The following is a 56,977-nucleotide window of genomic DNA, read 5'->3' as shown; positions in this document are numbered from 1 at the left end:
GAGATCGCAGCCGTGAACAAGATGTCGGAAACGGAAGCCGTCCGCCTTGTCGAAGCCAACCTCAGCAAGGGTCCCAAGCGCGGCAAGCTCCTCGAAGAAGAAGATGCGCAGGAAGAAGCAGCGTAAAACCCGCTTCCCTCGGTGCCTGCATTCCAAAAGCCCTGTCAGTGATGACGGGGCTTTTTTCATATGTGCCGCGCTTTGTGGGCGATAGCATACCCGTCTGTCACGGATCGTTGTATTCTGCCCCTGAGGCGCATCGCGCCGCTGCGCACTTTTGGGCGACATGCGGCGATGCGGCTTGCCGCAGCGGCGGAATGTCCAATGAGCTATACTTTCGCAATCGGTGACATCCATGGTTGCCTCGAGCCTCTGCGCAAGCTGCTCGCCAGGATCGAGGCTCGCTGGGCTTCCGGAACGACCGTGTTCGTCGGGGACTATATTGACCGCGGTCCCGACAGCCGGGGCGTGATCGCCTTGCTCAAGGCGGGCCCGGCGCGGCCGGATTGGCAATGGGTCATGCTCAAGGGCAATCATGAGGACATGATGGTGGGCGCCTATGCGGGCCGCTATGATCGGGATTGGTGGCTCGACAATGGCGGGCTGGAGACCGAGCTGTCCTACGGCGGCAGGGTGCCAATGGAGGATCTCGTATGGGCCGACCGGCTGCCGCTCATGCATCTGGACGCACACCGCCTCTTCGTCCATGCGGGCGTCAATCCCGATGTCGCGCTCGACCAGCAATCGCCGCAGGACCTGCTCTGGCTGCGGCCGGAATCCTCGGCCTACTACTGGGGCAAGCACCTCTGCCATGGGCATACGCCGTCAAGGGCCAATCCCCGGACTATCGGCAACCGAACGAATATAGACAGTGGCTGCGTCTTCGGGGGCAAGCTGACCTGTGCCGTGTTCGACGATGATGTCGAGGGCGGCCCGGTCGAATTCATCAAGGCGGGCTGGTGAGCACCGCAGCACCCTTTTGAACACGGGGCGACTCCGTGTGGCATCGTGCTATGCTGCGTGTCGAGGCGTTCTGCCGCGATCTGCCGGCGCGGCGGGGCGAAACCATGGCCGGCACTGGGAGGAGAACATGACAGGTACCGTTTCTCTACATCCGCTGATCGACAATGGCGTGCCGCAGGGCTCGCCAGGCTTTAACGGCGGCATTCTCGTCTGCGAATGCACCGACAGGCCCGTGAAGGTCAGGGTTGATGGCGACGTCGCGCATAACCACGCCTGCGGCTGCACGAAATGCTGGAAACCGGCAGGTGCGACCTTCTCGATCGTTGCCGTCGTTCCGCATGACAAGATCACCGTGCTTGAAAACGGCGACAAGCTCGAGGTGGTCGACAAATCGGCGCTGATCCAGCGCCACGCCTGCAAGGGCTGCGGCGTGCACATGTACGGCCCGGTGGAACGCGACCATGCTTTCAAGGGGCTGGACTTTGTTCACCCCGAACGCTTCGACACAGATGGCTGGGCACCGCCCGGATTCGCGGCCTTCGTCTCGTCGATCATCGAAGCCGGCACCGATCCGGCCGATATGAACGCTATCCGCCAGCGCCTCAGCGACCTCGGCCTGCCTCCCTACGACTGCCTTAATCCAGCGTTGATGGACGTAATCGCCACCTGGAGTGCCAGGAAGAGCGGCGTCCTGAAATCCTGATCCGAAAAAATGAAAAGGGCGCTGCGATGGGGGATCGCGGCGCCCTTTTCCATTCAGCGTGAAGCGTCCGCTTATGCGGCGCCGCGCGACTTTTCGAAACGCTTGCGGTCGTTCGAGTCGAGATAGATCTTGCGCAGGCGGATGTTCTTCGGCGTCACTTCGACCAGTTCGTCATCCTGGATCCAGGAGAGGGCGCGGTCGAGGGTCATGCGGATCGGCGGCGTCAGCTTGACGGCTTCGTCCTTGCCTGAGGCGCGCATGTTGGTGAGCTTCTTGCCCTTCAGCACGTTCACTTCCAGATCGTTGTCGCGGGTGTGGATGCCGATGATCATGCCGGCATAAACCTTCTCGCCGGCGTCGATGATCATCGGGCCGCGATCTTCCAGGTTGAACATGGCGTAAGCAACGGACTCGCCGGCGTCATTGGAGAGCAGGACGCCCTGCACACGGCCGCCAATGTCGCCCTTGTACGGCTGGTAGTCGTGGAACAGGCGGTTCATGATCGCCGTGCCGCGCGTGTCGGTCAGAAGTTCCGACTGGTAGCCGATCAGGCCGCGGGTCGGCGCGAAGAACTTCAGGCGAACGCGATTGCCGCCGGACGGGCGCAGTTCCGACATCTCTGCCTTGCGCTCGGACATCTTCTGGACGACGATGCCGGAATGTTCCTCATCGACGTCGATCACCACTTCTTCGATAGGTTCCAGCATCTGGCCCGTTGCTTCGTCCTTGTGCATGACGACGCGCGGGCGCGATACGGCAAGCTCGAAGCCTTCGCGGCGCATGGTTTCGATCAGAACGGCAAGCTGCAATTCGCCGCGGCCGGAGACGTAGAACGAATCCTTGCCTTCGGCTTCTTCAATCTTCAGCGCGACGTTGCCTTCGGCTTCCTTGAACAGGCGGTCGCGGATGACACGCGAGGTAACCTTGTCGCCTTCGGTGCCGGCGAGCGGCGAGTCATTGACGATGAACGACATGGTAACGGTCGGCGGGTCGATCGGCTGGGCATGCAGCGCCTCGGTGACCGAGGGATCGCAGAAAGTGTCGGCAACCGTGCCCTTGGACAGGCCGGCGATCGCGACGATGTCGCCCGCATGGGCTTCTTCGATCGGCGTACGCTCGATGCCGCGGAAGGCGAGGATCTTGGAGATGCGGCCGTTTTCGATCAGCTTGCCGTCCTGGCCAAGAACCTTCACGGCTTGGTTCGGCTTGATCGAACCGGAATGGATGCGGCCGGTGATGATGCGGCCGAGGAAGGGGTTGGCTTCAAGGATTGTGCCGATCATCCGGAACGCGCCGTCTTCTTCGCCGACGCTCGGCTCCGGAACGTGCTTGAGAACGAGGTCGAGAAGCGGCGCGAGACCCTCTTCCTTCGGGCCTTCCGGATTGACGTTCATCCAGCCGTTGCGGCCCGAACCGTAGAGGATCGGGAAGTCGAGCTGTTCGTCGGTCGCATCGAGATTGGCGAAGAGGTCGAAGACTTCGTTGATGACTTCCTCGTGGCGGCCGTCGGGACGGTCGATCTTGTTGATCGCGACGATCGGGCGAAGGCCGACCTTCAGCGCCTTGGAAACGACGAACTTCGTCTGCGGCATCGGGCCTTCCGACGAGTCTACGAGAACAATCGCGCCGTCGACCATCGACAGGATACGCTCGACTTCACCGCCGAAGTCGGCGTGGCCGGGGGTGTCGACGATGTTGATGCGGACGCCCTTCCATTCGATGGAGGTGGCCTTCGCCAGAATGGTGATCCCGCGCTCTTTTTCGAGGTCGTTCGAGTCCATCATGCGCTCGGTCGTGCGCTGGTTGTCGCGGAAGGAGCCCGACTGCTTGAGGAGTTCGTCGACAAGCGTGGTTTTGCCATGGTCAACGTGTGCGATAATCGCGATGTTGCGCATCTTCATCTGTGAATACTCGGAGGTTTCGGGGCGTATCTGGGAACTGCCCACATCTTCAATTGGGCGGCTCATACAGGTTTTTTTGCATTCGCGAAAGGGGGCGGCGGCAAAGTCTTGACGGACGGCAAATCTCCCATGCGGGTTACACGCTGCCTCCGGCGGGATCGAGCGTCACTTGCCACAACTCCTGATCTTCCCGGTCCATCAGGCGAACGGTCATCTGCTCCGTCTGGCCGTTGATGTCGACGAGGCCGAAGAATTGCAAGCCGGCCGACGGCGGCAGGTTCTGGTCGATGCCGGTCCCGGACGCCTTGATAAAGCGCACTTGCGGGCCAAAGGTCATGTCCAGCTCCTTCGGCCCGTAGGTGCCGGAATGCAGCGGGCCGGAGACGAACTCCCAGAACGGCAGGAAATCCTTGAAGGCGCCGCGGGCCGGATCATAGTGATGGGCTGCGGTATAGTGCACGTCGGCCGTCAGCCAGACGATGTTCTCTATCGCATTGTCGCGGATGAAGGTGAGGATATCGGCGAATTCCCGTTCACGCCCCTTCGGCTTGCCATTGTCGCCATTGGCGATCGCGTCGGAGCCGCGCTTTTCGCCATGGTCGTCCCAGACGACGAGACCGATCGGCATGTCGCAGGCGATCACCTTCCACGTGGCCCTGGAGGCGGCCAGTTCCCGTTTCAGCCAATCGGCCTGCCGCCAGCCGAAAAGATCCGCATTCGCATCGCCCTGGTTGGCGCCGCGATAGGAGCGCAGGTCGACGAAGAAGACGTCGAGCAGCCGGCCATAGGCTATCTTGCGGAAGATGCGGCCCGGCTGCGCGGCAAGGGTGCGGATCGGCGTCATCTCCTGAAAGGCCCGCATGGCGCGCGCCGCATAGACGGAGATGTCCTTTTCCCTGTAACGGGCATCGTCGCGAAGGTCGGTCGAGGCCGACCAGTTGTTCAGCACTTCGTGGTCGTCCCATTGATAGAACGTCGGACACACCGCGTTCATCGCCCGTACGTGCTCGTCGAGCAGATTGTATTTCCACTGGCCGCGATATTCGTCGAGCGAGCGGGCGACGTCGGTCTTCTCTGCCGTGACGATGCGGTTCTTCCAGACCGTTCCATCGCGCAACGGGATTTCGTCGGGGATCGGATTGTCCGCATAGACCGTGTCGCCGGAATGGATGAAGAAATCCGGCTCGTGCAGTCGCATGGTCGAATAGGTCTTCATGCCGACATCGTCGATGCCCCAGCCCTGTCCGGCCGTATCGCCGGACCAGGCGAAGCGGACGGAGCGGCGATCGAGCGGCGCGGTGCGGAAACGGCCGACGATCGGCTCGGAAACGCTGTTGGCGTCGTAGAGGTCGGTTGCGGTGAAGCGGTAGAAGATATCCTGATCGGGCAAAAGGTTGTCGAGCAGGCACTTTGCCGCGAAATCGCTGTTCGGCAGGGCGTCGATCGACGGCAGTCGCAAGGGCGCCGAAAAGCTCTCGGTCGTCGAATATTCGACGGCGATGCGCGACGGGCGGTCGACCCGTGCCCAGATCATGCCGGACTTGGTGTCGACGTCGCCCGACTGGACCCCGTGGGTGAAGACCGGGCGGCTCGATGTGCCTCGGGCGTAATAGGGCATTGCAAGGCTGGCGACGGCAAATCCGCCAACCGCTCCCATGGAGGAAAGGAAACGGCGACGGGTCGTCTCGATCGGTGTCATGCGGAGCTCTTCAGCTGGACGTCGGGGCGAGGAGCGAATCTCCTGATGCCAGCCTAGCGGTTCCGTCATGTCAGTCTCTTGAACGCCGAATGACGGTTTTCCGAAACTTCGGCGACAGTTTTGTTACACGCTCCCGAAGAAGTCGTTCGCACCCGGTGGACGGTGAGACCGGAAAATCCAGCCTCACCGCCTCTGGGTGTCAGGCCGCGCGGGCTGGATCGAGCGTGATCTTCCAGAGCTCCTGGTCGTCGCGGTTCATCAGCCGTACGGTAAGCTGCTCGGTTGCACCGTCGATGTCGACAAGGCCGAAGAACTGCAGGCCGGCCGATGGCGGGAGGTTCTGTCCCTGCTCCTTGGTCGGCGCGCTGACGAACTTGACTTCCGGGCCGAAGGTCATGTCCATGTCGTTCGGGCCGTAGCTGCCTGCATGCAGCGGGCCGGAGACGAATTCCCAGAACGGTGCGAAATCCTGGAATTGCGCCTTGTCCGGGTTGTAATAATGGGCGGCCGTATAGTGCACGTCGGCGGTCAGCCAGACCGTGTTGGTGATCCCGGCATTCTTGATGTAGCGCAGCAGATCGGCGATCTCGAGTTCGCGGCCGCTGGCCTTGCCGTTGTCGCCGTTGGCGACGGCTTCCGCCCCCTTCAACTCCTTGAAGTTGTCCCAGACCATCACACCGAGCGGCATGTCGCAGGCCAGCACCTTCCAGGTGGCGCGCGAGTTGGCGAGTTCGCGCTTGAGCCACGCGACTTGCTCCGCGCCGATGATCCGCGACCTGTCGTCGATCACGGTTTCCTTGCTCTCGCCGTTCGGGCCGCGATAGGACCGCAGGTCGATGAAGAAGACATCGAGCATCGGTCCATAGGCGATTTTGCGGTAGACGCGACCCGGCTCGGCCGGCGTGTAGCGGATCGGCGTCATCTCGTGGAAGGCGCGGGCCGCGCGGGCCGACAGCAGGAAGACCGACTTTTCCGTATAGCGGTCGTCGTTCATCAGGTTCTTGGAGGACGACCAGTTGTTGACGACTTCGTGGTCGTCCCACTGGAAGAAGGTCGGACAGACGGCCGACAGAGCACGGACGTGTTCGTCCATCATGTTGTATTTCCACTGGCCGCGATATTCGGCGAGCGTTTCTGCAACCTTGCGCTTCTCGTCGATAACGACCTTGTTGATCCACTTGGCGCCGTCAGAAAGGTCGACACTGTCCTTGAGCGGGCCGTCGGCATAGATCGTGTCGCCGGAATGGATGAAGAAGTCGGGTTGATGCCTGGCCATCGTGCCGTAGGTATACATGCCCTTCTCATCGATACCGAAGCCTTGGCCCGCCGTGTCGCCGGACCAGGCAAAGCGGACGCTGCGACGCGAGGACGGTCCGGTGCGGAAACGACCGACGATCGGCTCGGAGACCACATTGATGTCCTGCAGGTCGGCTGCGACGAAGCGGTAGAACATGTCCTGGTCCGACGGCAGGTTTTCGATCAGCCGCTTCATGGTGAAATCGCTTTCCGGCAGGGCGTCCATCGGAGCCAGCCTGACGGCGCCCTTGAAGCTCTCGACCGTCGAGATTTCCATCTGGATGCGGGACGGACGGTCGACGCGCGTCCAGATCATGCCGGAAGACGCGTCGACATCCCCGGACTGAACGCCGTGGGTGAATTGCGGCGCATTGGCTGCGCGGGCGTAGGAAGGCATCGCAAGGCCGGAAGCGGCGACGAGGCCGGTTGCGCCGACGCCCTGCAGCAGGGTCCGGCGGGTGACGGATTTCAGTGTGTTCGGCATGAATCTCTCCTGTTCCAGGCCCGGGCACTTTCTACCCGGGCGCAGAAATAAGCAGGGATTCATGTCAGCGCGCTGAAGGAGCCGTGACAGATCGATTTCCGTTTTATGACGGGGTTGTCTGCACCTGCCTTTCAGGCAGCCAGCCCCTTCTTCCGCAACATCGCCTCCGGACTCGGCAGCTTGCCGCGGAAGGCCCTGTAGGCATCTTCCGGGTCGATCGCCCCACCGACGGAATAGATGTTGTCCTTCAGCTTCCCGGCCATCTCGGCATCGAAGGCATCACCCGTTTCCTCGAAGGCGGCGAAGGCGTCGGCATCGAGCACTTCCGACCACATGTAGGAATAGTAGCCGGCCGAGTAGCCGTCGCCGGAAAAGACATGCTGGAAGTGCGGCGTCGCATGGCGCAGGACGATCGAGGCCGGCATGCCGATCTTTTCCAGCACCTCGGCCTGCACCGCCATCGGGTCCTCGACGGCGGCGCGGGTGTGGAATGCCATGTCCACCAGCGCCGACGATGTGAATTCAACGGTGTTGAAACCGGCATTGAAGGTGCGTGCCGAGAGAACCTTGTCGAGCAAATCCTGCGGCATCGGCTCGCCGGTTGCCTCGTGCACGGCATATGTCTTGAGGATCGCCGGAACCGTCAGCCAATGTTCATAGAGCTGCGAGGGAAGCTCGACGAAGTCGCGCGAAACGCTGGTGCCGGACACGGAGGGATAGGTGACGTTGGATAGCATGCCGTGCAGCGCATGACCGAATTCGTGAAACAGCGTGCGGGCATCGTCGAGCGACAGCAGCGCTGGCTTGCCGTCGGCCGGCTTGGCGAAATTGCAGACATTGTAGATGATCGGCAGTTCGCCCTTGGCACCGTTCTTCAAAGTTAGCCGGTGCTGCGACTGGAAGGAACTCATCCAGGCACCGGAGCGCTTCGAGGCGCGGGCGAAATAGTCGCCGAGGAACAACGCGACGAGCTTGCCGTCCGTGTCGCGGATATCGAAGACGCGGACATCCGGGTGATATCCCTTGACGCCCTTCTTCTCCGTTGCCGTGATGCCGAACAGCCGCCGCGCGACGTCGAAGCAGGCGTCGATGATCTTTTCGAGCTGGAGATAGGGCTTGAGTTCGCTTTCGGAGAAATTGAATTTCTGCGCCCGCAGCTTTTCGGCATAATGGCGCCAGTCCCACGGCATGACCGGATGGTTGCGGCCTTCAGCGGCGATCAGTTCGGCAAGATCGGCCTCTTCCTCCCGGGCCCGAACCACTGCCTTTTCCCAGACCTGGGTCAGCAGCCCGTTCACGGCTTCCGGCGTCTTGGCCATCGTGTTGTCGAGCTTCAGCGCGGCATAGTTTTGGTAGCCGAGCAGCGTTGCCTTCTCCGCGCGCAAGGCCAGCGTTTCGCGGATGATGGCGCGGTTGTCGGTCTCGCCGCCATTGGCGCCTCGGGCGACCCAGGCCTTGAAGGCCTGTTCGCGCAGATCGCGCCTTTCCGAGAAGGTCAGAAACGGCTCGATGATCGAGCGCGATAGCGTAACGGCATATTTGCCCTCCGCGCCGCGGTCGCGCGCGGCCGCCGCCATGGAGTCCTTGAGAAACTGCGGCACTAGCGCGAGGTCCTCATTGTCGAGCAGAAGCGCCCAGCTTTTTTCGTCGGCAAGCACGTTCTGGCCGAATTTCGCGCCGAGGCTCGCGAGCGTCTCGTTGATTGCTGCCAACCGCTCCTGCTCCGCCTTCGGCAGTTTCGCGCCGGACTTGACGAAACCCTTCCAGTGCCGCTCGAGAACGCGCGTCGCTTCCAGATCGAGCCCGAGCGTCTCACGCCCTTCCCACAGCGCGTCGATGCGGGCAAAAAGCGCTGCGTTCATGCCGATCTTCGAATAATGCCGTGACATTTTCGGCGCAATATCACGCTCCAGCGCCTGGATCGCATCGTTGGTGTGGGCGCCGGCGCGGTTCCAGAACAGCGCCGAAACGCGCGACAACCGGTCGCCCGCGATCTCCAGCGCAATGATGGTGTTTGCGAATGTCGGCGCCTCGGAGTTGGCGGCAATGGCGTCGATTTCCGCCTCATGTTCGGCCAGCGCCGCGTCGAACGCCGGCGCAAAATCACCGTCGCTGACCGCTTCGAAGCGTGGCAGGCCATCCGGGCCATTCCAGTCGGTGACGGCAGGGTTCAGCGCGGGGCTCGAAGTCATGGGGCAGTCCTTTCAAATTCTAATTTTCCCGCCGAGGCAGGCGGGTGCTGCGCATCTTGTCGGCAGCGATTGTGGAGATATCAAGATTGTCAGGCGGGCGTGTGGAGGCTCCGGATCACGGCTTCCTCAGCCCGAGAAGGCCGGGTGCCGCATGCCAGACGGCCTGGACCGCAAAGCCGATGAACAGCAGGCCCGAAAGGCGGACGATCGCCAGTTCATGTTTGCGATAGAAGCGCCGCACGACGGATGCACCGATGATGCCGATCAGGATGACGTCGGCAACGAGAAACCCGAGGAACGATACCGCGAGCAGCGCGGGCAGGGCATGAAAATCGAGCGCATTGGCGGAGCCTGCAAGCAGCGCCGTGAAAGTCGCCAAAGCCACCGGGTAACCCTTGGGATTGGTCAGGCCGAAGATGAGGCCGCGGCGGTAAGGCCGCTCGACGCTGACCAAGGGCCGGTTTTCGCCGCGCGGCTTTGCCCGCAGCGCCGTCCAGCCGATCCAGGCGAGATAGACGCCGCAGAGCAGGCCGAGAATGTCGAAGATCGTGCTGCCGATGGTCCTGGCGCCGACGATCGCGACAAGTGCCAGCGCCGACCACAGAAGATCGCCCGCCAGATGGCCGCCCATAAAGAGCGCGCCCGCCTTGCGGCCCTGACCGGCGCCGATGCCGAGGAGGGCGAGAAAGGCCGGGCCGGGAATGAGCACGTAGGACAGCGCCGCCAGAAAGGCGCCGAAAAGCAGGGCCTGCGTCATGGAATCTCCTTGCGCGTGAAGAGCCATTCGACCTTGCGTTGCTGATTCCGTCAAGATGCGGGCAGGGGGTGCGCTTTCGATCGGCACGTCAGCTGCAATGATCGTGCATTCATTCTCGCCTACGAGGATTCAACGAGTTCACCGCGCGGTTACCCAATGTGGACATGGCCAAGGCGTAGCACTACCACGGGCGGCAAAGACCAGAAACCGGCTGTCGAAGCCGAACCTCAGGCACTGAAAAACCCGCTTCGGAAAGCCGAAGCGGGTCGCTTTGCGAGACGGAGCCTTACTCGGCTTCGTTGGCCGGCGCGGCGTTGAGCTGGCCGTATTTCTCGGCACCGATCTTGTTGAAGAGATCGATCTGGGTTTCGAGGAAGTCGATATGGCTTTCTTCGTCGGCCAGCAGTTCTTCGAACAGCTTCATCGAAACATAGTCGCCAGCCGCATGACAGATATCGCGGGACTGCTTGTAGGCCGTGCGGGCGTCATACTCGCCGGCAAGATCGGCTTCCAGCACTTCCTTGACGTTCTGGCCGATGCGCAGCGGCGCGACCGTCTGCAGGTTCGGATGGCCCTCGAGGAAGATGATGCGGGCGATCAGCTTGTCCGCATGGTGCATTTCCTCGATCGATTCGGCCCGCTCCTTCTTGGCGAGAAGCGTATAGCCCCAGTCCTCGAGAAGGCGATAATGAACCCAGTACTGGTTGACCGCACCGAGTTCGAGGAAAAGGGCTTCGTTAAGCCGCTCGATGACTTTTATGTCGCCTTTCAAGATCCGCTCTCCTGTTTTCTTCATGGAATTGTTTGAGGCGGGTCATGAAATCAAATATCCGGTCATCCGTCGAGGGGCGGCTGGCGTGATATTGCTCGGTTGTGCGAACAATGATGTCGACCACATTGGGGAAGCAGCCGCAGCAACGGCCGCGCTTTTGCATCGCGTGGTAAACCTTCGCAGGCACGATCAGTTGCCAACAGTCCTCGTCGAGGAGCTCGATGATCGTGTCCTCGATGTCCTTGTCGGTGATGAAATTGCAGCTACAAACCAGCATCCTGCCTGCCCGTGATACGCAACGCCCTGAATTTCTTCATAAAGCAAAAGCGGATATTTACTGTCAACAAAAATGTCCGGGCCGCCTTTTGGCAGCCAAATCTTAGAGTCATTCTAAACTTGATTAAAAATATCGAATTTTCATTGACTTAATCTTGCCGGAGCGACGCAGAGCCGCCTCTTCCGATCCTCTTCAAAATTTCTTGAGCGGCAAGAATGCCGTACAAATTTTATTACAGACGCCTTTTGAGCCGTCCGACGCGCGCCACGATGGTGAAATGGGCGCGGTTATGCAGGCCGCTTCCAGCCGCTGCCCGCCTTGGGCGGCATCAATGAAAATTCCTCCCCTTCGGCATGACGCTGGCGGTCTCGGCGACCTCGGTGCGAGCCGCTTTTCCGCCCTTCCCGAAATGCGCCGCTACAGTCACCCGTTTCTTCTGTCGATGGTCGGCGGTCGGCCGCAGGGCTTCGTCCGACCGGTCCGACACGCCAAAACGACGGGCCTCGCGTTGCAGCAGGCCAAGCATCGGCGTCAGGTCCTCGATCTGATCGACCACAACGTGGATCACCCCGCTTTCGCTCTGGAGCCTGCCCGTGATCTTCACCAGCCGGGCGCCCATGACGACGGAGCGGAACCGGTCGAATGTCTTGTTCCAGACGATGGCGTTGGCAACACCCGTCTCGTCTTCCAGTGTCATGAAGATCACCCCCTTGGCGGAGCCGGGTCGCTGGCGCACCAGCACGAGCCCGGCAATGGTGACGCGCCGCCCATTGGGCACCGCCAGCAGATCCCTGTTCCTGATAATGTTGTTTTTTTCGAAGTCGCTTCGCAGGAATGAAACGGGATGTGCCTTCAGGGACAGGGAGAGATAGCGGTAATCCTCGATCACCTGCTCGCCCGGCAGCATTTCCGGCAGAGAGGTCTCCGGCTCGACCTGAAGATCGGCGTGATCCGCGCGGTCGAACAGCGGCAGTTTCTCCGCGGCATTCTTCGAATCGAGCGCCCGCACGGCCCAGAGCGCCTCGCGTCGCGACAGCCCGATCGACCGGAAGGCATCGGCATCCGCCAGCCGCTCGATGTCGGATTTCTGCAACCCCGACCGCAGCCACAGATCGCGCACGGAGGCATAACCCTGGCCGCGCTGTTCGACGAGCGTGACCATGTCGGCCTCGGAAAGACCCTTGACCTGCCGGAAGCCGAGACGCACCGCCCTCTTCGTCCTGATGATATCCCGCATGGACACATGGCGTCGGTCGATCGCCTCCCTGTCGAAGTCGGCATCCTCGAGAAGGCAATCCCATTTGGAATGATTGATATCGACGGGGCGCATCTCGACGCCATGCTCGCGCGCATCGCGCACCAGCTGCGCCGGCGCATAAAATCCCATCGGCTGCGAATTCAAAAGCGCCGCACAGAAGACATCGGGATAATAGACCTTGACCCAGCAGGAGGCGTAGACAAGCAGGGCAAAGGAAGCCGCGTGGCTTTCCGGAAAGCCGTATTCGCCAAAGCCTTCGATCTGGCTGAAGCAGCGTTCGGCAAAGTCGCGCGGGTAACCGTTCCCGACCATGCCGTCGATCATGTCCTTCTTGAAGGAATTGACCTGTCCCGACCGCTTGAATGTCGCCATCGAGCGCCGCAGCCTGTCGGCTTTTGCGGGAGGAAAGCCTGCCGCGGTAATGGCGATCTGCATTGCCTGCTCCTGAAAGAGCGGAACGCCCAGCGTTCTTTCCAGAACCGCCTTGAGCTCCGGCTTCTGATAGTCGATGGGCCTGTTGTTGCGCTGATCCTCCCGGCGCTTGAGATAGGGATGGACCATGTTTCCCTGGATGGGACCCGGCCGGACGATCGCCACCTCCACGACAAGATCGTAGAATCTTTCCGGCCTCAGCCGCGGCAGCATGCTCATTTGCGCGCGGCTTTCGATCTGGAAGACGCCGACCGTGTCCGCCCGGCAGATCATTGCATAGATCGCCTCGTCCGCCATGTCGCCGAAGCCGCCAAGCGTGATCTGACGACCGTAATGCGTGTCCAGGAGGCCGAACGCCTTTTTCAGGCAGGTGAGCATTCCAAGAGCGAGAATGTCGATCTTCAGGATGCCGATCGTATCCAGATCATCCTTGTCCCATTCGACCATGTAGCGATTGGGCATGGCCGTCGGCATGATCGGCATGACCTCGTCCAGCCGGTCGCGCGTGATGACGAAACCGCCGACATGCTGGGTCAGGTGCCGCGGAAAACCCATCAGTTCGGTCGCATATTTGAGGACATCCCTCGTCGTCGGATCGGAAAGATCGAGCCCGGCCGCTCTCGCCTCCCGTTCCGTCAGATCCGCCGCCGACCAGCCCCAGACCGTGCTGGCAAGGGCCGATTGCACATCTTCCGACAGGCCGAAGGCCTTGGCCACTTCGCGGCCGGCCGATCGGGCACGGTAGCTCGTCACCGCCGCCGTCAGGCCGGCATGTTCGATGCCGTATTTCTCATAGATGTGCTGGATCACCTCTTCGCGGCGTTCATGCTCGAAATCGACATCGATATCCGGCGGCTCGTTGCGCTCCGTCGAAATGAACCGCTCGAACAGAAGCGTCGTCAAGGTGGGATCGACTTCCGTGATGCCGAGGCAGAAACAGATGACGGAATTGGCGGCGGACCCGCGCCCCTGGCAGAGGATTTTCAGCGTATAGCGGGCGTGATGGACGATGTTGCGCACCGTCAGGAAATAATGCTCGTATTTCATCTTCGCGATGAGATCGAGTTCGTAGATGATTTGCTTCGACACCTTGTCAGGAATGCCTTTTCGGTATCGGTCGCGCGCCCCTTCCCAGGTCAGGCGCGCCAGCGTCTGCGATGGCGTCTCGCCTTCGACGCCTTCGTCCGGATAATTGTGGCTGAGCTCGTCCAGCGAGAAGGACAGGCGCCTGAAGAACGTTTCAGTATTGGCGACCGCCATTGGATAATCGCAAAACAGGCGCGTCATCTCGCGTCCATCCTTGAGATAGCGTTCCGCATTGGGGGCCAGCCGGAAGCCGGCTTCCGATATCGTCACATGCTCGCGGATGGCGGTGACGATATCGGACAGGGGACGGCGGGCGGGGTGGTGGTAGAGCGGCTGGTTGCTCGCCATCAGCGGAATGCGGTTGCGGGCGGCCAGTACGGAAAAATTTGCGAACACCTCGGCATCCCGGCCACCATAGGACGGGGAAAGCAGCAGATGGAGTTTGTCGCGAAAGCGTTTCCTCAGGCGCGCAAGGCAGTCTTCCAGCTTTTCCTGCTCGCCGGAATCACCAAGCAAAGCGGGATTGGCAACGAGGGCGAGCATCATCTCGTCTCCCCATTCGGCAAGGTCCGCCTCGGTGAGGATGCACGAACCCTTCTGGGTTCTGAGATTTCCGGCGCTCAGCAGGCGGCAGAGATGAGCCCAGCCCTTCCTGTTTTGCGGGAAGGCAAGGATATCCGGCGTGCCATCGGAAAAGACCAGCCTTGCGCCCGGCTGGAAGGGAACCGGCTTCACGGGTTTCTCTTCCGCCTGCCCCTTTTCGCGGCGCTCCCGGTTTTCCGCGACAGTCCTTTCATAGTTTTCCTCCAGCGCCCGGATCTGCGCATGAGCCCGGACAACGCCGGCGACCGAATTCCGGTCGGCGATCCCGAGACCCGCGAGTTTCAGCAACGCGGCCTGGATTACCATTTCCTCCGGCTTGGACGCCCCTTCGAGAAAGGAGAAATTCGTCCGGGCGCCGATCTCGAAAAAACGCGGGACGGGGTTCATGCGAAAATCCCATGCATGAACCAGCGCGGCGGTGGCAGCTGGCCGTAAAGGCCTTCGCGATAGATCCAGAAACGATGGCCGGTGTCGTCCTCGATGCGGAAATAATCCCGTGCGCCAGCGTCAGGGCCATCGATCCACCATTCCATGGCAAGCCGCTCCGGTCCCTCGCTGCGCGAGACGCGGTGCAGCATGCGCCGCCAGCGGAAGCTTTCCGGCGGGCCCTCCGGCACTTCCGCCAAGGAAACCTCCACCGCTTCCGGCCTCGGGAACAGCCTGAGCGGCCGCTCGCCGCGGGACCAGGAGACACCGCTGTTCTCCGGCCCCTTGCCGGAAGACAGCGTGCGGATGGCAGGAGCAGCGATCACCGCCCGTTCCGGCACATGGCTTTCACACAGGTGAAAACTCTGCAGACAATCTTCGCCGAGGCGGGCCGAGACGCGGTCGACGAAGCCTGCGAGGGAAACATTCTTTTGCCGGTCGCCAGCGAAATCCTCCTGCGCGGCATCGAAGGCTTCATGGCGCGTGACGTTCAGCCGCAGGATCTCGAAACCATAACCGGCATCGAGATCGTCATGAACCGCCTGAAGACGTTCGGAAAAGAGCGCGGCGATGCGCCTGGGATCGCGCAGCGGCTGCGAGGCGCCGGCCGCGACCCGAAAGACCCGGCCATCGACCCGGAACAGCACGAGCTCGAAAGCCCGTCCACCCGCGCCACGCTCCTCCAGGCTGGTTTTCAGCGACAGGGCGATCTGCCCGGTCAGATGCAGGATGTCTTCTTCCGCCTGAACGGGCTCGGCCAAGCGGCGTTCGGCGGAAAGGCTGGCAACGGGCCGGCGCGGCGAGACCGGCTCCTCGTCAAGGCCAAGCGCCTGATCGAGCCGCAACAGCAGATGCGCTCCGAAGCGGCGCGCCAGCGGCGCACGCGGCGCATGGATAAGATCGCCGACCTGTTTCAAGCCGAGCTTCTGCAACGCGGCGACGGTCTCCTCCTCCAGTCGCAGCGCGGCAACCGGCAGGGGTGAAAGTACAAGCTCCATCTCTTCGTCGGCAATGACGTCGCCATTGCCGAAGCGGGCGATCCCCCAGGAAAGACCGGGCGCGGACGAGATGGCGCCGCGCGCATCGATCCCCATCTGGAAGAGCCGCGACAGGACATCCTGGAGCAGCGCCTTCTCGCCGCCGAAAAGATGGGTGCAGCCGGTGATATCGAGAAACAGCCCGTCACGGCCATCAAGGGCCACCAGGGGCGTATAGCGGTCGCACCAGTCGGCGATACCGTCGAGCAGGCGGCGATCGGCCGCCGGATCCTCCTCGACGACATCAAGCTTCGGACAGATGGCCCGCGCTTCCGCCACAGCCTGATTTTTCCTAAGGCCGATCGCTTCGGCGGCCTCGTCGAGGGCCGTCAGCCGCATGGCATTGTTGAGCCGGCCGGAGCAGACGAGGGGTTGGGCCTCAGGACGCCTGGTCGAACGCCATGACGGACCCCATTTCCTGCGGGCGATCCGGTCGGTTGAGAGATGCGGAAAGGCGAGAGCCAGGATGCGCTGTGCGCTTGAGCGGAGGCCGAGCATATTCCGGCTCGCGGGCGGGGAAAAACTGACGGTCATGGGGATTCCACTCCAGAATGAGGGAGAGAGGCGCCGGATTTCGGCTCTTCTCCAGGGTGAGACGGAAAACCGGATGGCCGATGCTGCCGTCAAGCATCGACCGGTCCGGCAAAAGCCGGATGGCCGCAGGCGCGGGTTCCACGAGAAACCGGAAGGCAGTACTGCTTGCCTCCTCTTCTCCGGATTGCCGCAACAGGAGGAGCGGTCGCCCAGCCGCCCTTGCCCTGAGACTGAGCCTCCGGCTTTCGGTCAGGCCGAAATGCGCGGGATTGCCCTTGACCTCCAACAGGGTGACGGCGAAGGCGCCGCTTTCGACCGCCGTTTCGGCAAGCCAGAGGGCCTCGTCCAGCTTGCGCGGTGCCGCATGAAGGAAACGCTGCGGATCGAGGCCGAAATCCTTGAGCCCCAACGCATAAGGCACGCCCGTCTCCATCGACGTGACCCTGTCGGCGATCCAGAGGATCGGCGTGGCATCGGCCGTCGCCTGTTTTTGCATGAGGGCGGAAAGCGCCAGGGCAAAACCGGCCGAGGCCGTCGCATCGCGCAGACAAGACGAGCGGATTTCCGACAATCCGTCGAGCGGCACGCCACCCTCCAACGCCTCATCCAGCATCGTCACGCCCAGCGGCAGGCGAGGCTTTTCCCTGTCCCTGCCGCCCCGTTCGGCCAAGGCCTCCTGTCTCGCCGCCGCCATGGCGGGGACCGGTTTGCCTTCCAGCCTTGCTATCTCTTCACGGAGCGCAAAAAGCTGCTCACGCGCCATGGGCGCCTGCACCATGACGTTACTCCAATCCAGATTGTTCCTGTTATGTTCTTATTGATTCCAGAGCTTCGGAGAAGAGTCAACGGTATTTTATAAGAATTTATTCCTTGACAGGACGCATCAAAATTCAACCCTCGAAAAACGCTGATGAAATGGCTATATCAAGGGGCAGCAAGGAGTGCCCATGGCCCGCATAGACCAAACCGATGATTGGCGTGAACGTCATGCGCCGACAATCAGCACATTCGAATCCCTGGCACTGGAGGCCTACAGCCATCTGCCGGAGGAATTCCGGGCGCTTGCCACCAACCTCACCATCGAGATCGACGACTTTCCGACCGAGGACGTCTTCGAGGACATGGCGCTGGAGACGCCCTTCGACCTCCTGGGCCTGTTCGAAGGACGCGGCATCGGCGAGCGCTTCAGCATGGAGACCGGCCAGGTGCCGAACCGGATCATCCTCTACCGCCGGCCGATCCTCGATTACTGGGCGGAAAACGAGGAGACGCTGGGCGACATCGTCACCCATGTGCTGATCCACGAGATCGGCCATCATTTCGGCCTGTCCGACGACGACATGGAGCGGATCGAGGCAAGCGTCGAGCATGTGGGCGGTTAAACCGCCCGAAGGACCCATGAAAAGCGCCGCGTATCACATGATGCGCGGCGCTTTTCATTTCACTGCTCGGAGAGTTTCATGTCGGGGTGATAGTCCTTGCCCTCGACCTCCTTGACGATCGCCTGTCCGGTCATCGGCTGGCCCGTCTGGCTGTTGAAGGAAAGCGCCGGCGAGCCATGCAGCGACCAGCCCTTGTTGAGGGCGTCGGTGACGCGGTGGCAGAATGCGGCATCGTCCGTGCCGGTAAGAAAGCGGTAGAGTTTCATGCTTCACGTCCTTTTACGCTGAATGGCCTCTGCCTTTGCGGCGAGGCGCAGGGCCTGCTCGAGATGCAGGCGTTCGACCATCAGGCCATTGAGATTGATGACGCCCTTGTCGCGGTTTTCCGGGAGCGCGAAGGCATCAATGATGGCTCTGGCCTCGGTGACGGCGGCGGCATCGACCCCGAAATGGTCGTTTGCGGGGCCGATCTGGGCCGGGTGGATCAGCATCTTGCCGTCGAAACCCATGTCGCGGCCCTCGGCGCATTCCGCAGCGAACCCGGCCGTATCGCTGATATTGTTGAAGACGGCGTCGATGACATCGAGACCGCAGCTGCGGCCGGCGAGCAGGATCTGCATCAGCCACGGCACGAGATAGGTGCGGCCCGGCAAGGCGGCCACACCGGTTTCCTTGCGCAGATCGTTGAGGCCCGGCACCAGGCAATCGAGCCTGCCGCCGCGCGTGCGGCCGGTCTCGGCGATGGCAGCGGCATTGAGCACCCCGTGCGGGGTCTCGATCATCGCCCAGAGGCGCACGGCATCCGGCGCGTCGTTTTCCGACAGCACGTCCGCGACCGCCAGGATATCCTGCGGGCTTTCCACCTTGGGCAGCAGGATGGCATCGGGCGCAAGCGGAAGCACCGCAGCCAGATCCTTTTCGCCGAAGGGGGTTTTCAGGCCGTTGATGCGGACGATCACTTCGATATCGCTGCGCCGTTTGCGGGCAAGATGATCGGCAAGCGTCCGGCGGGCGGCGGCCTTGTTGTCGACGGAAACGGCATCCTCGAGATCGTAGATCACCGCGTCGCAGGCAAGCGTGGAGACCTTGGTTAGCGCGCGGCCATTGTCGGCAGGCACGCAGAGCACCGAGCGGCGCAGGCGGGCGGGATGGCGGGCGGCAACTGAATTCATGCGGCTTTTGTGCCCGTCTTTCGCCGTTTTCGCAAGGCAGACCTGTCAGCAGGCAGGGCAATACCAAAGAAGGTCTTGCAAGGCGGGGCCGGCGGGCCCACATTTCAGCTAACGAAAGGTGACGATCATGCAAAGCATTCGCTCTCTCCTCCTCACGGCCGCCGGCATCGCGTTCACGCTGATGGCGCTGGTGTTCACGGCTTCGCTCGGCCTGGCGCTCGCCGGCATCGCGACCGTGCTTCTTATCGGCAGCGCCATTTCCGCGCGGCTTTCGCCGAAGCCGGTGCGCGCAACCGCCAACCGCGCACCTCGCCAGCCGCAGCGCGAACCGCGCATCTGGAACGACGGACGCGGCACGATCATCGATCTCTGAGGACTGGACGCCGGCTTCCGCCGCCCCTGCGTCAGATTTTCCTTCATTTCGGCGTAAAATTGCTCTAAACGCTGGGCGGAAATTTTTCCGTCCCGTTGAAATCGAAGGCCATTGCCATGGACAAGTTCGTCAAGCTCACCGGCGTTGCCGCGCCCCTTCCCGTCGTCAATATCGACACGGACATGATCATTCCGAAGGATTACCTGAAGACGATCAAGCGCACCGGCCTTGGCACCGGACTGTTCGCCGAAGCCCGCTACAACGAGGACGGCTCGGTCAATCCGGATTTCGTGCTCAACAAGCCCGCCTACCAGAACGCCAAGATCCTGGTTGCCGGCGACAATTTCGGCTGCGGCTCGTCGCGCGAACATGCGCCCTGGGCCCTGCTCGACTTCGGTATCCGCTGCGTCATCTCGACCTCGTTCGCCGACATCTTCTACAACAACTGTTTCAAGAACGGCATCCTGCCGGTCGTGGTCTCTCCGGAAGACCTGGAAAAGCTGATGGATGACGCCAGCCGCGGCTCCAACGCCATCCTGACGGTCGACCTGGAAGCCCAGGAAATCACCGGTCCGGACGGCGGCAAGATCACCTTTGAGCTCGACGAATTCAAGCGTCACTGCATGCTGAACGGCCTCGACGATATCGGCCTGACGCTGGAGAAGGCCTCCGCCATCGATACATTCGAGAAGGCCAATGCCGCTTCGCATCCCTGGGCCTGAGACCCGGTGCGGAGCCCGCGCAAGCTGATCTCTTCCGGCTCGCCGTTCGAAAGGACGGCGGGCTATTCGCGTGCGCTCGTGCAGGGTGACTGGTGCTTCGTTTCCGGTACGACCGGCTACGACTATGCCACCATGACCATGCCGGAGACGGTGGAAGAGCAGACCCGCAACTGCCTGAAGACGATCGAAGGCGCGCTGGCGGAAGCCGGGTTTTCGCTGAAGGACGTGGTGCGCAATCACTACTACGTCACCGATGCGGCCTTGGCCGATGTGGTATTTCCTATTCTGGGCGAAACTTTCTCCGAGATCCGCCCGGCAGCGACGATGGTGGTCTGCGACCTGATCCGCCCGGAAATGCTGATCGAGATCGAAGTCACTGCCTTTCGGGGGTGACGGATCTCAGCCCCGCCTTTACCATTTCCGAATGATAGTGGCGAAACAGCCAGTACCTGAATTCAATCATCTCGCGCTCCTCCTGCGTTTTCGCCCTAGCGAGGCTCGCCGCCAATCGGTCGGGCGTCGAAAGTTCGACGGTATTGGCCAGAAAATTCATCATTTCGTCGACATCCGCATTTTTCATCTGACGGAAGCACTGAACCTCTCCGTTTGCGGCCAGCCTTGCAAGGCATTGACCGTCTCGGCGGCATCGGCGCACTCGGCAAAAGGCATGATTGAGCCAGGCTGTCGCAGCTACGCGAAAAAACACCTTGAGATCCGGACTGAGGGGCGGCGGACTATGGGACATGGCTGCGCTTTCTTTGCTTGGGGAACAACATGGCGGCCGGCAACGTCCCCGCGTGTTTCCACCGTGGTTTCGACAAGAGTTCATCCGGACGGGGCACTGGAAGCCGTCGCTAACGAATAAGTATATGTGACGCCTTCCAGCGCCCCGTTTGGCGTTCTCTCGGGAGCTTTCCCCCCCTACAGACCCCGACTTCGGACCCTCTGCCTCGCGACGACTTCGTGGCGCAGTCTCCGGTGCCGGCATTCAGCATCGCAGCTCCGGTACGTCACGCGTCCTGNCCCGACANGTGTGCCCCACAGGCACGCCCGCCCCAGAAGGACGGAGGGGATCCATTTTCCGGCGTCCTACTGCCAATAACATTTTGCTTTTACTGTTAAAATAAATTCCGCCTAATTTTGCCTAGCGTGTTGCCTAGCCTGGAAATTTGTCATCTGGCATTCTTTGCAGCATGCCCGCGCCCTCGAAAAGAAAACCCACCGCCGATCCACACCGATCATTGCGCGGCGTGACCGTCGAAAACCCGTTCTACAGCCGCGCCCATGCTGGCGACCCCACCAATCCCAAGCACATCAACGCCGTGGTCAACATCCGCGAAAGCGCCATCACCATGCTGGCGTCGAGAAACAAGATAGATGCCGCACAGGTTGCCGCCGCGACCAAGTTCAGGGCGTTATGGGAAGCCATGGGTGGCAAAGGTGCGTCGGCCATCGATTATGGCCGCGAGCATGTAGATGGTGGCAAGCGCTCCGATCCGATCACGGAACGGCAAATGAATGCGGCAGACGAGCTACGCCGCACTCGCCGCGTCCTCGGTGATAACGGTTACTGGCTGATATGCCGGATATGCGGCGAAGGCTTCTCTCTCCACGAAGTCGTCCAGCCCGGTGCCAGCAAACGCGCCAAGCTCGCCGCGGCAAATGACCTTCGTGCCTGCCTCGATAAGCTCGCAGAAATGTGGGGCATAGCTACTACGCGGCGGTAATGGCAACGCTTGCCGCCTGGACGCCCCGTCAGCGCGATTTCCGCCTTGGCAAGGTTAAAGATAAGCGCGGCGCGGATAGGACCGTCTGCGCCCCCATGGTGGCGTTTCCGGTCACTTTTTATTTCCCCCCTTTTCGAAGGGTTGGCAAGCTTTGGTTGCCGTGGCATTGTTTCGCACAGGTCGCAGATGCAGACCGAGTTCCGTCGTCGACCTGATCCCAGACGACGGGGCGTCGAGAGCGAGGGCACACCTCTCTCCGATTGTCGCGGCAAGGCATCGCAAAGCTGACTGGTAGGACGGCCCGACGAGCGTGATCAGGGGACGGCCACCTGCCTCTTCAAACTCAACACTTGAGGAGGTTTTGGTATGTCCGAGGACACCACCCCTACAGAACTGACTGAGCATCTTGGCAAATTCCTTCGCCACTGCGTTGTTGATGAAGGATTTGCCTGCCCGCTCTATGTCACCGCAGCGGCCAGCAACGGGAGCGCCTATATCGTGGCCTATTGGCCGGGAGAAGGCGGTCTCAAGCCGGAAGTTGTCGCCTCACGTATAGAGGATAACGGCTTCAAGCTGCCGATAGCCCTCGTGGTCGTCGGCGCGAATGCGGAAGCCGCTTACATGCGGATCGAACAGGGCGAGCCCACGATAACGATGCTTAACTGACAGAGGCGGCGGCCTCGCGCCGCCGCCCTTCAACTTTCCCCCAATGAACAGGAGATAATGACATGAATACGGTCATTGAACGCCTTCGGGCATCAAGGATGAAGGTCGAGGAAGAGCAACGCCCCGAATGGGTCAAGGACGGGCGTGAATGGGCGATGGAAACCGCCGAGTACGACGAGCTGGAAAGGGTGGCCGAACTAGCGGGCCAACTCGATAGAGAGCCGCGGCTCTATCCAGACGCTGAAACACTTCTTAAGGCGCTTTACGAAGCGATATACCAAGACCCTGATGGGTATTCGATGCCCGAATTGGCGGAGTTATTAACCGGTGACGCAACACGCTGGCCGTCCCGCGATCAACTTTGCTGGGTTATCGAAGGAGCCCAGCAGGTGTGGAACGAAGTCTCTGACAAAATCTAATCGGCGGTCGATTATATGCCCGCATGACAGACCTGGGGCGCCTTCGGGCGCCCTTTCTCTCCCACACTCTGCACGCGCCAGGTTGAGGAAGAACGACATGACGAAAAACGCTTAGAATATCGATCAGCACGGTTGCGGGGCATATGGCGACCAGCCGAACCGCGCCTGCAACGCAAACTTGATCGCCCGTAATGCCACGTCATCACCACCACCGGCAAGTTGATAAAGATGCAGGACGAGCGCGGCTTCGAGCTTCGCCGAGCCTATGTCCAGCTCATGCCTAAAGTGCCTCCGCAACGTCTTTTCGTCGATTTCGAGGACGCGACAGATTTCCCGTTGCGGAACGCCCTGAGCGGCAAGCACCTGGACAAGACGCCGGTGCATTGCAGTGGGGTGATGAGCGGGTCGTCCGCCGGTGCTTTTTGGCGTTTCCATGATGGACGGGAAAAACCTCCAGCCAGTTTTCTTGACGCCAGAAAAAAATCCCGGCGTTATACCCGCGCGGGCCCCGGTGGCGGCGTCAATCTCATCATCGACCCTCCCCCCACACAGGTCCACATATGCATTGACCAAGTACTATTTGTTAGGCCGCCTCGGCGGTCATCTCCTCCGGTCGACGGTCCGACCATGAGGCAAGAGCCGCCGACGCTCTCCAGAACAGAAGGGCCAGCGATCCGCCGATAAGGCCGTCGCTCGCATAATGCCAGCCGAGCTGGATCGATCCGATGAAAATGGACGCGGCAAACATCACCCCGAACCAGCGCCGCACGCCGCCAAACTGCCATGCGACGCAGGCGATGATCACCGCCACGGCCACATGCATACTCGGCATCGCCGATATGCCGGAGATAGCGCCCTCCTCGACCGAATAGGATGTCCAGAGCATGTTCTGCGCAAACAGCGCCCATACCATGCCCGTCTCGCCGTCAATGCCTTTCAGCATGTCCATCAGCGGGACGAAGGTCTGATCGCCATTGAGCAGTTGAACGAAGCATGGCCCGGCCGAGGAAAAATAGAGCGCCATGATATTGCCGCCGATGAACCACGTCAGCAGCGCCGTCAGCATGTAGCGGAGACGCAGCGTGTGATTGCTGATCCACGGCGCCCAAATCATCGAAATGATGAAGATGGGTAGCCAGAGATTGTAGACGAAGTTCAAAACGGTGATGCCGTAAGTGTTGCCGAAAATGCCGCTCGTGATGACGTAGGGATCGACGCCGCCGAAGATTGCCCGGTCGAGGCGGATCAAGGTTTCATCCCACCCAAACGGATTGATTGCCGGGATCGACGATTTCACACTGCCGAAGATAACGATCAGGGCCAGAAAGATCGCCGTCGAATGCGTGGCGTGCGCCAGCCGGTCATCTCGCAACAAGAGGTCGGCCATCCTGCCCCTAAGTGCTGACGTCGGGTGCTCATGCCCCTGCAAAAACAGGCGCACGAGAATCCAAAGCATGTAAAAGACCGCGATATTGAACAAGGCGGTAAACGACCATGAAAGATAGGTTGTCGCCGTCCTGAAATGCGGCTCGGCACCCGTATACCAGACGAGGCCGGACATTAGCGCGGTATGTGAGACAAGAATGAAATATGCAAAACGATAATCAAATGCCGTTCGCCCGAAGGCCGAAAAGAAAGTTCTCATTGTTTCAATCGCGAATTGTTTCCCCCGACCCACAATTCAACCTAATTTTAGCATTTAGTCAACTAGGGTCGTCAGGCTCCGAAGTCGATGAACGGCAACACCTGCGCCGTCGCATCGGCGGCGAAGTCGACAGGCCCCTGGGGCGGGCTCACTCTTGGCTTAGACCATCCCGTCCGGCACTTTGCTTCATCCAGTGCAACCAGCCGACCTCGCGCCATTCCTCGATAAGGAGCTTGTCTTCCTCGATCACCATCGGCAGTGAGACCGACCAGAGAAAGGTCACATCCTCATCACGTGTATGGCCATAAAAGAATACCGAGCGACCGTCATCACCAAGGACGGGATCGACCGCCTCAATATCAGCGGGCGTCATCATGGCTGCACCCTTGTGGGCGCGGCGACACGAACGGTGGGCCGGGACTTGTCACCTCGTGCCTGAGCCTCCTCCAGCGAGGCGATGCGCGCCTCAAGCGGCGCCATCTGCTGACGGAGGTAATGCTTGACGATACTGACGATCTCCGCACCGAATTCCTTGCCGTTAAAAGCCATGTGACCCTCCTAATTATCCCGAAGCCAACGAGCCCCACGTGATGTCCGTCATGATGGCCAGCGCATCGGCGGTCCCGGTAGCGGCGCCGAAAAGGCTGGACAGCCGGATCGCGACAGCGTTCGTCTGCCAAAGTGACGTCAGGGCCGTTGCCGTCGGCGTTCCGGCGTCACCGACCGGCGCGTCGTTCATCTCCAGTGCAGCATGACGCGCAACATCGATACCGAGGGATTGGATATCGGCAACGACTTGGTCACCGTCGATCAAGACCAGCATTCCGGCGGGGAGGCCGGGCGAGATGGCGAGCGTGAGGCCAACAAATTCACTAAGGCCCTCCGGCGAGGCATCGCCGCGACCATCCATGAGCAAACAAATGCTGTTCCCGACATCGGTGGCGGCGATCCAGGCGAGCCTTCCTTCCCCCGTGTTTACCGCGTCCAGCAGAATTTTCAGGTCTGTTGGGTGGTCTCCGGTGCTGGAAAATGACGGCGTGGCAGAGGTCAGCAGCGTGTCAAAGAAGCCGACGTCGAGCGCCTTGGCGACGGCACGACGTAATTGGCGGCTTACAAACGCCTGGCTGGCCGCCGACGAATTCTCGATGACCTCCCGGCTCAGCACGACAATCGCATCCGCCCGTTGCGGCAGGAGGGCGTCGCCATTCAAGCTCATTCGTGAGACCGGGCGCGCCTTGCCCTCCGCGTTGACCGCGCCGATTGCGCCTTCGGAAATCGCGCCGACACGAGAACGCAACGGCGCTTTAGTGATGACGCCCAAGTCCAGCAGCGCCGCGAAGGCTGATCGACCGCCGAGTTGCTGCATGAAAATCGACGAAGCTGCGGCCAGATCAGCAAGCTGGCCCGCCCACGCCGGATCGGAAATTGATCCAGCACCCACCGCTGAGCGAAGAATTCGGGCTGCGGACGCGGGCATCGGCAACCGGTCGGCGACCTCCAATAGGGTCTCGCCCGATTTCGACGCGACCACCAAGGCTCTCACGAGGGCCAAGACTGTTCCTGCATACTCATTCTGCATGTCGAACTCCCTGATCTGCCTCGTAAAGGTGCAGGAGCAAACGCTCACGGAAAAGAGGCTCAAACGTCCGAAACACTTACCTATCGTCCCCGGTGTGACGGCGAAGGCGCGGGATCGACACGAAAAGGCGACCGCCGCGCTTATAGCCGATTGAAAAGTCATGGACCCACCGGCGGATGGTCGGTTTGGAAAAGCCGGAGCGATGGCTGGCGGTCGAGGCGTCGACGACGTTTTCCGTGGCGAAGTCATCATCCGGCTCCGGCTCCGCGCTTTGCACCAGGGCTCCATCAGCCATCAGCCGGAGCTGCTGTTCGATGTGATCAAGCCGCTCTGCCGTGCGCCGTTGCTCGGCGAGCAGTTGGCCGATCTTGGCGGCGTCATTGTCATCATCATCATCATCATCATCAGTCATGGATTGAATTCCCGATCATGGGGAGCCGGACCCCGGCATTTAAGTCAGGGTCCGGCCCTTTTCCTACTTTGTCCCCCATCTGTCCCAATGGCCGTTAACCGGCGTCAGAAGCGCGAAGATAACAGCTTCGCCTTGGCTAACTATGAAGTCCTCGACTTCGCCTAGCGGCAGGTCCGCGCGACATCCCCGCGGGTTCCGTCGGCTCGGGTCATGCAGGGCGATGCTGACGTGCCAACGGCTGTCAAAACGGAAGACTGCCGTTCAGGTCGTCCTCCTGCAGGTTGCTGTTTGGCTTCTGGTCCGGTTTCGCCTCTTCCGTCTTGGACAACGCCGGAACATCAACCCGGATGCCGTCGACCATGCGGCCCTGAAAGTTGACACGAGCAACGTAGAGTTCGAGCGGCTGCCCGGACCAGCTTTCGGTGTTCTTGCCGTAGACTTCGGCGATCACCATCGCGTTTGTCTTGTTCAAAACCAGACCTTTGCGCGCACCCTTGAAGTAGATCACCGGCTTGTCCCGGTCGTCACCGACATCCTCGACGGCTATACGGTCGATGGTGAGCGTGTGACGGCGGCCCTTCAGGTCCTCGCTGCGCACATAGTTGCTGGGGTACAGATTATCGACATTCATAACTTCTCTCCATTTTACACTGGGTGGGGGGTTAAATTAGCCGCTACACCGCTACACCATTGTTTTTATTGAAGATTAGCCGCTACACCAGATGAGCCGTGCAGCGGCTAAATCTGAATGAAATCAATGGCGTAGCGGTGTAGCGCTTGGTTTAGGGGGGTACCCTGAGATACCGCCGCCAGACATCTGCAAACTGTCGCCACTGATAGCCCTTCCGTATGTCTCGACCTGTGCGACTGCCGGGGCTGAAATCATGATCGGCGGAGCGGATGCCGAACGGTTTAAGCAGCCGCGCAAGCTTCCTGTCGGTCAGCGGATGCTGGGCGTCGTCCCAGCCGTGCTCTTCGATCTTCATTAGAAGGTTCACGAGCACCCCGGTCTTTACCCAGTCGTCCGGCTTGGCCTCGGTTGCCCCGTAGATGGCGTGGCAGTCGCCGAGCAGCATGACGCCAAGGTCGTCATCATCGCCGTCTTTGTCAGCATGGGTGGAAAGCAGGACAGCCGCCTGCCGGGCCCTGTCCGGCCAGGCGCCGCCTATCACCTCGGCGATGCGCAACGCCAGGCGCCAATTGTCCTGTTGCCGGTCGTTGAGCGTGGCCGGAATGATAGCGGCGGCATGCATGACGACGTTCATGCTGTCGTCGGCGAACCGTTGCAGCTTTGACCGGACCTCATGCAGACGGTCGCGGTGCTCGTAGTCGAAACGTTGTGTCTCTTCCCCCGGCAATCGCCGCTCAAGTGGGATGGTGATGCACCTGTCGCGCAAGGCGTCGCTGCCGAACCGGCCGATCCCGGCTAAGGCCATTGACGCGAATACGCGGTAGCCCACCGGCACCATCGCGGCGCCCTCGCCGGACATCCTCCAGACCCTGCCGGACCTCTCGTGACCGGAATTAATGATCGACAACAACGCGGATCGGTCCTGCGCACTGGGGGCCAGTTGCTGGTCAACCTCGTCAAGCAGGAACACTGGCTGCACCAGCTCAGCCAGCCGGTAGAGGACAGCCGGTGACAGGTTCTCACCGTTGACGGGACGCGGTACAAGCTCGCCGATCACCCTGAGCAATGTTGTCTTGCCGCAGCGCATGCGCGGGGAGGTTATCGCCAGCCGCGGCGCATGTGTGGCAACCGGGACGAAGTAGGTCCCGATAATCCAGAAGGCGACCCCGACCAGCCTTGCCTCATCGAGCACGACATGTGTACGGATCGCGGCGCAAAGCTCCTGCGCCAAGGTGTCGCCGTTTACCGGCAGCGGCCACGGGGCGACGGCCTCGAAGTCACTGCTCAAATCCGTCTGCGCCGTCTTTGTCGTCTTAGCCGCTGGTTGTGCCTTCTCCTGCGCGTCGTGCCACGCATCGTCTATTGTCTTGGCGCTTTCCTCGGCTGGCAGGCCGCAATGCACGGCGGCAATCGTTAGCCAGTCACGCCAGTGATGTTCCTGGACCTTGCCGGCAATGACGGCCAGACCGTACTTGAAGGCCAGCTCATTCAGCAGCGTCCGCCGTCCGCCCTCCGCCGTCACGGCCAGCCGGTCGCAGTCGCCGCGCAGCTCGCGTTCCCGCTTCGATAGCGGCGCCCACCGGGAGGCGATTTCATCCGGCAATTCAGAACAGGTCGAAAGATCGGCCCCATTGACAAACCGGTATGGCGATCCCGGCGTTGGCAGCGCACACCAGCCGCCATCGGCGAGGAGGTCGATACTTGGAAGGGGCGAGTTCAGGCCGCATAGCCGTTTGAGTGTCCGGCCATTGGCCTTGAAATGTGCATGCATGCCGCCGCTCATGGTTTCGACTATCGCGGCGCCTGAGAGGGCCCAGCCGTAATGGTGCACGGTGAGTTCGCCATCCCGGCCGCCGTGCTTGTCGATGTCGAGCACGCACCGGCCGGGAAGCGGTGAGCCTATCCAGGCGTCGGGGTATGTCGACCACCATTTCTGGATCTGCTGTTGGTCGGTTGTCGCAGCCTTATGCCCACCTCGAATAAGCGGCTTTTTCTGGCCGTTGCCGTCGACACGCCACGGGAAAATCGGGATGCCCTCGGCGGCGTAGGCAAGCGCTGTTTCAAGAGCCGCGTTCATGACCCCATCATCTCCCGAAGCCGGTTGTGGATCTTGGTCGTGCGCAGCTTGTCCTGGTTCTTGATCGGCACACTTTCCGGCCAACTTTCCATTGAAAATAGATGCCGCTTGTCTTCCTTCGGCAGGCGCACGGACACAGGCTGTCGCAGCCAGTACGTCGCCAGTTGCTGCACGGTCTGTGGCATTGCCTGTTGCTCCGACTGAACCGCAACATCTTGCGGCCGGGGAGCAGGTGAGTTCGAAATATTGTGGTCGTGGTCCATGACAGGTTTCCTTGCATGGGCCGACACGAGGTTGACGCGGGTGACGTCGGAGGGCATATTCGGGCGATCTAACCTGCCCTGAAAAACCCGAGAAGCCGCCGCGTCCCCTCCGTGAGCGGCTTTTCAGGTTTCTGTGATTTGTTCAGGGGGCCGCCTATCAACAAGCACGTCGGCAGGCGGCTTGCGCGGGCGGCCTCTGCCGCGTTTCACCGGCTCGGGTTCAGGCACATCATAGGCGCGCGCGGTCTCCCGTTTCTCGGCAACGTACGCCACAAGCTCATCTTCAAAGCAGAGGACATTGCCGCCAACCTTGAAGAACAGCTTCTGGAAGGCCGGGTCTCGGTCGAGAAGGGTATAAACCGAACTATCGGATTTATAACCGATGTAGACTTTCGTCAGCTTGATCGGGACAACCGTTCGCATGGAAGCGCCTCCAGGGGAGCGGCAGACCTTGAGGGTGGAAGTCAAGTTGCCGCTATTAGTGCAAATCAGCCCGGATTGAAGCGCATAAATCCCATATTGAGTTAGGGGGAATTAACCGTTTTTTGGCCGCTAAATCCCCCACCTAGTCGAGTGGCAGTTCCGCACGCCGTAATTCAATGATCAATTCGCCAGCCGCTTCCACTGTCAGCTCCCCGCGCCTGTGGCGTAGTTTACGTCCCCGTTGATTGGCAAAGGCGATCAGCGGGTTAATGGCAGCAACCAAGAACCGCGCCGCCGGACCGCCTTTTGCTGACTTGCTGGCACCAGCAGGTTTGTCAGTCCATACCCTCCAATAAATGATTGCGGCGTCAGCAAACCGCCTGAACCCCGGATGACGCTCGCTACTAAATGGATCCTCCGCGTGGTAGCTCGCCAAGTCGTCGACAGCCAACTCTTCATTGTCGATCACTTCGTCCAGATGACCGAAGATTTTATCGTGGCCCGTGAACAAGATCGCGTAATTGGGCTGAATCGTGTTTGGCTGCGCCAGCAATGATCGGAGTTTCCGCGCAACGCGGGCAGCCTCGCGCGCACGAGCAATCTCCTCCTTCGGCGGTCGGTAGGCAGTTTCCTCTGCGAGGCACTCACGCGCGACCGGCTCCAACGCACGGGCAATAAAGCCCTCCTTGTCGGCCCGGAATTCCTCGTGGTGCGGAAAGCTGGCTAGCCTCCCCCAATCGTCCAGCTTGTCGACCCAGTCCGGGTCAGGCACCGCCTCAGCCAGAGCCTTCCGCTCGGCATCTGTATAATGAAACGCCGCCGCCTTGCGGCCATCGCTCACTGCACGGCCCTCAGCGCCGTGACCTTGTCGTTCGCGGCGCTGCGCGTCAGATAGCCGCCCCACGCGGCAAAGACCTTCTCGCGCTTGGAAAAATCCTGCGCTCCACGGCGGTAGGCGCGGCGGACGGCCGTCCCTACCAGATGATCGAGGCATTCCTCGACCAACCAGTCCGGGAAAGCGGTCCTGTCGGCGGCCCAATCGGAAAAGGACGAGCGGAAGCCATGCGGGACATACTTGCCGTCGGTCAGAACGACAAGGTCCTTGCGCATGCGCTCCTTGCCCATGCCGGGGAACAACTTCTTGCCGGCGACATCAGAAAGCTCGGCTCTTATGCGTTTCAGCACGGCCAGCGCGGCGTCCGACAGCGGCACGACATGGGCTTTTCGCACCATTCCCTTGCGCTTTTTGCAGCGCGCCGCCGGGATCGTCCAAAGCCGATTTTCGAAGTCGAACTCGGCCCATTCGGCGCGGTGCACTTGAGAGTAGCGCGTGGCGGTCAGCGCCAGCAATTCGAGCCCGCGATAGGAAAAGCCCGGCATGGCCGAGAGCCGCGTCACGAAAGCAGGCATGTCGGCATAGGGCACCGCTGGGTGATGCTTCGTGTCGCCCTCCTGCGGGCGCAGGATGTTTTCCAGATGGCCGTCCCATGCCGCAGGGTTCTGGCTGTCGGCGGGGCGGAGCCCATGCGCCTTGGCAAAATCCAGCACGCGGGCAATGCGCGCGCGGAGCTTGTCCGCCGTATCGATCTTCCTGCCCCATAGCGGCTTCAGCACGCCGAGGATATCGGCGGTATCGATGTCGCGCACCGCCTTATCGCCAAGCGATCCCGCATGATGGGTCAGGTGATAGCGCCAGCTATCTGCGGTTTTCGCGGTGGCCCATGTATCCCGAAGGGATTCGATGCATTGCCCGGCGATCTTGGAAAAGGTCGCCTTTTCGGCCCGCTTTTCCTTCAGCGGATCAGTTCCCTTGGCGATCTTGTCGTGGGTCGCCTTGGCAAGCTCTCGGGCGGTTTTGAGCGAAACGGTGGCGGCGGAACCGAGGCCGATTTCGCGTTGCCGCCCGTCCCTCTTCCACATGAACACCCAGCTTTTGGATACTCTGCCGTCGCGCTCGCTGACGCGGAGATAAAGGTTGTCGCCGTCCGCGTGACGGCCCGGTTTCCTGATCGTCTCAACTTGCCTTGCGGTGAGGGTCATTTTTTGATTCCTAACCTGTTGCCTAGCGCTAAACACCGGCTTGAAACATATCAATCTGGATTGTTTTCGGCAATATTGGAACGCTATTTCGCAAAAACTCAAGGAAATGCAAAGGTTTGCGCTATCGTTCTGGATTTTTCTGGATTGCTTTGGATTTATCTGAAAACGCGGGAAGCGCTATTTTCCGGGGGCTCTCCTTCCGGTCCGCCTGACGTTCGTGGGCCTCCTTGCCGAAGGCACGAGGCTTCCCGTGGAGCGCCAGCCCTGCCTCGCCGCCAACGTCTTGCGGTGTATCCGTGACAGGACGCCATGATCATGGCACGGGTTTTTGAGGCGGGGATCAGCGGGGAAATTTTGAACAGCCAAAGCGTGCTTCACGCTGGCGACATAATGGCGCTCGTTCGACGCTATCAGAAATACCGGGTTTAAAAGTCTGTCGATCCGATTAAAGTGTCTGACGTCCAGAGCGTCGGGCGCCGATGCGTCATGACGTCGTAATACTTTGAACGTACTCCATTATTTCATTCGATACCGATCCCGGCAGAGGCGATGCCCGCAACGACGTGATTTTTGTTTGCCGGCGTGAACCACAGGCATCCGGGACGGTCGGCATTTCGGCAACCCCGTTTCACTCCCGGGCCGCAAGGCGCGGCCTTCCCCGCAGCAGAAGGAATCACAAAGATGTCTACGATCATTACCAAGGACGGAACCGAAATCTTCTACAAGGACTGGGGCGCGCGCGATGCGCAGCCGATCGTGTTTCATCACGGCTGGCCGCTGAGCGCCGACGACTGGGATAACCAGATGCTGTTTTTCCTTGGCAGGGGCTTTCGGGTGATCGCGCACGACCGCCGCGGCCACGGGCGCTCGACGCAGACATCGTCGGGCCACGAAATGGATACCTACGCGGCCGACGTCGCGGCGCTTGCCGAAGCGCTCGACCTCAAAAATGCCTTCCATGTCGGCCATTCCACCGGCGGCGGCGAGGTCGTGCACTATGTGGCGCGGGCGAAACCGGGACGGGTCGGAAAAGCCGTCATCGTCGGCGCCGTGCCGCCGGTGATGGTGAAATCGGACAAGAATCCGGGCGGTCTGCCGATCGATGTCTTCGACGGCCTGCGTAGCGCCCTGGTGGCAAATCGCGCCCAATTCTTCATCGACGTGCCGACCGGCCCGTTCTACGGCTTCAACCGGCCGGGCGCCGAGGTTTCCCAGGGGCTGATCGACAACTGGTGGCGTCAAGGCATGATGGGCGGCGCAAACGCCCACTACGAATGCATCAAGGCTTTCTCCGAAACCGACTTCACCGAGGATCTGAAGAAGATCGACGTTCCGGTGCTGGTGATGCACGGAACCGACGACCAGATCGTGCCCTATGCCGATTCCGCGCCGCTTGCCGTCAAGCTCTTGAGCAACGGCACCCTCAAGACCTATGAGGGACTTCCGCACGGCATGCTCTCGACACATCCAGACGTGGTCAATCCGGATATGCTGGCGTTTTTCAAGGAGTAGTTTGGGCCGAAGCGAGCGTCGCCCGACCAGAGCGGTTGCCGGCTTGCCCCTCACCCTAAGCAGACTTTCGTTGGCAGGCCAACGTTTCGTCTGCTTAGGTGTTTGTTTTAACGCAGGTTCTGGCCGGAAAACCGTTGGACACTTTTCCGGAACCTGCTTAGCCCTCTCCCCGCAGGCGGGGAGAGGGGACGACGGAGTTTGCCGCTTGTCCCTTCTCCCCGTCAAAACGTGGAGAAGGTGCCCAACAGGGCGGATGAGGGGCAGTCTGACACACCAAAACACCAAAAACCCGGCTGCAGGGACAGCCGGGTTTTCGGGGAGGAAGCCAGAAGCTTTCAGCTTATTCGCAGACGCGGATCTTCTTGATGATGACGTTGCCGTAATAGTCGTAGGTCTTGACCTTCTTGATGAAGCAATAGGGCTGGCAATCATCGCTGTAGTAGCCGGCCTGCGACGGGGCGGCGAAGGAAACAGCAGTGATGGCAGCGACAGCGGCGGTCAAAACGAACTTGCGCATGCGGGTCTCTCCTTGAGATCTTGTTTGGATGAGCCTCCCTCATCCAGTGACCCGACTATTCCACGCCCCAGGCGCCCGCGCTGTTTCGAATGGAACAGGGGGCGCTCAACTTCCAGATTTTCCAGCAAAGAGACGACCTGTCCGGCGTTGTCCGCAGGACTGCGGCAACAGAGCTGGTGAATTTGCGCATTCCATCGGCTGTCGGGTGTTCTCGGCCAAGCGAGAATCCCACGCTTCAACCTGCATGCCTGTTCCGGCCGGAACTGCGCGCACAATTCTTTCCTGAACCGCATTTTCCTTGAACGGAAGTTGCGTTAAGAACGCGCCAACATCTGACAAGCCCACCCTTCGACTTAAAAGGAATGCCCCATGACAGCGCGCAATCTTTTCCTTCTGCCCGGCGACGGCATCGGCCCGGAAGCCATGGCGGAAGTCCGCAAAATCATCGCCCATATGAACGCCGAAATGGCGGGCGGCTTCACGACGGACGAAGGTCTGGTCGGCGGCAGCGCCTACGACGCCCATGGCGCGGCGATTTCGGACGCGGACATGGTAAAGGCGATGGCGGCGGATGCCGTTCTGTTCGGCGCCGTCGGCGGCCCGAAATGGGATGACGTTCCCTATGAAGTGCGCCCCGAAGCCGGCCTTTTGCGCCTCCGCAAGGATATGGAACTGTTTGCCAACCTGCGCCCGGCGATCTGCTACCCGGCGCTCGCCAATGCATCCTCGCTGAAGGCCGAGTTGGTCGAGGGCCTCGACATCCTGATCGTGCGCGAGCTGACCGGCGGGGTCTATTTCGGTGAGCCGAAGGAGATCATCGATCTCGGCAACGGCCAGAAGCGCGGCATCGACACGCAGGTCTATGACACCTACGAGATCGAGCGCATCGCCGGCGTCGCCTTCGAACTGGCGCGCACGCGGCAGAACCGCGTCTGCTCGATGGAGAAGCGCAACGTCATGAAGTCGGGCGTGCTCTGGAACCAGGTGGTGACGGCGACGCACAAGGCGAAATATTCCGACGTGCAGCTGGAGCACATGCTGGCCGACGCCGGCGGCATGCAACTCGTGCGTGCGCCGAAGCAGTTCGACGTGATCGTCACCGACAACCTGTTCGGCGACATGCTGTCGGACGTTGCCGCCATGCTGACCGGCTCGCTCGGCATGCTGCCGTCGGCCTCGCTCGGCGCCCCGGATGCCAAGACCGGCAAGCGCAAGGCGCTCTACGAGCCGGTGCACGGCTCGGCGCCGGACATTGCCGGAAAGGGCATCGCCAACCCGATCGCCATGATCGCCTCCTTTGCCATGTGCCTGCGCTACTCCTTCAACCTGGTGAAGGAAGCCGACAACCTGGAGAAGGCCATCGCCAACGTGCTCGACAAGGGCATCCGCACCGGCGACATCATGGCCGAGGGCGCTCGCAAGGTCGGTACCGCCGAGATGGGCGACGCGATCCTCGCCGAATTCAAGACGCTTTCGGCGTAAGTCGCGCGTTCTTTCCCTCCCCCTTGTGGGGAGGGTGGCCCGCAGGGCCGCGAGGGGTTTCTCTTAGAGCTAATGCCCCTCCCCAACCCCTCCCCATAAGGGGGAGGGGCTTAACCGCGCGCCAGAGGCAGCCATGTCCCGTCATGGCATTTTTCGAACGCACCATTGAAATCGCTGTTTTTATCGACACATGGAAGAGAACCAACCGAACGGGCCTTTCATGAACCGACCGCTTTCCTCCACCGGCTGGCTTTTGCTGGCAACGATCGTCCTGGTCACCGCACTGCTGCCCTTCGACGGGCTTGTCTCCCAAAGCGCGCAGGCGCTGCCGCCCGCGATCGTCGCCTTCAACGAGCGGATCACCGATTTCGGTACGTTCGCCTGGATGATCTACGGTTCCGGCTCGATCACGATCGTCGCCTATATCCTGCACCGGGTTTCGCGCAGCGCCGGCTTCTCCTCGAAGACCAAGACGGCGTGGCGACTGGCGTTGTATTTCCTCGTGACCATCGGCAGCGCCAGCGCGCTGGTTCACCTGCTCAAACTCGTCATCGGCCGGGCGCGGCCGGAGCTTTACCTCGACCATGGCGCCCATAGCCTGATGCCGTTTGCCAATGAATGGCTGTTCGAAAGCTTTCCCTCCGGCCATTCGGCGGCCGTCGGCTCGTTCTTCGGCGCCTTCGCCATGCTGGCGCCGCGCCTGCGCATTTTCTTTGCGCTCGGCGCACTGACGATCGGCGTCACCCGCGTTGTTGTCGGGGCCCATTATCCGAGCGACGTGGCGGCCGGGCTGCTGCTGGGTCTCTGGGTCGCGCTGATGACCGCCTTCGTCTTTGCGCAGCGGAACTGGCTGTTCCGCCTGGATGAGCAGGGCTGGCCGCGGCCGAAGGTGTAATGGTCTTTTCCACATGGCGGCATGAAAAAACCCGGCACAGGAGAGTGCCGGGCTCAGTTGGCGGGGGGAAAGCGTGGATCAGTTCATCGCGTGGATGTCGCGATCCTTCGTCTCGGGCAGGAAGAGCATGCCGATCACCAGGGTGATGCCGGCAAACACGATCGGGTACCAGAGGCCGTAGTAGATATCGCCCTGCGCAGCGCTCATCGCAAAGGCCGTTGCCGGAAGCAGACCGCCGAACCAGCCGTTGCCGATATGGTAGGGCAGGGACATGCCGGTATAGCGGATACGGGTCGGGAACAGTTCGACCAGAAGCGCTGCGATCGGGCCGTAGACCATCGTCACATAGATGACCAGGACGGTCAGAACCGCGATGATGACAATCCAGTTGACGCGTGCCGGATCGGCGACCATGGCGAAGGTACCGCCCTTGGCGACCGTGTAGACCGGCATTTCGGTGACGCCAGCGGCTTCTTCCGCCGTCAGGAGCTTGGCCGCGACCATCTGCTCGCCGGTCATCATTGCCTTCTCGCCGCCGCGAACGGCTGCGGCATCGAGCGCCAGCTCCGGATTGGCGGCAACGAAGCCGTCAAGCTTGCTTTCCGGAACCTTGGCAGCGGCACGAACCAGCGGATAGCCGCTCGTCTGCAACGCCATGTTGATCTGCTTTTCGAAGGCAGCGCCTGTGGCCTTGGCCTTGTCGCCAGCGGCGATTGCATCGTAGCCGACGATGGTTGCGTCGCCGATCTTGACCGTCGCAGCCGAACCGGCAGGGCCGGGAACGACGTCATAGGGTACGGAATTGCGCGTCAGGAACGAGGTCGCGATATCGCAGGATGTCGTGAACTTCGCCGTACCGGTCGGGTTGAACTGGAACTTGCAGTCGCCCGGAGCGGCGGTAACCGTCGCGCGGATGCTCTGCTGCGCTTCGGCCAACGCCGGATTGCCGGCCCAGGTCAGCGCCTGGAACAGCGGGAAGTAGGTCAGCATAGCGAGCAGCAGGCCGGCCATGATGATCGGCTTGCGGCCGATCTTGTCGGACAGCCAGCCGAAGAAGACGAAGAAGCCGGTGCCGATGAGCAGCGATACGGCAACCATGATGTTTGCCGACTGACCGTCCACCTTCAGGATGTTCTGCAGGAAGAACAGCGCGTAGAACTGCCCGGAATACCACACGACAGCTTGGCCGACGACGGCACCGAACAGGGCGAGAAGCGCGATCTTGGCGTTTCGCCACTGGCCGAAGGCTTCCGTCAGCGGCGCCTTGGAGCCCTTGCCTTCTTCCTTCATCTTCTTGAATGCCGGCGATTCGTTCATCTTCAGTCGAATCCAGACCGAGACGCCGAGCAGGATGCAGGAGAGCAGGAACGGAATGCGCCATCCCCAGGCTGCGAAGGCTTCCTTGCCGAGAAGCATCTGCACGGTGACGATGACCACCAGCGACAGGAACAGGCCGAGCGTCGCCGTCGTCTGGATCCACGAGGTGAAGTAGCCGCGTTTGCCCTGCGGCGCATGTTCGGCGACATAGGTCGCGGCACCGCCATATTCGCCGCCGAGCGCCAGGCCCTGCAGCATGCGTAGCGCGATCAGAAGGATCGGAGCGGCGATGCCGATCGAGGCGGCACCGGGCAGGATGCCGACGAGGAAGGTCGACAGGCCCATGATGACGATGGTGACGAGGAAGGTGTACTTGCGGCCGACGAGATCGCCGAGGCGGCCGAATACCAGCGCGCCGAACGGACGCACCAGGAAGCCCGCAGCAAAGGCGAGCAGCGCAAAGATGTTGCGGGTGGTTTCAGGATACTGCGAAAAGAAGGTGGCGCCGATATAGACGGCCAGCGAACCGTAGAGATAGAAATCGTACCACTCGAAGATCGTGCCGAGCGAAGAGGCGAAAATCACCTTCTTCTGCTCGCCTGTCATGGGGGCGGCCTTTGCTCTGCCCACTGCTGCGACGTCTGCCATTGCGTTTGTCCTCCACTCAAAAACGGCTGCGTATCCCCTGAAGCCTCCGAATCCTCCCTGATTCCGAGGCGGAACACGCCATGGCGACAAAATGGCAGAAAACCCCTGCAGGCGGCAGAGATGCTTTGGGATTATGACTTTAGTCGAATGAGACGGCATGACGCGGGCAGGCGCGCATCGCGGAACTTTCAGCTTTCTGTTGACTCCGCGGCAAAACCCAGTATGAGCAACAGCGGAAAAGGGACCGCCATGCACCGTTTTGGTACTTCCATCGCTGCGCTGATCGCCCCGGCATTCTTTGCCGGGCGGGTTCGTTCCTTCTCGATTTCTTCCAAAACTACGGCCAAAACGACGACGAAAACCGTCTGACGTCTCTGGCCCACCGCTCTCTCCCCGGTTAGGCCGGGGACCCGAAGCCCGCGCCTTGGCCGGCGGGTTTCTCCCCCCAAGCCCGCGGAGAGACGAGAAAGAGAGCAAAGACAATGGGTTTCAAGATTGCCGTAGCAGGCGCGACCGGAAATGTCGGCCGCGAAATGCTGAACATCCTTTCAGAACACGGCTTCCCGGTCGATGAAGTCGTGGCGCTTGCTTCGGCCCGCAGCCAAGGCACCGAAGTCTCCTTCGGCGACAAGACGCTGAAGGTGAAGAACCTCGAAAACTACGATTTTTCCGACACCGACATTTGCCTGATGTCGGCCGGCGGCGCCGTGTCGCTGAAGTGGTCGCCGAAGATCGGTGCGCAGGGCTGCGTCGTCATCGACAACTCTTCGGCCTGGCGCTACGACCAGGACGTGCCGCTGATCGTTCCGGAAGTAAACCCGGATGCCATTACCCAGTTTTCCAAGCGCAACATCATCGCCAATCCGAATTGCTCGACTGCCCAGCTCGTCGTGGCGCTGAAGCCGCTGCATGACTTCGCCAAGATCAAGCGCGTCGTCGTCTCGACCTACCAGTCGGTTTCCGGCGCCGGCAAGGAAGGCATGGACGAACTGTTCAACCAGACGCGCGCCGTCTTCGTCGCCGATCCGATCGAGAGCAAGAAGTTCACCAAGCGCATCGCCTTCAACGTCATCCCGCACATCGACGTGTTCATGGAAGACGGCTACACCAAGGAAGAATGGAAGGTTCTCGCCGAGACCAAGAAGATGCTCGACCCGAAGATCAAGGTGACCTGCACGGCCGTGCGCGTTCCGGTCTTCATCGGCCATTCGGAATCGGTCAACATCGAATTCGAAAACGAGATCAGCGCCGACCAGGCCCGCGACATCCTGCGCGAGGCGCCGGGTTGCCTCGTCATCGACAAGCACGAGAACGGCGGCTACATCACGCCTTACGAATCGGCCGGCGAGGACGCGACCTACATCTCGCGCATTCGCGAGGACGCGACCGTCGAGAATGGCCTCAACATCTGGGTGGTTTCCGACAACCTGCGCAAGGGTGCGGCCCTCAACGCCATCCAGATCGCCGAGCTTCTCGTCAATCGCGGCCTGATCACGGCAAAGAAGCAGGCTGCCTGATCAGGAAATATAAGGTTTTAACCAATAAAAGCCCCGCATGATCCGTTAGACGGGATGCGGGGCTTCTTTCGTAACGACAGTCTGCCGCGATATTGTGCTCATTTGTGGGAGGATTCACGTGAAACAGGGCCTCTCCATACTGCGCCAGAATCGTGACAGGCCCCGCAAAGACTGGCATTTTGCGGATATCAAATTTGGATTCGGGCGCTCACGGGGTTTTTACATGCACAAGGCAAAGCGCGTACTGGCAGGTTTCACGGCAATCATGGTGGCGGCAGTCCTGCCCGCCACGGCATCGGCGGCGCAATGCGGCAACAATGCAGGCGGTTTCGAGGCCTGGGTGGAGGACTTCAAGGGCGAGGCTGCAAGCCAGGGCATCAGCCCGTCCGTGCTCGACAAGGCATTCGCCAATGTCAACTACAGCAAGGCGACGATCCGCGCCGACCGCGGCCAGAAGAGCTTCAAGCTGTCGCTCGACCAGTTCATGCAGAAGCGTGGCGGCCAGGCGATCATTTCACGCGGCAGGAAGATGAAGGCGCAGAACGCTGCCCTGTTCGATTCGATCGAGAGCCGCTACGGCGTGCCGGCCGGCCCGATCATCGCCATCTGGGGCATGGAAACCGGCTTCGGCGGCTTCCTGGGCAAGGAGCACACGCTCTCGGCCGTCTCGACTCTCGCCTATGACTGCCGCCGCTCCGACTATTTCACCGACCAGCTCTATGCGGCTCTCAACCTCGTGCAGCGCGGCGATTTGAGCCCGGATGCGCGCGGCGCCGCCCATGGTGAAATCGGCCAGACGCAGTTCCTGCCGGCCAACGTGCTGAAGTTCGGCGTCGACGGCGATGGCAACGGCCATATCGACATGGTTCGCTCCAAGGCCGACGCGCTCGCCTCGACCGCCAACTTCCTGCGCGGCCACGGCTGGCGCGCCGGCGGCGGCTATCAGCCGGGCGAGGCGAATTTCGGTGCGATTCAAGGATGGAATGCCGCCAGCGTCTACCAGCAGGCGATCGCCATCATCGGCGCAGAAATCGACGGCGGCTCATACTAACCGGCCGAACAAACAAAAACCCGCCGAAAAAAATCGACGGGTTTTTCTTGGCCTGATATGAGGCTCGCTTCCTGAGAAGCGGGCTCTTTTTACATCCCCGGCCGGACGAAATCGCCGGTCTTGGGATCCATCACCCACAGTTCGCCGGTGGAAATGTCGAACCACGCACCGTGCAGATTGAGCTTGCCGCGCTTTTCCAGGATATCGACGCAAGGGAAGGTGCGCAGGTTGGCGATGGAGTTGCGGATCGAGACGCGCTCCAATGCCCGCTGGCGCTCGGCGGCGGTCATGATGTTGTTGCTCTGGATCTGCTCGGCGGCGGGCTTCAGCAGGTGCATCCAGCGGCCGATGAAATCGCCGGGCGACAGCGGCTCGGCATCGAGATCAAGCGCCGCCTTGATGCCGCCGCAGCGACCGTGACCCATCACCACGATATCGCTCACTTTCAGCACCTGAACGGCAAACTCGAGCGCAGCCGAGGTCGAATGATAATGACCGTCCGGCTCGTAGGGGGGCATCATGTTGGCGACATTGCGGACAACGAAAAGCTCTCCGGGGCCGCTGTCGAAGATCGTCTCGGGCGCGGCCCGGCTGTCACAACAGGCAATCACGAGGGTCTTCGGCTGCTGCCCGGTCTCGGCAAGCGCCTTGTAGCGCTGCTGCTGCTCGCTGAACCGCCCGCTCATGAAGTTGTTGTAGCCGTTCAGCAAATGGTCCGGAAAACGCTGCATGGTGCTCGATCACTCCGACTATTTAAGACAATCAGGATGTACATTGCACGCTTGCCGCCTGAGGGACACGGCTTTGTGCGCCGCGCACATGCAAATTTCCGGCAGCCTGCGCCGCCGGTGACATCCATGAAATCTCCGTTTCATCTCTTGCAAGGTTCGACCGGTTTATTCGGTCAGGGGAGGGGGTGGCAAGCGGTACATGGAGTTGCCCGCCATATATCCGCACAAACCACTGCGCCGCTTCACGACCGCCTTTTCTGGCTCGGATGCATCAATCGCCGCATCTGGACCATCGCCATCGGCGTTACGAGGCTGGAGGCATCGCGCTCGAGCGTCAGTTCATCGGCACCACGCTTGCCGGTCCGGGCGATGATCTCAAAGACGCTGGCCGTTGCCAGCTGTAACGCCCGCTCCTCCTTCAGCCCTTCCAGAAGCCGGGCGACAAACAGCGCCGCCAGGAGATCCCCGGTGCCGTTGGGTGGATTGTCGATCAGGCGATGCTCGGCAAGCAGCGCATGATTGCCGGAAAGATAGAGATTGCCCGTGCTGCCATGCATCATCGGGATTGCCGAGCTGACCAGCATCCGCGGCGGCCCGAGTGACAGGGCGGCCTCGAGAATGGCGGCGTTGGTCTCAAGCGGCACGCCGCAGAGCCAGGACAGCTCGAACCGGTTGGGCGTGGCAAGCGAAGCCAGCGGCAAAAGCCGGTCGCGCATGGCGATCGCCGTCGCCTCGGGCACGTAGAGGCCGCCTGCATCGCCCATGACCGGATCGCAGGCGTAGAAAAGGTCCGGATTTTTCTCTCTCAGCGCCCCGACCAGCCGCGCGACGCCTTCCGCCTGATAGGCGGCACCGAGATAGCCGGAGAGCACGGCGCGCACCTCGCCCGTCCACGGCGCGCGGATGAGGTCATCGATCAGGCTGTTGAAATCGCCCTCGCTCACCGTTATTCGCGTCGAAGGCCCATGGCCGGGATGCCAGGGCAGGATCACCGTCGGCACGGCCCAGACCGGATAGCCCAGCGTCTCGAGCGCAAAGACGGCGGCGCGATTGCCGACGGAGCCGCGAATCACATGGCTTGAAATGACGATGACGGCGCCGGATGCAGGCTCGGACATTCATGATTTTCCGTTGTTTCGACCACCTCAGATCGCCCGACAGTCACGTCACTGTCAACTGTAACCGGCAAAAGACCAAGCGAGGCTTTTGGGCATCCGTTCATCCGCAGGATCGAATGCGTCGATACAACCGATTTAATTTCAAGATCGGCGCATTCTCGCTGGAAATTTCATGATTTCATTCCGAATTCGCTCGAAAAACGCAGAAAATAGCCACAAAAACAGTCGCCAACGGCCATTCTTCTGTTAGGTTCGGCGAAAATGGCGATTGCGGGGAGAAACGACCATGGGCGCAAAATACAATCCGAAACGAGACCGGCACTTCGAAGTTGTATCCGAGGCCGGCAAGGCGCTCGGGCTGACCATGCTGTCGCCGGAGATTCTTTTCCGGCGGGCAAGCCATGACGACCTCGATCAATATACGCCGGAAATGCTGGCGCTTACGGCGGCGCATGCTCTCAAGGAAGTGCGCCGGAGCGAGAACCACCGTCCGATCATCAGCGTCGAATCCGTCGACGGCATCACGCCCAACGGGACAGAGGTATCGATCCTGTCCGTCACCGATCGCAACATGCCGTTCCTTTATGATTCGATCATGGGCGAGGTCACCGCCACCCACCGCGACATTCACCTTGCCATCCATCCCATCCTGGTGCTCGAAGCTGGAAAGCCGGCTAAGATTTTCGACCCGGAAGAAAAGAGCGAGCCGGCCTCACGCGTCAGCCATATCGAGATTCACCTTTCCAAGCTCAGCAATGCCGAAGCGGAAAACCTGAAGGAGCGGGTCGGCAACGTCCTCTCCCAGGTGCATCAGGCGGTCGGCGACTGGACGCAGATGACGGCCCTGCTCGACCAGGCGATGAGCGAACTCGAGAACCACGCCCCATCCCGCAAGAAAAACGACCGCGAAGAGGCGCTGGCCTTCCTGCGCTGGCTGCGTGACAACAACTTCACCTTCCTGGGGATGCGCGAATACACCTATTCCGGCAAGGGCGACAACGCCGTGGTCGAGCGCGGCAAGGGCCGGGGCCTGGGCATCCTTTCCAATCCGGATGTTCGCGTGCTGCGCCAGGGCAAGGACGCGGTGCTGACGACGCCGGAAATCCTCGCCTTCCTCAACGGCCCGGATTTCCTGATCGTCACCAAGGCGAATGTGAAATCGGTGGTCCACCGCCGCGCATATATGGACTATATCGGTGTCAAGCGTTTCGACGAGGCGGGCAACGTCACCGGCGAATTGCGTATCGTCGGCCTCTTCACCTCCAGCGCCTATACGCGGCCGGCAGCGGACATTCCATTGTTGCGCTTCAAGGTGGAGAAAATCGTCGATCATTTCGGCTACGATCCGCAGAGCCATTCCGGCAAGATGCTGGCCAATACCCTGGAATCCTACCCGCGCGACGACCTGTTCCAGATCGATGTGGGTCTTCTCGCCAGCTTCTGCGAACAGATCAACGAACTGGGCGACCGGCCGCGAATCCGGGTTCTGCCGCGCATCGACCACTTCGATCGTTTCGTTTCCGTGATCGTCTACGTGCCGCGCGAGCAATATGATTCCGATGTCCGCGAAAAGATCGGCAACTACCTGAAAACCATCTATGACGGCCGCGTTTCCGCCTACTATCCGGCCTTTCCGGAAGGCGGCCTGGCGCGGGTGCACTTCATTATCGGCCGCTATGCCGGCAAGACGCCGCGCGTGCCGCAGGCGAAACTGGAAGAGGCCGTGCGGGACATCGTCACGCGCTGGATCGATCGCTTCGACCTCCTGGCTCGCCACAAGGGCGTCGAGATCAACGTCAACGAAGCCTATCAGGTGGCGTTCACGCCGACCGAGGCCTATGCCGACCTCGACGATATCGCGGCCTGCCTGCCCACCGACCCCATCCGCATCGCCTTCTATCAGAAACGCGGCAAGGCGCCGGGAGCTCTCGAGCTGAAGATTTTCCACGCCGGCGAGCCGGTGTCGCTCTCCCATCGTGTTCCACTGCTTGAAAATCTCGGATTCCGGGTGATCAGCGAACAGACGCATGATATCGCCGTCACCGACACAGCAAGCGGACAGCGCCTCGTCGTTCTGCACGATATGGAACTGGTCCATCGCGACGGGCTCGTGCTCAATCTCGACAGGTCGGGGCCGATGCTGGAGGAAGCCTATCTCGCCGCCTGGAACGGCCTGATCGAGGATGACAGCTTCAACCGGCTGATCCTGCTTGCCGGCCTGACGGCCCGCGAAGTGACCGTTCTGCGCGCCTATGCGCGCTATCTGCGCCAGACCGGCATCACCTATTCCCAAGGCTACATTGCCGAGACGCTGAACAAATATCCGGCGATCGCTGCCGACATCTTCAAGCTCTTCGTCACCCGCATGGACCCCGCGCTCGACGACAAGCCGCGGACGAAGCGCATGGCTCAGCTGCTCGCAGCGATCGAGCAGGCGCTGAACGCGGTGCCGAGCCTCGACGAGGACCAGATCCTGCGCCGTTACGTCAACGTCGTGCAGGCAACGCTGCGCACCAACTATTTCCAGCGCGACTCCAACGGCAATCCCGGGCCGATGCTGGCCTTCAAGCTCGACCCCAAGATGCTCGACGGCCTGCCCGAACCGCGCCCGTTCCGCGAAATCTTCGTCTACGGCACCGAGGTCGAAGGCGTCCACCTGCGTTTCGGCAAGGTTGCGCGCGGCGGCCTGCGCTGGTCGGACCGGTCGCAGGACTATCGCACCGAGGTGCTCGGCCTCGTCAAGGCACAGCAGGTCAAGAACGCCGTCATCGTGCCGGTCGGCGCCAAGGGCGGCTTCTATCCGAAGCAGCTGCCGGTGGGCGGCACGCGCGACGAGATCTTCAAGGCCGGCACCGAGGCTTACAAGACCTATATCCGCACGCTTTTGTCGATCACCGACAACATCGTCGGCCAGGACGTGATGCCGCCGGCCGATACGCTGCGGCACGACGGTGACGATCCGTATTTCGTTGTTGCCGCCGACAAGGGCACCGCGACCTTCTCCGACACGGCCAACGGGCTTGCCCAGGAAGCCGGCTTCTGGCTGGACGACGCCTTCGCCTCCGGCGGTTCTGCCGGCTATGACCACAAGAAGATGGGCATCACCGCGCGCGGCGCCTGGGAAACCGTCAAGCGGCATTTCCGCGAAATGAACATCGACATCCAGACGACGCCCTTCACCGTCGCCGGCGTCGGCGACATGTCCGGCGACGTCTTCGGCAACGGCATGCTTTTGTCGGAAAAGATCAAGCTGATCGCCGCCTTCGACCACCGCGACATCTTCATCGATCCGGACCCGGATACCGATCGCTCCTTTGCCGAGCGCAAGCGCATGTTCAACCTGCCGCGCTCGAGCTGGCAGGACTACGACCGCGCGACGCTTTCGGCGGGCGGCATGATCATTCCGCGCACCGAGAAATCCGTCACGCTGACACCGCAGGCAATGGCGGCGATCGGCATCGACAAGCAACAGGCAACACCGTTCGAGATCATGACGGCGATCCTGAAGAGCCCGGTCGATCTGCTCTGGTTCGGCGGCATCGGCACCTATGTGCGCGGGCCGAACGAAACGGATGCGGAGGTTGGCGACCGCGCCAACGATCCGATCCGCATCACCGCCGACGAGGTCGGCGCCAAAGTGATCGGCGAGGGGGCCAATCTCGGCGTCACCCAGCGCGGCCGCATCGCCTTCGGCCTCAAGGGCGGCCGCTGCAACTCCGACGCCATCGACAACTCGGCCGGCGTCAACTCCTCCGACTTCGAGGTCAACATCAAGATCGCGCTGGCTTCGGCCATGCGCGACGGGCGCCTGACGCGCGCCAAGCGCAACACGCTGCTCGCCTCGATGACCGATGAAGTCGCAGCGCTCGTCCTGCGCAACAACTACGAACAGTCGCTGTCGATTTCGCTGACCGAGATGCAAGGCGCCGGCAACCGGACGGCCCTTGCCCGGCTGATGACACGGCTGGAGGCCGATGGACATCTGAACCGCAAGGTGGAGGTGCTGCCCAACGACCAGGCGCTGAGCGAGCGCTACCAGAGCGGCAAGGCGCTGACGCGCACCGAGATCGGCGTGCTGTTGTCCTATGCCAAGATCGTGCTGTTCGACGAGATCGTCGCCAGCGATCTGCCGGATGATCCCTACCTGCGGACAACGCTGCGGGATTATTTCCCGGCCAAGATGCACAAGGCGCATGCCAGCGACATCAACGAACACCGGCTGCGTCGCGAAATCATCGCGACGGTGCTGGCAAACGACGTCATCAATCGTGGTGGACCTCCCTTCGTCAGCGCGCTGATCGACCAGACGGGCTTCATGCCGGCTGACGTGGTGAAGGCCGCGGCGCTGACACGCGACGGCTACGACCTGAAGCGCATCTATGGCGAGATCGATGCCCTCGACAATGTGATCAGCGGCGTTGCGCAGAACGAGCTCTACCAGGAGGTAGCGCGGATCTTTGCCATCGTCACAGAACGGACGCTCAGGACCAAGGCGATGCAGGCGCCGCTCGGCGAGGCAATCGAGCGGCTGCGGGAAGCGTTGCAGAAGCTGAAATCCGCCCTGCAAAGCTCAATACCCGAGGACGCAACGGCGGAAGTTCGGCAAAGGGCCGCCTATTTCATCGAGCGCGGCGTGCCGCCGGCGCTCGCCGAGGAGATCGCCGCTCTCGGCGTGATGACCTTCGTGCCGGAAATCATCCAGATCGCCGCCGATACCGGCGTGACGCTGGCGCGCACGGCGCAGAGCTATTTTGGCGTGACGCAGAACCTGCGGATCGCCCGGCTCCTGGCGGCCGCCGAGCGCGTTTCGGCAACCGAGCAATACGAGGCCATGGCCCTTTCGCGCAGCATCCACGACATCGCCACCGCGCGCAAGGAAATCACCATCGCGGCGCTCACCGACAAGAAGGACGAGCGCAATCCGGTCGGTGCCTGGCGGGACAGCGACCGTACCAGGATTTCCCGCATTACCGACCAACTGACCCAACTGACGGAGAAGGGCGAAACGACGCTCGCCAAGATCACCGTCGCCGCCGGTCTCTTGAGTGATCTTGCGCAGGACCGGGCGAGGTGACACTGTCCGCGCCGACAGGCGGAGCAGACAGTGGAGAATCAAGTGAGCAGCATCACCGCAGAGGCCGGCGACGAGCCAAGAGTATCGCGCGCCGGCCTTTTCGGCTGGATGCTGTTCGACTGGGCGGCGCAACCGTTCTTCACGGTGGTCATCACCTTCATCTTCGGTCCCTATTTCGTTTCCCGGCTCGCGGACGATCCGGTGCATGGCCAGGCGATGTGGGGCTATACGATCACCATATCCGGCTTCATCATCGCGATATTGTCGCCGGTGCTGGGCTCGATCGCTGACGCGACCGGCACACGCAAACCCTGGATCGCCTTCTTCGCGGTGATCAAGATCGCGTCGCTGGCGGCACTCTGGTTCGCCGTGCCCGGATCACCGCTGCTCTATCCATTTATCTGCATCATCCTCGCCTCGATCGCGGCGGAATTCTCGATCGTCTTCAACGATTCGATGATGCCGCGGCTGGTGAGTGAAAGCCAGATCGGCCGGATTTCCAACATCGCCTGGGGACTGGGCTATCTCGGCGGCATGATCGTGCTGATCGCCGTGGTCACGCTTCTGGCCGGAAGCCCTGAATCCGGCAAAACAATTCTTGGAATGGATCCGCTGTTCGGGCTCGATCCGGCGACCGGGGCCGATGCGCGCGTGACCGGACCGATCTCGGCCGTCTGGTATCTGCTCTTCATCCTGCCGACGTTCCTGTTCACGCCCGACGCGCAGCGGGTGTCGGTGCCAGCGGCAGTTGCCGTGCGCAGCGGCCTTGCCGAGCTTGGGCGCACGATCGGCGAATTGCGGGAACGATCGGGTATCCTGCGATTTCTGGTGGCGCGAATGATCTTCCAGGATGGCGTCAACGGGCTCCTGGCACTCGGCGGCACATTTGCAGCCGGCATGTTTGCCTGGCAGACGGTCGAACTTGGCGTGTATGGCATCATTCTCAATGTCGTGGCGATCGGCGGATGCCTCTATGCCAGCCGCCTTGACGCCAGGCTCGGGTCGAAAATGATCGTCACCGCCAGCCTGATCTGCCTGACGATTGCAACGCTCGGCATCGTCTCTACCGGCCCCGGTTTCACGCTATTCGGGCTTCTGCAATTGCCGACCGCCGACACTGGCGGCCTTTTCGGCACGGCCGCGGAAAAGGCCTATATCGTCTTCGGCCTGCTGGTCGGCATCGCCTTCGGCCCGGTGCAGGCCTCGTCGCGCTCCTATCTGGCCCGCAGCGTCAGCGCCGATGAGGCGGGACGCTATTTCGGCCTCTATGCCCTCTCCGGCCGAGCGACCTCGTTTCTCGCACCCGCCTCGGTCGCGACCATCACGCTGGCGACGGGATCGGCCCGCATCGGCATGATGGCACTGGTGGCGTTTCTGGCGGTGGGGCTGTTGATCCTGCTGCGCACTCCTTATCCGGCGAACAGGGCGGCGGGGTAAGCGGCTGTCGAGCAACGATAGGCGAGGCTTTTAGTCTCCTGCGTCATTCTCAAGCTTGAGCGGATGATCCATTTCCGGGGGTCTATGGATGGTCGGGTCAAGCCCGACCATGACGGAGAGGAAAAGTTGGCGCGCGACACATAACTCCTCGCCAGCAGTCCCATAAGTCAACCTCAAGGCTCCAGCGACAGGCGCTTTCAGTGCCGGAAGTGGCGCATGCCGGTGAAGACCATGGCGACGCCGGCTTCGTCGGCGGCGGCGATGACTTCCGGATCGCGCATCGAGCCGCCCGGCTGGATGACGGCGGTGGCGCCGGCGGCGATCATCGAGAGCAGGCCGTCGGCAAAGGGCAGGAAGGCCTCCGAGGCCACTGCCGAGCCGCGCGTCAGGGGCGCCGGCAGGCCGAGCGCCCTGGCCGCTTCCTCGGCCTTGAGGCCGGCGATGCGGGCCGAATCGACGCGACTCATCTGGCCGGCGCCGATGCCGACCGTCTGGCCGTCCTTGGCATAGACCACGGCATTGGACTTCACGTGCTTCGCCACCTTGAAGGCGAACTTCATGTCTTCCAGTTCCTGCGCAGTCGGCGCGCGCCTGGTGACGACCTTCAGCTCGAGGTCTTCCACCATGCCGTTGTCGCGGGTCTGCACGAGCAAGCCCCCGGCGACGGTTTTCGCCGAAAGGCCCGGCGCGCGCGGATCGGGCAGGGCGCCGGTGACGAGCAGCCGCAGGTTCGGCTTGGCGGCGATGACGACCTTGGCAGCGTCGCTGACCGAGGGAGCAATGATGACTTCGGTAAACAGCTTGACGATTTCTTCCGCCGTGACGCCGTCGAGCTCCTGGTTGAGCGCTATGATGCCGCCGAAGGCCGAAGTAGAATCGCAGGCGAGCGCCCGCTCATAGGCTTCCAGCAGGGTCGCACCCGTCGCAACGCCGCAGGGGTTGGCGTGCTTGATGATGGCGCAGGCCGGTGCCTTTTCCGGCAGGAATTCGGCGACAAGTTCGAAGGCCGCGTCGGTGTCGTTGATATTGTTGTAGGAAAGCTGCTTGCCCTGCAAAAGGGTCGCCGTCGCGACGCCCGGGCGGTTTTCGCCCGTCAGGTAAAATCCGGCTTTCTGATGCGGATTCTCGCCGTAGCGCATCTCTTCCTTCAAGACGCCGCCAATGGTGCGGTGGAGCGGCATCGGCGTGTCGAGGACTTCGGCGAACCAGCCGGAAATGGCGGTGTCGTAGGCTGCAGTGCGGGCATAGGCCTTGGCGGCCATCTGCCGGCGGAAACCGAAGGAGGTGGCGGCGCCGTTGCCCAGTTCGGCGAGCAGCGCCCCGTAATCAGCGGCGTCGGTGATGACGGTGACATAGGCATGGTTCTTGGCCGAGGCGCGGATCATCGCCGGGCCGCCGATGTCGATATTTTCGACCGTTGTCGGATAATCGCCGCCCTTGGCGCGGACTTCCTCGAACGGATAGAGATTGATGACCGCAAGATCGATGCCGGTGATGCCATGCGTCGTCATGGCCTGCACATGGTCCTCGTCGTCGCGGATCGCCAGAAGGCCGCCATGGACGCCCGGATGCAGGGTTTTGACGCGGCCATCCATGACCTCCGGAAAACCGGTGAGGTCGGAGACATCCGTGACCGGCAAGCCCGCTTCCGCCAGCGTCTTGTGCGTACCGCCGGTCGAGACCAGATGGATGCCCTTGCTGTGCAGCGAACGGGCAAGCTCGACGATGCCGGTCTTGTCGGAGACGGAGAGCAAAGCGGTGCGGATCGTCACCTGATCGGGGGCGGGAATTTTCTTGGAGGCGACAGCCATCATCAAGCTCCTTGTGCGGTGCCGGATATCGGAAGGTCTTCCGGCAAATGTTTGCCTGCCGTTAGCACAGCTTTCCCCATGAAGGAACCGTTTGATTCGCCTGGGTGCCGCTTGTCGGCTTGTCACGCTTCGCGCGACAGAATCCACTGGATTTCAGGCACGGAGGCGACGGCGAAGGTTATGGTGATCTGCGACGTCCTGCGCATGCCGGAAGGGTCGGCGAAGAAAATGTCTTCTTCGATCGCCACCTCGCTGTCGCGGCAGGTGAACAGCCAGGTTTCGCCATCGGGGGCCGCAAGATAAACCTCGTGCGGGCTGTGCTGGCGCAGGTTGATCGCCGGATGGATATGAAAACGGGCAACGGCAATCGCTGAATTGGTATCCCCCGGATCCGTGCCGTCCGGCTGGAACAGCCGGTCGCGGCCGCGCACCGCACTTCCCTGGCCGTTCACGCTGATGTCGCGCTCATGTATCAAGCCGCAAGACTGGGCATAGCCATCATGGTTGGCGATGACCGCATCCGGCTGACCTTCCTCCTCCTGCCGGCGCAGGGCTACCCTGGAGACGCCGCCGGTGACGATGGGGCCGAGGAAATGCGAATCCGACAGTCGCGAGGACGAGCGGTCGTTGATGGTGACGGTCGAATGCGCTGCCGTCAGTCGCGCCAACTGGCGGAATCGTTCGCCGGCAAACTTTGGCGAGCCCGAGTTGATGATGAAGCGATGCTTGCCCGAGGACATTTCGAACGACAGGCAGCCGGCATGGGCGGTGCGCGACAATTCCGGCGAAAGCGGCAAACCGGTATCGATGATGACCACGACATTGTTCGCGGTCAGGCGCTGGTAGTTGATATGCGGAAGGGCCTTGAACGGCGCGCCGGCCGTCTCGTCATACCGCAGGACAGCCATCAGCTCGTTGGCGAGCGTCGAGGTGGCGCCATTGAACAAGGCGAGCTCCCCACCCTGATGGCGGAAGAACCGCAGCGCCGGATACATCCGGTCGATGCAGGGAATGAGCTTGGCGGGCACATCATGGCCGAGATTGACATAGGTCTGGCGCAGCGGCAGCAGGTCGAGCAGCAGCTCGAGCCCGGTGCGCGGGTTGCGCGAGCTGTGGCCGCCATCCGGCAGAATCTGTCGATCAAGCTCAAGATCGAGATTGCGGGCCGCCTTGCGGATCGCCGATTCCGACGCGGGCATGGCGACGGAGGCCATCGCAAGGGCGATGCGCACCCGCAGCCGCGCCTCGCCGTCGCAGGTGGTGTCTGCGACGTGGCGCAGATACCGCACCTGAAAGGCAAGACTTTTCAGGAACCGGCGATAGAAGCCATGCTCGGCATTGCGCAGGATGATCGGTGAATGCGACAGCCAGGCGATCAGGCGCTGGGCAATGATTTCCGGCTCCCAGGCGATACCATCGATAAAGCGGCCCTGCGTGGCGATCCAGTCATTGACGACATGGCGCAACCGGACAAAAGCCTCCTCTTCCTTCACCGCGCGCATGTGGCGAACCCAGCCGAAGGAATGCAGCCGGACGGCAAATTCGCGGGAGGGCAGGTCGATTTCGAAGGGCGATTCGCCCTCGGTATCGAGCACCCGGCCCGCCAGGGGAAAACGGCCCTGCAGGATTTCTTCGGCGACGAAGGGATCGACGGCCCGCAGATCGGTTGGCGCGACGATCAGGCGATCGGGAGTGCTACCCGTGAAGCGAAACGCCGTGTTGCGGCCCAGGGCAAGGCGGCGCGAGAAGCGGCGCCAGCCCTCACGCAGATACAGATAGGGAAGCCTTTGCCGGTCCGAAATGCGCATCGCTGAGCCCGTGTGCCTCCCCCTCCCGGACCGGGCTTCAAACCGCATCAACGAATCGGAATGATTGCTGTCCGCACCAGATACGACCAGAACGATGATCGTGCCTAAAAGTCATTAAACTTTTATGCATCGTGCCGGTATTGTTAGGCAACCGTGCCGAACCCGTCAATTGACCGGCGCAATCTGCCTGTTGACGAAGTCTGTGGGCACAATGTTGCGCATCATGCCTTGCGGCGCAAAACGACGGCATAAAAGCCATCCAGTCCACCGGAAAAGCCGTCCTGCGGCGTGATCATCGCCGGCGTCGTGCGAAATTCGCCGAGCGGTGTGATCGCATCTTCCAGGCCGGGCCAATCGGCCGGATCAATTGCGACCCGCTCGCAATGTCCGTCGCCAAGCACGCGTTCGGTCACCTCTTCGCCCTCGCGCTTGTCGAGCGAGCAGTTGGAGAAGACGACGAGACCGCCCGGCTTGACCAGCGTCAGCGCGTGGCGCAGCAGCTTTTCCTGCAACAGCGCCAGTTTCTCGATATCTTCGGGACCCTTGGTCCACAAAACGTCCGGATGGCGGCGGATCGTCCCGGTCGAGGAGCAGGGCGCGTCGAGCAGCGCCGCGTCGAACAGTTCCTCCGCGCGGAAATCCGCCATGTTGGTTTCCTGCGTCGTCGCCTGGAGCCCGAGCCGGGCAAGATTGCCCTGAAGGCGCTTCAGGCGGCTCGCCGACTGGTCGAGGGCGGTGACGGTCGCCCCGGCCAGAACCAGTTGCGCGGTTTTTCCACCCGGCGCCGCGCAAAGATCGACCACCCGTTTGCCGCCTAGCGCGCCGAAGAGCTTCGCGGGAAGGGCTGCGGCGGCATCCTGCACCCACCATTCGCCATCATCAAAGCCCGCAAGGGCCGGCACCGCGCCGGAAAACCCGGCCAGACGCACCGAACCGGTCGGCAGGACACGCCCGTTCAGACGCTGCGCCCATCCTTGGGCATCCGACTTGACGGTTACGTCGATGGCCGCAGGGGTGAGCAGCGCATCGGCGATACGGGCGGCTTCCGGGGCCCCGTAATAGCCGACCAGCCTTTTATGGAACCATGCCGGAATTGCCGGGATCGTTTCGCCGACCGTTGCGAGCAACTGCTTTTTTTCGCGGGAAAGGCGGCGCAAAACCGCGTTAACCAAACTGGCGAAACGCTTGTTGCGCGGGTCGGTCTGTGCCTGTTCGACGGCCAGATCGACGGCGGAATGATCCGGGATATCGAGATAGAGGATTTGCGCGGCCGCGACGACCAGAACATGATCCAGCGCCCGCGCGCCCTCCGGCAACGGCGTCTGCAGCAGCGAGCCGATCATCGCCTCGATGCGGGGCAGCTGGCGCAAGGCCGAATTCAGGATCGCCCGCACCAACGCCCGATCTGCCTCGTTGAGCTCGCGGTAGACCGGGTTGCCGTTGGTGGCATCAAGCATGCCATCCAGAGAGGTCTTGCGATCGACAACGGCCGCAAGCATCTTTGCCGCCGCCTGCCGGGCCTTGAGACCGGGCTTGTCGCTGCGCGCAAAGGCGGGATTTTCCGGGCCTTTCTGATCAGGGGTCGGCTTGCGGCTATTTCGTTTCGGAAGCGAAGCGGTTTTATTTTCGTCGGACGTCAAGACCAGGGACCTTTCGGTGGTTCGGAACCACCGCGACCCCAGCCCGTCGGCGGCACGGAGCGCGATTTGCGCACCGGATTATCAGCCCTGACCGGCGGCGTCGAGACCGCCGACATTTCACCGGCCATCCTTTGCAACGCAGCGATTCGGTTTTCCGTCGCCGGATGAGTGGAAAACAGGTTGTCCATGCGCTCGCCGGACAAAGGATTGATAATGAACATATGGGCTGTTGCCGGATTGCGCTCGGCCTCCTCGTTCGGCACCTGATGGGCGAAATTGGAAATTTTTGCGAGCGCGGAAGCGAGCGACAGCGGCTGGCCGCAGATCTCGGCGCCGCGCCGGTCGGCGGAATATTCGCGCGTCCGGCTGATCGCCATCTGGACGATCATTGCCGCAAGTGGCGCGACGATCATCGCGACCAGAACGCCGATGAAACCGAGCGGGTTGTTGTTTTCGCGGTTGCCGCCGAAGAAGAAGGCAAAATTGCCGAGCATCGAAATGGCACCGGCCAGTGTCGCCGTCAGCGTCATGGTCAGCGTATCGCGGTTTTGGATGTGCGCGAGTTCATGCGCCATGACGCCGGCCACCTCGTCGTAGGTCAGCGCATGGAGCAGTCCCGTGGACGCGGCAACGGCGGCGTTTTCCGGGTTGCGGCCGGTGGCGAAGGCATTCGGCTGCGGATTGTCGATGACATAGACCTTCGGCATCGGCAGCCCGGCGTATTTCGCCAGGTCACGCACGATGCCGTAATATTCCGGTGCCGAGCGCTCATCGACCTCCTGCGCCCGGTACATGCTCAGCACCATGCGGTCCGAGTTCCAATAAGAGAAGAAATTCATGACGGCAGCGACCAGCAGCGCAATCATCATGCCGCTCTTGCCGCCGATCAGGAAGCCGACCGCCATGAACAACGCGGTCATGAATGCCAGAAGCATCGCGGTGCGTATAAGGTTCATCGATCCATCTCCTAAGGTCGGCAACGTTTCACGTGAATCATTTGTTCCGTTTGCACGCGAGGTTCCTATATGATGGTGACATCGACCGCATTCTTCAACATTTTCGCGGAAATTTGGACCTGGCATGCAAAACGACAACGACAATTCACCAGCAGAACCCCGCAAGCCGCTCACGCCCGCGGCTCAACGCGCCCTGGCCGAGGCGGAAGAACGCCGCAAGCAGCAGCAGTCGCTCGACCTGCCTGAGGAACTGGGCGGTCGCGGCGGGGCGGAGCCGGCCCGTTTCGGCGATTGGGAAATCAACGGCCGGGCGATCGACTTCTGAGGAAATAATTCCTGTTGCCAAGCCATTATGATCGGGATATTTTCCTATCATGATGTTTCGCAACCGCTCCGGCCTTCTCGCTACTGTCATCCTGCCCTTCCTGGGCTTTTACGCCCATGCCTTCGAATCCGGCAAACGAATCGAAATCGCCGGTCCGGTCAGTGCAGAGATCATTCGCGTCATCGACGGGGATACGATCCTGGTCGCGGCCAGGCCCTGGCCGCAGCAGACGATGGAAGTCTATGTGCGGTTGCGCGGCATCGACGCGCCGGAGCTGAAATCGTCCTGTGCGGCGGTCCGCGACGCCGGCAGGCAGGCACGCGCAGCCTTGAGCGACCTCACCCGGGATCAACACGACATCCAGCTGATGCGCATCTCCGGCGACAAATATTTCGGACGGGTGGTTGCCGATATCAGTTTTTCCGACGGGCGGAATCCGGCTCAGGAGATGCTTACGGCCGGCTATGTTGCGCCTTATGACGGTGGCCGCAAGACGGAGAACTGTTCTTCCTTCTGAAGGCCGGTCGAGCCATCCCCGGTCACAGGGGCCCCGGCACAGAAGCCGGGGCACAGGGTTGGCTCGAATCAGGCCTTCCTGTTCTGCCGGTTGGCGATCAGGTCGTCGACGACGGTCGGATCGGCCAGCGTCGAGGTATCGCCGAGCGCGCCGTAATCGTCCTCGGCGATCTTGCGCAGGATGCGGCGCATGATCTTGCCGGAGCGGGTTTTCGGCAGGCCGGGGGCGAACTGGATCTTGTCCGGCGAGGCGATCGCGCCGATTTCCTTGCGAACATGGGAGATCAACTCCTTGCGCAGCTCTTCCGAGCCCTGCTGGCCGACCATCAACGTCACGTAGCTGTAGATACCCTGGCCCTTGATATCGTGCGGATAGCCGACGACGGCGGCTTCCGACACCGCATCATGGCTGACCAGGGCCGATTCGACCTCGGCTGTGCCCATGCGGTGGCCGGAGACGTTGAGCACGTCATCGACGCGACCGGTGATCCAGTAATAGCCGTCCTCGTCACGGCGGCAGCCGTCGCCGGTGAAATACTTGCCCTTGTAGGTGGAGAAGTACGTCTGGATGAAGCGCTCGTGGTCACCATAGACGGTGCGCATCTGGCCCGGCCAGCTGTCGGTGATGCAGAGATTGCCGTCGGCCGCACCGTCGATCACCTTGCCTTCGC

Annotated in this window: 54 protein-coding genes (1 of these 54 cut by a window edge); 20 read left to right on the top strand and 34 right to left on the bottom strand. The window is 61.5% G+C overall.

Annotated features, from left to right (window positions below; all coding sequences use genetic code 11):
• The 3 genes from A3AY_RS0125000 to gfa form a co-directional block, all read left to right on the top strand.
• Positions 1-126, top strand: partial view of a CarD family transcriptional regulator gene (locus tag A3AY_RS0125000; protein ID WP_018328413.1) — the 3' portion only. The gene continues 444 nt to the left of window position 1, outside the view; the window shows 126 of its 570 coding nt (coding positions 445-570); the start codon falls outside the window, past its left edge; it ends in the stop codon at positions 124-126.
• Between the two features lie 198 nt (positions 127-324).
• Complete coding sequence (locus A3AY_RS0124995; protein WP_018328412.1) at positions 325-963, top strand: metallophosphoesterase family protein; 639 nt, start codon at positions 325-327, stop codon at positions 961-963.
• A gap of 127 nt (positions 964-1,090) precedes the next feature.
• A complete protein-coding gene (gfa, locus tag A3AY_RS0124990; protein ID WP_018328411.1) occupies positions 1,091-1,666 on the top strand; it encodes an S-(hydroxymethyl)glutathione synthase in 576 nt (191 codons plus the stop codon).
• 71 nt (positions 1,667-1,737) lie between these two features.
• Here gfa and typA read toward each other — a convergent pair whose 3' ends face one another.
• From typA to A3AY_RS40755, 10 genes are all read right to left on the bottom strand, one after another.
• Positions 1,738-3,567 (bottom strand): translational GTPase TypA, encoded by a 1,830-nt coding sequence (typA, locus tag A3AY_RS0124985; RefSeq protein WP_018328410.1) that lies wholly within the window; start codon positions 3,565-3,567, stop codon positions 1,738-1,740.
• 136 nt (positions 3,568-3,703) lie between these two features.
• The gene (locus A3AY_RS0124980) at positions 3,704-5,266 is read right to left on the bottom strand and encodes an alkaline phosphatase D family protein (RefSeq protein WP_018328409.1); all 1,563 of its coding nucleotides are present in this window, start codon (positions 5,264-5,266) and stop codon (positions 3,704-3,706) included.
• Positions 5,267-5,465: 199 nt separating this feature from the next.
• Complete coding sequence (locus tag A3AY_RS0124975) at positions 5,466-7,046, bottom strand: alkaline phosphatase D family protein (protein WP_018328408.1); 1,581 nt, start codon at positions 7,044-7,046, stop codon at positions 5,466-5,468.
• A 131-nt stretch (positions 7,047-7,177) separates the two neighbouring features.
• On the bottom strand, positions 7,178-9,238 hold the full coding sequence (locus A3AY_RS0124970; protein WP_018328407.1) for a M3 family metallopeptidase: 2,061 nt from the start codon (positions 9,236-9,238) through the stop codon (positions 7,178-7,180).
• 115 nt (positions 9,239-9,353) lie between these two features.
• Positions 9,354-9,995, bottom strand: a complete 642-nt coding sequence (locus A3AY_RS0124965) for a LysE family translocator (RefSeq protein ID WP_018328406.1) — start codon at positions 9,993-9,995, stop codon at positions 9,354-9,356.
• A 286-nt stretch (positions 9,996-10,281) separates the two neighbouring features.
• Complete coding sequence (gene bfr, locus A3AY_RS0124960; RefSeq protein WP_026203801.1) at positions 10,282-10,767, bottom strand: bacterioferritin; 486 nt, start codon at positions 10,765-10,767, stop codon at positions 10,282-10,284.
• Complete coding sequence (locus A3AY_RS38240) at positions 10,733-11,044, bottom strand: (2Fe-2S)-binding protein (protein ID WP_083926040.1); 312 nt, start codon at positions 11,042-11,044, stop codon at positions 10,733-10,735. Before A3AY_RS38240 ends, bfr begins: the two co-directional genes overlap by 35 nt.
• 328 nt (positions 11,045-11,372) lie before the next feature.
• On the bottom strand, positions 11,373-14,810 hold the full coding sequence (locus tag A3AY_RS0124950; protein ID WP_018328403.1) for an error-prone DNA polymerase: 3,438 nt from the start codon (positions 14,808-14,810) through the stop codon (positions 11,373-11,375).
• Positions 14,807-16,225: a Y-family DNA polymerase gene (locus A3AY_RS0124945; protein WP_018328402.1), complete on the bottom strand. Its 1,419-nt coding sequence runs from the start codon at positions 16,223-16,225 to the stop codon at positions 14,807-14,809. Before A3AY_RS0124945 ends, A3AY_RS0124950 begins: the two co-directional genes overlap by 4 nt.
• A gap of 40 nt (positions 16,226-16,265) precedes the next feature.
• Complete coding sequence (locus tag A3AY_RS40755) at positions 16,266-17,198, bottom strand: ImuA family protein (RefSeq protein WP_018328401.1); 933 nt, start codon at positions 17,196-17,198, stop codon at positions 16,266-16,268.
• 169 nt (positions 17,199-17,367) lie between these two features.
• Between A3AY_RS40755 and A3AY_RS0124935 the strand changes: the two genes are divergently transcribed.
• Entirely contained in the window at positions 17,368-17,802 is a 435-nt protein-coding gene (locus tag A3AY_RS0124935; RefSeq protein WP_018328400.1) for a metallopeptidase family protein, read from the top strand.
• 59 nt (positions 17,803-17,861) lie between these two features.
• Here A3AY_RS0124935 and A3AY_RS0124930 read toward each other — a convergent pair whose 3' ends face one another.
• Together A3AY_RS0124930 and A3AY_RS0124925 are read right to left on the bottom strand one after the other, a co-directional pair.
• Positions 17,862-18,068 (bottom strand): DUF1737 domain-containing protein, encoded by a 207-nt coding sequence (locus A3AY_RS0124930; protein WP_018328399.1) that lies wholly within the window; start codon positions 18,066-18,068, stop codon positions 17,862-17,864.
• 3 nt (positions 18,069-18,071) lie between these two features.
• Positions 18,072-18,974, bottom strand: coding sequence for an HpcH/HpaI aldolase/citrate lyase family protein (locus tag A3AY_RS0124925; RefSeq protein ID WP_018328398.1), 903 nt, complete (start codon positions 18,972-18,974; stop codon positions 18,072-18,074).
• 127 nt (positions 18,975-19,101) lie between these two features.
• Between A3AY_RS0124925 and A3AY_RS0124920 the strand changes: the two genes are divergently transcribed.
• From A3AY_RS0124920 to A3AY_RS0124890, 7 genes are all read left to right on the top strand, one after another.
• The gene (locus tag A3AY_RS0124920; RefSeq protein ID WP_018328397.1) at positions 19,102-19,347 is read left to right on the top strand and encodes a hypothetical protein; all 246 of its coding nucleotides are present in this window, start codon (positions 19,102-19,104) and stop codon (positions 19,345-19,347) included.
• A gap of 116 nt (positions 19,348-19,463) precedes the next feature.
• Positions 19,464-20,069 (top strand): 3-isopropylmalate dehydratase small subunit, encoded by a 606-nt coding sequence (gene leuD, locus A3AY_RS0124915; protein ID WP_026203800.1) that lies wholly within the window; start codon positions 19,464-19,466, stop codon positions 20,067-20,069.
• A gap of 6 nt (positions 20,070-20,075) precedes the next feature.
• Positions 20,076-20,462 carry a RidA family protein gene (locus A3AY_RS0124910; RefSeq protein ID WP_018328395.1) on the top strand — a complete coding sequence of 129 codons (387 nt, stop codon included), beginning with the start codon at positions 20,076-20,078 and terminating at the stop codon, positions 20,460-20,462.
• Between the two features lie 37 nt (positions 20,463-20,499).
• The gene (locus tag A3AY_RS39420; RefSeq protein WP_154663334.1) at positions 20,500-20,934 is read left to right on the top strand and encodes a hypothetical protein; all 435 of its coding nucleotides are present in this window, start codon (positions 20,500-20,502) and stop codon (positions 20,932-20,934) included.
• Between the two features lie 328 nt (positions 20,935-21,262).
• Entirely contained in the window at positions 21,263-21,796 is a 534-nt protein-coding gene (locus A3AY_RS0124900; RefSeq protein ID WP_026203799.1) for a hypothetical protein, read from the top strand.
• Positions 21,797-22,162: 366 nt separating this feature from the next.
• Positions 22,163-22,462 (top strand): hypothetical protein, encoded by a 300-nt coding sequence (locus A3AY_RS0124895; protein ID WP_018328392.1) that lies wholly within the window; start codon positions 22,163-22,165, stop codon positions 22,460-22,462.
• 62 nt (positions 22,463-22,524) lie between these two features.
• A complete protein-coding gene (locus tag A3AY_RS0124890) occupies positions 22,525-22,881 on the top strand; it encodes a hypothetical protein (RefSeq protein WP_018328391.1) in 357 nt (118 codons plus the stop codon).
• Positions 22,882-23,004: 123 nt separating this feature from the next.
• Here the strand turns inward: A3AY_RS0124890 and A3AY_RS41250 are convergent, their stop codons facing one another.
• The 12 genes from A3AY_RS41250 to A3AY_RS36100 all read right to left on the bottom strand — a co-directional run bounded on the left by A3AY_RS41250 (position 23,005) and on the right by A3AY_RS36100 (position 31,951).
• On the bottom strand, positions 23,005-23,454 hold the full coding sequence (locus A3AY_RS41250; RefSeq protein ID WP_018328390.1) for a hypothetical protein: 450 nt from the start codon (positions 23,452-23,454) through the stop codon (positions 23,005-23,007).
• 10 nt (positions 23,455-23,464) lie between these two features.
• On the bottom strand, positions 23,465-24,526 hold the full coding sequence (locus A3AY_RS37180; RefSeq protein ID WP_018328389.1) for a phosphatase PAP2 family protein: 1,062 nt from the start codon (positions 24,524-24,526) through the stop codon (positions 23,465-23,467).
• Between the two features lie 148 nt (positions 24,527-24,674).
• The gene (locus tag A3AY_RS0124875) at positions 24,675-24,902 is read right to left on the bottom strand and encodes a hypothetical protein (protein ID WP_026203797.1); all 228 of its coding nucleotides are present in this window, start codon (positions 24,900-24,902) and stop codon (positions 24,675-24,677) included.
• Positions 24,899-25,075 carry a hypothetical protein gene (locus tag A3AY_RS39860; RefSeq protein ID WP_018328387.1) on the bottom strand — a complete coding sequence of 59 codons (177 nt, stop codon included), beginning with the start codon at positions 25,073-25,075 and terminating at the stop codon, positions 24,899-24,901. The genes A3AY_RS0124875 and A3AY_RS39860 overlap by 4 nt, the downstream gene beginning before the upstream one ends.
• 13 nt (positions 25,076-25,088) lie before the next feature.
• Complete coding sequence (locus tag A3AY_RS0124865) at positions 25,089-26,105, bottom strand: hypothetical protein (RefSeq protein WP_018328386.1); 1,017 nt, start codon at positions 26,103-26,105, stop codon at positions 25,089-25,091.
• A gap of 76 nt (positions 26,106-26,181) precedes the next feature.
• Positions 26,182-26,517 (bottom strand): hypothetical protein, encoded by a 336-nt coding sequence (locus A3AY_RS0124860; protein ID WP_018328385.1) that lies wholly within the window; start codon positions 26,515-26,517, stop codon positions 26,182-26,184.
• A gap of 241 nt (positions 26,518-26,758) precedes the next feature.
• Positions 26,759-27,148, bottom strand: a complete 390-nt coding sequence (locus A3AY_RS0124855) for a hypothetical protein (RefSeq protein WP_018328384.1) — start codon at positions 27,146-27,148, stop codon at positions 26,759-26,761.
• A 151-nt stretch (positions 27,149-27,299) separates the two neighbouring features.
• Positions 27,300-29,225, bottom strand: coding sequence for a DUF3631 domain-containing protein (locus tag A3AY_RS0124850; RefSeq protein ID WP_018328383.1), 1,926 nt, complete (start codon positions 29,223-29,225; stop codon positions 27,300-27,302).
• Entirely contained in the window at positions 29,222-29,488 is a 267-nt protein-coding gene (locus A3AY_RS0124845) for a hypothetical protein (protein WP_018328382.1), read from the bottom strand. Before A3AY_RS0124845 ends, A3AY_RS0124850 begins: the two co-directional genes overlap by 4 nt.
• Positions 29,489-29,611: 123 nt before the next feature.
• Positions 29,612-29,911, bottom strand: a complete 300-nt coding sequence (locus A3AY_RS0124840; RefSeq protein WP_018328381.1) for a hypothetical protein — start codon at positions 29,909-29,911, stop codon at positions 29,612-29,614.
• Positions 29,912-30,053: 142 nt separating this feature from the next.
• Entirely contained in the window at positions 30,054-30,752 is a 699-nt protein-coding gene (locus tag A3AY_RS0124835) for a hypothetical protein (RefSeq protein WP_018328380.1), read from the bottom strand.
• A complete protein-coding gene (locus A3AY_RS36100; protein ID WP_018328379.1) occupies positions 30,749-31,951 on the bottom strand; it encodes a tyrosine-type recombinase/integrase in 1,203 nt (400 codons plus the stop codon). The genes A3AY_RS0124835 and A3AY_RS36100 overlap by 4 nt, the downstream gene beginning before the upstream one ends.
• Positions 31,952-32,632: 681 nt before the next feature.
• On the opposite strand from A3AY_RS36100, the gene A3AY_RS0124825 reads away from it, so the two are divergent.
• Positions 32,633-33,463: an alpha/beta fold hydrolase gene (locus A3AY_RS0124825; RefSeq protein WP_018328378.1), complete on the top strand. Its 831-nt coding sequence runs from the start codon at positions 32,633-32,635 to the stop codon at positions 33,461-33,463.
• Between the two features lie 340 nt (positions 33,464-33,803).
• Here the strand turns inward: A3AY_RS0124825 and A3AY_RS39415 are convergent, their stop codons facing one another.
• Positions 33,804-33,980, bottom strand: coding sequence for a hypothetical protein (locus A3AY_RS39415; protein ID WP_018328377.1), 177 nt, complete (start codon positions 33,978-33,980; stop codon positions 33,804-33,806).
• Between the two features lie 369 nt (positions 33,981-34,349).
• Between A3AY_RS39415 and leuB the strand changes: the two genes are divergently transcribed.
• Both leuB and A3AY_RS0124810 read left to right on the top strand, forming a co-directional pair.
• Positions 34,350-35,462, top strand: a complete 1,113-nt coding sequence (gene leuB, locus A3AY_RS0124815) for a 3-isopropylmalate dehydrogenase (protein WP_018328376.1) — start codon at positions 34,350-34,352, stop codon at positions 35,460-35,462.
• Positions 35,463-35,682: 220 nt separating this feature from the next.
• A complete protein-coding gene (locus A3AY_RS0124810) occupies positions 35,683-36,357 on the top strand; it encodes a phosphatase PAP2 family protein (RefSeq protein WP_026203796.1) in 675 nt (224 codons plus the stop codon).
• Positions 36,358-36,435: 78 nt separating this feature from the next.
• Here A3AY_RS0124810 and A3AY_RS0124805 read toward each other — a convergent pair whose 3' ends face one another.
• Together A3AY_RS0124805 and A3AY_RS39410 are read right to left on the bottom strand one after the other, a co-directional pair.
• Positions 36,436-38,322 (bottom strand): MFS transporter, encoded by a 1,887-nt coding sequence (locus A3AY_RS0124805; RefSeq protein WP_018328374.1) that lies wholly within the window; start codon positions 38,320-38,322, stop codon positions 36,436-36,438.
• 188 nt (positions 38,323-38,510) lie between these two features.
• Positions 38,511-38,705, bottom strand: coding sequence for a hypothetical protein (locus A3AY_RS39410; RefSeq protein WP_154663333.1), 195 nt, complete (start codon positions 38,703-38,705; stop codon positions 38,511-38,513).
• Positions 38,706-38,804: 99 nt separating this feature from the next.
• On the opposite strand from A3AY_RS39410, the gene A3AY_RS0124795 reads away from it, so the two are divergent.
• The gene (locus tag A3AY_RS0124795; RefSeq protein ID WP_018328372.1) at positions 38,805-39,839 is read left to right on the top strand and encodes an aspartate-semialdehyde dehydrogenase; all 1,035 of its coding nucleotides are present in this window, start codon (positions 38,805-38,807) and stop codon (positions 39,837-39,839) included.
• A 223-nt stretch (positions 39,840-40,062) separates the two neighbouring features.
• The gene (locus A3AY_RS0124790) at positions 40,063-40,890 is read left to right on the top strand and encodes a lytic murein transglycosylase (RefSeq protein ID WP_026203795.1); all 828 of its coding nucleotides are present in this window, start codon (positions 40,063-40,065) and stop codon (positions 40,888-40,890) included.
• Between the two features lie 89 nt (positions 40,891-40,979).
• On the opposite strand, the gene A3AY_RS0124785 is transcribed toward A3AY_RS0124790, so the two are convergent.
• On the bottom strand, positions 40,980-41,621 hold the full coding sequence (locus A3AY_RS0124785) for a carbonic anhydrase (RefSeq protein ID WP_018328370.1): 642 nt from the start codon (positions 41,619-41,621) through the stop codon (positions 40,980-40,982).
• A 242-nt stretch (positions 41,622-41,863) separates the two neighbouring features.
• The gene (gene pdxY, locus A3AY_RS0124780; RefSeq protein WP_018328369.1) at positions 41,864-42,739 is read right to left on the bottom strand and encodes a pyridoxal kinase PdxY; all 876 of its coding nucleotides are present in this window, start codon (positions 42,737-42,739) and stop codon (positions 41,864-41,866) included.
• Positions 42,740-43,025: 286 nt separating this feature from the next.
• On the opposite strand from pdxY, the gene A3AY_RS0124775 reads away from it, so the two are divergent.
• Both A3AY_RS0124775 and A3AY_RS0124770 read left to right on the top strand, forming a co-directional pair.
• Positions 43,026-47,813, top strand: coding sequence for an NAD-glutamate dehydrogenase (locus tag A3AY_RS0124775; protein WP_018328368.1), 4,788 nt, complete (start codon positions 43,026-43,028; stop codon positions 47,811-47,813).
• A gap of 42 nt (positions 47,814-47,855) precedes the next feature.
• Complete coding sequence (locus A3AY_RS0124770) at positions 47,856-49,250, top strand: MFS transporter (protein ID WP_018328367.1); 1,395 nt, start codon at positions 47,856-47,858, stop codon at positions 49,248-49,250.
• A gap of 197 nt (positions 49,251-49,447) precedes the next feature.
• Here A3AY_RS0124770 and purH read toward each other — a convergent pair whose 3' ends face one another.
• The 4 genes from purH to htpX form a co-directional block, all read right to left on the bottom strand.
• Positions 49,448-51,061: a bifunctional phosphoribosylaminoimidazolecarboxamide formyltransferase/IMP cyclohydrolase gene (purH, locus tag A3AY_RS0124765; protein ID WP_026203794.1), complete on the bottom strand. Its 1,614-nt coding sequence runs from the start codon at positions 51,059-51,061 to the stop codon at positions 49,448-49,450.
• Positions 51,062-51,183: 122 nt separating this feature from the next.
• Positions 51,184-52,869: a heparinase II/III family protein gene (locus A3AY_RS0124760; RefSeq protein ID WP_018328365.1), complete on the bottom strand. Its 1,686-nt coding sequence runs from the start codon at positions 52,867-52,869 to the stop codon at positions 51,184-51,186.
• Positions 52,870-53,090: 221 nt separating this feature from the next.
• Entirely contained in the window at positions 53,091-54,509 is a 1,419-nt protein-coding gene (locus tag A3AY_RS0124755; protein WP_018328364.1) for an RsmB/NOP family class I SAM-dependent RNA methyltransferase, read from the bottom strand.
• Positions 54,506-55,465, bottom strand: coding sequence for a zinc metalloprotease HtpX (gene htpX / locus A3AY_RS0124750; RefSeq protein WP_018328363.1), 960 nt, complete (start codon positions 55,463-55,465; stop codon positions 54,506-54,508). Before htpX ends, A3AY_RS0124755 begins: the two co-directional genes overlap by 4 nt.
• A 124-nt stretch (positions 55,466-55,589) precedes the next feature.
• Between htpX and A3AY_RS0124745 the strand changes: the two genes are divergently transcribed.
• Together A3AY_RS0124745 and A3AY_RS36095 are read left to right on the top strand one after the other, a co-directional pair.
• Positions 55,590-55,790: a DUF1674 domain-containing protein gene (locus A3AY_RS0124745; RefSeq protein ID WP_018328362.1), complete on the top strand. Its 201-nt coding sequence runs from the start codon at positions 55,590-55,592 to the stop codon at positions 55,788-55,790.
• A 49-nt stretch (positions 55,791-55,839) separates the two neighbouring features.
• The gene (locus A3AY_RS36095; RefSeq protein WP_018328361.1) at positions 55,840-56,307 is read left to right on the top strand and encodes a thermonuclease family protein; all 468 of its coding nucleotides are present in this window, start codon (positions 55,840-55,842) and stop codon (positions 56,305-56,307) included.
• Between the two features lie 68 nt (positions 56,308-56,375).
• Here A3AY_RS36095 and A3AY_RS36090 read toward each other — a convergent pair.
• Positions 56,376-56,977 (bottom strand): AMP-binding enzyme (locus A3AY_RS36090; RefSeq protein ID WP_040669222.1); only part of this gene is annotated, 602 nt, incomplete at its 5' end.

It is taken from the genome of Rhizobium giardinii bv. giardinii H152 (assembly GCF_000379605.1).
GTDB classification, from domain to species: domain Bacteria; phylum Pseudomonadota; class Alphaproteobacteria; order Rhizobiales; family Rhizobiaceae; genus Pararhizobium; species Pararhizobium giardinii.
Note: the sequence above shows the minus strand (reverse complement) of the source record. Positions and strands in the feature narration are given on the sequence as shown.

Bases quoted from the DNA above. Each gene is read 5' to 3' on its own strand.
- A3AY_RS36095 (WP_018328361.1), top strand. From the start codon at position 55,840: ATGATGTTTCGCAACCGCTCCGGCCTTCTCGCTACTGTCATCCTGCCC.
- A3AY_RS0124845 (WP_018328382.1), bottom strand. From the start codon at position 29,488: ATGGACCACGACCACAATATTTCGAACTCACCTGCTCCCCGGCCGCAA.
- A3AY_RS37180 (WP_018328389.1), bottom strand. From the start codon at position 24,526: ATGAGAACTTTCTTTTCGGCCTTCGGGCGAACGGCATTTGATTATCGT.
- A3AY_RS0124865 (WP_018328386.1), bottom strand. From the start codon at position 26,105: ATGCAGAATGAGTATGCAGGAACAGTCTTGGCCCTCGTGAGAGCCTTG.
- A3AY_RS0124920 (WP_018328397.1), top strand. From the start codon at position 19,102: ATGCAAAGCATTCGCTCTCTCCTCCTCACGGCCGCCGGCATCGCGTTC.
- A3AY_RS0124790 (WP_026203795.1), top strand. From the start codon at position 40,063: ATGCACAAGGCAAAGCGCGTACTGGCAGGTTTCACGGCAATCATGGTG.
- A3AY_RS0124760 (WP_018328365.1), bottom strand. From the start codon at position 52,869: ATGCGCATTTCGGACCGGCAAAGGCTTCCCTATCTGTATCTGCGTGAG.
- typA (WP_018328410.1), bottom strand. From the start codon at position 3,567: ATGAAGATGCGCAACATCGCGATTATCGCACACGTTGACCATGGCAAA.
- A3AY_RS0124945 (WP_018328402.1), bottom strand. From the start codon at position 16,225: ATGCGGCTGACGGCCCTCGACGAGGCCGCCGAAGCGATCGGCCTTAGG.
- pdxY (WP_018328369.1), bottom strand. From the start codon at position 42,739: ATGTCCGAGCCTGCATCCGGCGCCGTCATCGTCATTTCAAGCCATGTG.
- A3AY_RS0124825 (WP_018328378.1), top strand. From the start codon at position 32,633: ATGTCTACGATCATTACCAAGGACGGAACCGAAATCTTCTACAAGGAC.
- leuD (WP_026203800.1), top strand. From the start codon at position 19,464: ATGGACAAGTTCGTCAAGCTCACCGGCGTTGCCGCGCCCCTTCCCGTC.
- A3AY_RS0124860 (WP_018328385.1), bottom strand. From the start codon at position 26,517: ATGACTGATGATGATGATGATGATGATGACAATGACGCCGCCAAGATC.
- A3AY_RS0124900 (WP_026203799.1), top strand. From the start codon at position 21,263: ATGCCCGCGCCCTCGAAAAGAAAACCCACCGCCGATCCACACCGATCA.
- A3AY_RS0124950 (WP_018328403.1), bottom strand. From the start codon at position 14,810: ATGAACCCCGTCCCGCGTTTTTTCGAGATCGGCGCCCGGACGAATTTC.
- A3AY_RS0124795 (WP_018328372.1), top strand. From the start codon at position 38,805: ATGGGTTTCAAGATTGCCGTAGCAGGCGCGACCGGAAATGTCGGCCGC.
- A3AY_RS0124930 (WP_018328399.1), bottom strand. From the start codon at position 18,068: ATGAAACTCTACCGCTTTCTTACCGGCACGGACGATGCCGCATTCTGC.
- A3AY_RS0124810 (WP_026203796.1), top strand. From the start codon at position 35,683: ATGAACCGACCGCTTTCCTCCACCGGCTGGCTTTTGCTGGCAACGATC.
- A3AY_RS0124805 (WP_018328374.1), bottom strand. From the start codon at position 38,322: ATGGCAGACGTCGCAGCAGTGGGCAGAGCAAAGGCCGCCCCCATGACA.
- A3AY_RS0124935 (WP_018328400.1), top strand. From the start codon at position 17,368: ATGGCCCGCATAGACCAAACCGATGATTGGCGTGAACGTCATGCGCCG.
- A3AY_RS39860 (WP_018328387.1), bottom strand. From the start codon at position 25,075: ATGGCTTTTAACGGCAAGGAATTCGGTGCGGAGATCGTCAGTATCGTC.
- A3AY_RS0124840 (WP_018328381.1), bottom strand. From the start codon at position 29,911: ATGCGAACGGTTGTCCCGATCAAGCTGACGAAAGTCTACATCGGTTAT.
- A3AY_RS0124785 (WP_018328370.1), bottom strand. From the start codon at position 41,621: ATGCAGCGTTTTCCGGACCATTTGCTGAACGGCTACAACAACTTCATG.
- A3AY_RS38240 (WP_083926040.1), bottom strand. From the start codon at position 11,044: ATGCTGGTTTGTAGCTGCAATTTCATCACCGACAAGGACATCGAGGAC.
- A3AY_RS0124850 (WP_018328383.1), bottom strand. From the start codon at position 29,225: ATGAACGCGGCTCTTGAAACAGCGCTTGCCTACGCCGCCGAGGGCATC.
- A3AY_RS0124965 (WP_018328406.1), bottom strand. From the start codon at position 9,995: ATGACGCAGGCCCTGCTTTTCGGCGCCTTTCTGGCGGCGCTGTCCTAC.
- leuB (WP_018328376.1), top strand. From the start codon at position 34,350: ATGACAGCGCGCAATCTTTTCCTTCTGCCCGGCGACGGCATCGGCCCG.
- gfa (WP_018328411.1), top strand. From the start codon at position 1,091: ATGACAGGTACCGTTTCTCTACATCCGCTGATCGACAATGGCGTGCCG.
- purH (WP_026203794.1), bottom strand. From the start codon at position 51,061: ATGGCTGTCGCCTCCAAGAAAATTCCCGCCCCCGATCAGGTGACGATC.
- htpX (WP_018328363.1), bottom strand. From the start codon at position 55,465: ATGAACCTTATACGCACCGCGATGCTTCTGGCATTCATGACCGCGTTG.
- A3AY_RS36100 (WP_018328379.1), bottom strand. From the start codon at position 31,951: ATGACCCTCACCGCAAGGCAAGTTGAGACGATCAGGAAACCGGGCCGT.
- A3AY_RS0124970 (WP_018328407.1), bottom strand. From the start codon at position 9,238: ATGACTTCGAGCCCCGCGCTGAACCCTGCCGTCACCGACTGGAATGGC.
- A3AY_RS0124875 (WP_026203797.1), bottom strand. From the start codon at position 24,902: ATGATGACGCCCGCTGATATTGAGGCGGTCGATCCCGTCCTTGGTGAT.
- A3AY_RS0124895 (WP_018328392.1), top strand. From the start codon at position 22,163: ATGTCCGAGGACACCACCCCTACAGAACTGACTGAGCATCTTGGCAAA.
- A3AY_RS0124855 (WP_018328384.1), bottom strand. From the start codon at position 27,148: ATGAATGTCGATAATCTGTACCCCAGCAACTATGTGCGCAGCGAGGAC.
- A3AY_RS0124775 (WP_018328368.1), top strand. From the start codon at position 43,026: ATGGGCGCAAAATACAATCCGAAACGAGACCGGCACTTCGAAGTTGTA.
- A3AY_RS40755 (WP_018328401.1), bottom strand. From the start codon at position 17,198: ATGGTGCAGGCGCCCATGGCGCGTGAGCAGCTTTTTGCGCTCCGTGAA.
- A3AY_RS39415 (WP_018328377.1), bottom strand. From the start codon at position 33,980: ATGCGCAAGTTCGTTTTGACCGCCGCTGTCGCTGCCATCACTGCTGTT.
- A3AY_RS0124975 (WP_018328408.1), bottom strand. From the start codon at position 7,046: ATGCCGAACACACTGAAATCCGTCACCCGCCGGACCCTGCTGCAGGGC.
- A3AY_RS0124890 (WP_018328391.1), top strand. From the start codon at position 22,525: ATGAATACGGTCATTGAACGCCTTCGGGCATCAAGGATGAAGGTCGAG.
- A3AY_RS0124980 (WP_018328409.1), bottom strand. From the start codon at position 5,266: ATGACACCGATCGAGACGACCCGTCGCCGTTTCCTTTCCTCCATGGGA.
- A3AY_RS0124995 (WP_018328412.1), top strand. From the start codon at position 325: ATGAGCTATACTTTCGCAATCGGTGACATCCATGGTTGCCTCGAGCCT.
- A3AY_RS0124925 (WP_018328398.1), bottom strand. From the start codon at position 18,974: ATGAATTCAGTTGCCGCCCGCCATCCCGCCCGCCTGCGCCGCTCGGTG.
- A3AY_RS0124745 (WP_018328362.1), top strand. From the start codon at position 55,590: ATGCAAAACGACAACGACAATTCACCAGCAGAACCCCGCAAGCCGCTC.